At 40.6% G+C, this 57,671-nt stretch carries 49 protein-coding genes, 1 pseudogene and 1 other annotated feature (1 of these 51 running past the window's edge); of the genes and pseudogenes, 24 read left to right on the top strand and 26 right to left on the bottom strand.

Annotation, left to right across the window (positions count from 1 at the left end; genetic code table 11):
- The 3 genes in view from B0183_RS05840 to B0183_RS05830 are tightly spaced (at most 1 nt apart) and all read right to left on the bottom strand, a layout consistent with a single transcriptional unit that may run on beyond the window.
- Window positions 1-593: the 5' portion of a hypothetical protein gene (locus B0183_RS05840; protein ID WP_010786638.1), read on the bottom strand. Its footprint begins 331 nt before the window's first position; only the first 593 of its 924 coding nucleotides appear in the window; the start codon lies at window positions 591-593; its stop codon lies off the left edge, out of view.
- Between the two features lies 1 nt (window position 594).
- Window positions 595-1,479: a bacteriophage protein gene (locus B0183_RS05835; protein WP_010786639.1), complete on the bottom strand. Its 885-nt coding sequence runs from the start codon at window positions 1,477-1,479 to the stop codon at window positions 595-597.
- Window positions 1,470-1,796, bottom strand: a complete 327-nt coding sequence (locus B0183_RS05830) for a Mor transcription activator family protein (RefSeq protein ID WP_078208503.1) — start codon at window positions 1,794-1,796, stop codon at window positions 1,470-1,472. The genes B0183_RS05835 and B0183_RS05830 overlap by 10 nt, the downstream gene beginning before the upstream one ends.
- Before the next feature lie 656 nt (window positions 1,797-2,452).
- Here B0183_RS05830 and B0183_RS05825 point away from each other — a divergent pair.
- The 4 genes from B0183_RS05825 to B0183_RS05810 all read left to right on the top strand — a co-directional run bounded on the left by B0183_RS05825 (window position 2,453) and on the right by B0183_RS05810 (window position 4,812).
- The gene (locus tag B0183_RS05825) at window positions 2,453-3,094 is read left to right on the top strand and encodes a hypothetical protein (RefSeq protein WP_078208502.1); all 642 of its coding nucleotides are present in this window, start codon (window positions 2,453-2,455) and stop codon (window positions 3,092-3,094) included.
- 10 nt (window positions 3,095-3,104) lie between these two features.
- Window positions 3,105-3,326, top strand: coding sequence for a hypothetical protein (locus B0183_RS05820; RefSeq protein WP_021114010.1), 222 nt, complete (start codon window positions 3,105-3,107; stop codon window positions 3,324-3,326).
- A 64-nt stretch (window positions 3,327-3,390) separates the two neighbouring features.
- Complete coding sequence (locus B0183_RS05815) at window positions 3,391-4,374, top strand: hypothetical protein (RefSeq protein WP_078208501.1); 984 nt, start codon at window positions 3,391-3,393, stop codon at window positions 4,372-4,374.
- 99 nt (window positions 4,375-4,473) lie between these two features.
- Window positions 4,474-4,812 carry a phage protein Gp27 family protein gene (locus B0183_RS05810; RefSeq protein WP_078208500.1) on the top strand — a complete coding sequence of 113 codons (339 nt, stop codon included), beginning with the start codon at window positions 4,474-4,476 and terminating at the stop codon, window positions 4,810-4,812.
- A gap of 198 nt (window positions 4,813-5,010) precedes the next feature.
- Here the strand turns inward: B0183_RS05810 and hisC are convergent, their stop codons facing one another.
- Window positions 5,011-6,105, bottom strand: a complete 1,095-nt coding sequence (gene hisC, locus B0183_RS05805; protein ID WP_078208499.1) for a histidinol-phosphate transaminase — start codon at window positions 6,103-6,105, stop codon at window positions 5,011-5,013.
- Between the two features lie 34 nt (window positions 6,106-6,139).
- Window positions 6,140-9,304: a type I restriction endonuclease subunit R gene (locus tag B0183_RS05800; RefSeq protein WP_078208498.1), complete on the bottom strand. Its 3,165-nt coding sequence runs from the start codon at window positions 9,302-9,304 to the stop codon at window positions 6,140-6,142.
- A gap of 257 nt (window positions 9,305-9,561) precedes the next feature.
- Here B0183_RS05800 and B0183_RS05795 point away from each other — a divergent pair, with 257 nt between their 5' ends.
- Entirely contained in the window at window positions 9,562-10,056 is a 495-nt protein-coding gene (locus B0183_RS05795) for a transposase (RefSeq protein WP_078208497.1), read from the top strand.
- A 351-nt stretch (window positions 10,057-10,407) separates the two neighbouring features.
- On the opposite strand, the gene B0183_RS05790 is transcribed toward B0183_RS05795, so the two are convergent.
- The 6 genes from B0183_RS05790 to pepP form a co-directional block, all read right to left on the bottom strand.
- Complete coding sequence (locus tag B0183_RS05790; RefSeq protein WP_078208496.1) at window positions 10,408-11,730, bottom strand: restriction endonuclease subunit S domain-containing protein; 1,323 nt, start codon at window positions 11,728-11,730, stop codon at window positions 10,408-10,410.
- On the bottom strand, window positions 11,723-13,375 hold the full coding sequence (locus tag B0183_RS05785; protein ID WP_078208495.1) for a class I SAM-dependent DNA methyltransferase: 1,653 nt from the start codon (window positions 13,373-13,375) through the stop codon (window positions 11,723-11,725). The genes B0183_RS05790 and B0183_RS05785 overlap by 8 nt, the downstream gene beginning before the upstream one ends.
- A gap of 181 nt (window positions 13,376-13,556) precedes the next feature.
- Window positions 13,557-14,639, bottom strand: a complete 1,083-nt coding sequence (gene serC, locus B0183_RS05780; protein ID WP_078208494.1) for a 3-phosphoserine/phosphohydroxythreonine transaminase — start codon at window positions 14,637-14,639, stop codon at window positions 13,557-13,559.
- A gap of 65 nt (window positions 14,640-14,704) precedes the next feature.
- Window positions 14,705-15,112: a type II toxin-antitoxin system VapC family toxin gene (locus B0183_RS05775; RefSeq protein WP_078208493.1), complete on the bottom strand. Its 408-nt coding sequence runs from the start codon at window positions 15,110-15,112 to the stop codon at window positions 14,705-14,707.
- Window positions 15,109-15,372 carry a type II toxin-antitoxin system Phd/YefM family antitoxin gene (locus B0183_RS05770; protein ID WP_005713671.1) on the bottom strand — a complete coding sequence of 88 codons (264 nt, stop codon included), beginning with the start codon at window positions 15,370-15,372 and terminating at the stop codon, window positions 15,109-15,111. Before B0183_RS05770 ends, B0183_RS05775 begins: the two co-directional genes overlap by 4 nt.
- Before the next feature lie 63 nt (window positions 15,373-15,435).
- Entirely contained in the window at window positions 15,436-16,761 is a 1,326-nt protein-coding gene (pepP, locus tag B0183_RS05765) for a Xaa-Pro aminopeptidase (protein ID WP_021112200.1), read from the bottom strand.
- A 470-nt stretch (window positions 16,762-17,231) separates the two neighbouring features.
- Between pepP and mazG the strand changes: the two genes are divergently transcribed.
- The 7 genes from mazG to leuD all read left to right on the top strand — a co-directional run bounded on the left by mazG (window position 17,232) and on the right by leuD (window position 24,688).
- On the top strand, window positions 17,232-18,008 hold the full coding sequence (gene mazG, locus B0183_RS05760; RefSeq protein WP_078208492.1) for a nucleoside triphosphate pyrophosphohydrolase: 777 nt from the start codon (window positions 17,232-17,234) through the stop codon (window positions 18,006-18,008).
- Window positions 18,009-18,107: 99 nt separating this feature from the next.
- Window positions 18,108-18,833: a response regulator gene (locus B0183_RS05755; protein WP_021112187.1), complete on the top strand. Its 726-nt coding sequence runs from the start codon at window positions 18,108-18,110 to the stop codon at window positions 18,831-18,833.
- Between the two features lie 68 nt (window positions 18,834-18,901).
- Window positions 18,902-20,278 (top strand): envelope stress sensor histidine kinase CpxA, encoded by a 1,377-nt coding sequence (gene cpxA / locus B0183_RS05750; RefSeq protein WP_062923816.1) that lies wholly within the window; start codon window positions 18,902-18,904, stop codon window positions 20,276-20,278.
- Window positions 20,279-20,360: 82 nt separating this feature from the next.
- The gene (gene rsuA / locus B0183_RS05745; RefSeq protein WP_078208491.1) at window positions 20,361-21,053 is read left to right on the top strand and encodes a 16S rRNA pseudouridine(516) synthase RsuA; all 693 of its coding nucleotides are present in this window, start codon (window positions 20,361-20,363) and stop codon (window positions 21,051-21,053) included.
- On the top strand, window positions 21,054-22,250 hold the full coding sequence (locus tag B0183_RS05740; RefSeq protein WP_078208490.1) for a Bcr/CflA family multidrug efflux MFS transporter: 1,197 nt from the start codon (window positions 21,054-21,056) through the stop codon (window positions 22,248-22,250).
- Between the two features lie 414 nt (window positions 22,251-22,664).
- A complete protein-coding gene (gene leuC / locus B0183_RS05735; protein WP_021110666.1) occupies window positions 22,665-24,071 on the top strand; it encodes a 3-isopropylmalate dehydratase large subunit in 1,407 nt (468 codons plus the stop codon).
- A gap of 11 nt (window positions 24,072-24,082) precedes the next feature.
- On the top strand, window positions 24,083-24,688 hold the full coding sequence (gene leuD, locus B0183_RS05730; protein ID WP_078208489.1) for a 3-isopropylmalate dehydratase small subunit: 606 nt from the start codon (window positions 24,083-24,085) through the stop codon (window positions 24,686-24,688).
- A gap of 161 nt (window positions 24,689-24,849) precedes the next feature.
- On the opposite strand, the gene B0183_RS05725 is transcribed toward leuD, so the two are convergent.
- From B0183_RS05725 to pmbA, 3 genes are all read right to left on the bottom strand, one after another.
- Window positions 24,850-26,301 carry an ABC transporter substrate-binding protein gene (locus B0183_RS05725; protein WP_160148339.1) on the bottom strand — a complete coding sequence of 484 codons (1,452 nt, stop codon included), beginning with the start codon at window positions 26,299-26,301 and terminating at the stop codon, window positions 24,850-24,852.
- 217 nt (window positions 26,302-26,518) lie between these two features.
- On the bottom strand, window positions 26,519-26,893 hold the full coding sequence (locus B0183_RS05720) for a LacI family DNA-binding transcriptional regulator (RefSeq protein WP_078208487.1): 375 nt from the start codon (window positions 26,891-26,893) through the stop codon (window positions 26,519-26,521).
- A gap of 289 nt (window positions 26,894-27,182) precedes the next feature.
- Entirely contained in the window at window positions 27,183-28,532 is a 1,350-nt protein-coding gene (pmbA, locus tag B0183_RS05715) for a metalloprotease PmbA (RefSeq protein ID WP_026917048.1), read from the bottom strand.
- Between the two features lie 128 nt (window positions 28,533-28,660).
- Here pmbA and yjgA point away from each other — a divergent pair, with 128 nt between their 5' ends.
- Together yjgA and B0183_RS05705 are read left to right on the top strand one after the other, a co-directional pair.
- A complete protein-coding gene (gene yjgA / locus B0183_RS05710) occupies window positions 28,661-29,194 on the top strand; it encodes a ribosome biogenesis factor YjgA (protein ID WP_005713654.1) in 534 nt (177 codons plus the stop codon).
- A 15-nt stretch (window positions 29,195-29,209) separates the two neighbouring features.
- Window positions 29,210-29,554 carry a SirB2 family protein gene (locus B0183_RS05705; protein WP_010786816.1) on the top strand — a complete coding sequence of 115 codons (345 nt, stop codon included), beginning with the start codon at window positions 29,210-29,212 and terminating at the stop codon, window positions 29,552-29,554.
- 22 nt (window positions 29,555-29,576) lie between these two features.
- Here the strand turns inward: B0183_RS05705 and B0183_RS05700 are convergent, their stop codons facing one another.
- Together B0183_RS05700 and B0183_RS05695 are read right to left on the bottom strand one after the other, a co-directional pair.
- On the bottom strand, window positions 29,577-29,807 hold the full coding sequence (locus B0183_RS05700) for a sulfurtransferase TusA family protein (RefSeq protein ID WP_005713650.1): 231 nt from the start codon (window positions 29,805-29,807) through the stop codon (window positions 29,577-29,579).
- Window positions 29,807-30,319: a hemerythrin domain-containing protein gene (locus tag B0183_RS05695; RefSeq protein WP_078208486.1), complete on the bottom strand. Its 513-nt coding sequence runs from the start codon at window positions 30,317-30,319 to the stop codon at window positions 29,807-29,809. Before B0183_RS05695 ends, B0183_RS05700 begins: the two co-directional genes overlap by 1 nt.
- A 254-nt stretch (window positions 30,320-30,573) precedes the next feature.
- Between B0183_RS05695 and gyrB the strand changes: the two genes are divergently transcribed.
- The 5 genes from gyrB to B0183_RS05670 all read left to right on the top strand — a co-directional run bounded on the left by gyrB (window position 30,574) and on the right by B0183_RS05670 (window position 36,426).
- Entirely contained in the window at window positions 30,574-33,006 is a 2,433-nt protein-coding gene (gene gyrB, locus B0183_RS05690; RefSeq protein WP_021109470.1) for a DNA topoisomerase (ATP-hydrolyzing) subunit B, read from the top strand.
- 80 nt (window positions 33,007-33,086) lie between these two features.
- Window positions 33,087-34,244, top strand: a complete 1,158-nt coding sequence (gene tgt, locus B0183_RS05685; RefSeq protein WP_021110656.1) for a tRNA guanosine(34) transglycosylase Tgt — start codon at window positions 33,087-33,089, stop codon at window positions 34,242-34,244.
- A 119-nt stretch (window positions 34,245-34,363) separates the two neighbouring features.
- Window positions 34,364-35,044, top strand: coding sequence for a cytolethal distending toxin subunit A/C (locus B0183_RS05680; protein ID WP_005714937.1), 681 nt, complete (start codon window positions 34,364-34,366; stop codon window positions 35,042-35,044).
- 8 nt (window positions 35,045-35,052) lie between these two features.
- On the top strand, window positions 35,053-35,886 hold the full coding sequence (locus B0183_RS05675; RefSeq protein WP_078208485.1) for a cytolethal distending toxin subunit B family protein: 834 nt from the start codon (window positions 35,053-35,055) through the stop codon (window positions 35,884-35,886).
- 9 nt (window positions 35,887-35,895) lie between these two features.
- A complete protein-coding gene (locus B0183_RS05670; protein WP_078208484.1) occupies window positions 35,896-36,426 on the top strand; it encodes an RICIN domain-containing protein in 531 nt (176 codons plus the stop codon).
- 252 nt (window positions 36,427-36,678) lie between these two features.
- On the opposite strand, the gene B0183_RS05665 is transcribed toward B0183_RS05670, so the two are convergent.
- From B0183_RS05665 to B0183_RS05625, 9 genes are all read right to left on the bottom strand, one after another.
- Complete coding sequence (locus B0183_RS05665; RefSeq protein WP_021109469.1) at window positions 36,679-37,407, bottom strand: hypothetical protein; 729 nt, start codon at window positions 37,405-37,407, stop codon at window positions 36,679-36,681.
- 7 nt (window positions 37,408-37,414) lie between these two features.
- Entirely contained in the window at window positions 37,415-38,107 is a 693-nt protein-coding gene (gene tsaB / locus B0183_RS05660) for a tRNA (adenosine(37)-N6)-threonylcarbamoyltransferase complex dimerization subunit type 1 TsaB (RefSeq protein ID WP_021113910.1), read from the bottom strand.
- Between the two features lie 62 nt (window positions 38,108-38,169).
- A complete protein-coding gene (gene aroG, locus B0183_RS05655; RefSeq protein WP_412459326.1) occupies window positions 38,170-39,261 on the bottom strand; it encodes a 3-deoxy-7-phosphoheptulonate synthase AroG in 1,092 nt (363 codons plus the stop codon).
- 83 nt (window positions 39,262-39,344) lie between these two features.
- The gene (locus B0183_RS05650) at window positions 39,345-41,945 is read right to left on the bottom strand and encodes a DNA translocase FtsK (RefSeq protein ID WP_078208483.1); all 2,601 of its coding nucleotides are present in this window, start codon (window positions 41,943-41,945) and stop codon (window positions 39,345-39,347) included.
- Window positions 41,946-41,954: 9 nt separating this feature from the next.
- A complete protein-coding gene (lrp, locus tag B0183_RS05645) occupies window positions 41,955-42,437 on the bottom strand; it encodes a leucine-responsive transcriptional regulator Lrp (protein WP_021110650.1) in 483 nt (160 codons plus the stop codon).
- A gap of 112 nt (window positions 42,438-42,549) precedes the next feature.
- Entirely contained in the window at window positions 42,550-43,389 is an 840-nt protein-coding gene (gene queF / locus B0183_RS05640; RefSeq protein WP_078208482.1) for an NADPH-dependent 7-cyano-7-deazaguanine reductase QueF, read from the bottom strand.
- A 16-nt stretch (window positions 43,390-43,405) separates the two neighbouring features.
- Complete coding sequence (gene glnE, locus B0183_RS05635) at window positions 43,406-46,264, bottom strand: bifunctional [glutamate--ammonia ligase]-adenylyl-L-tyrosine phosphorylase/[glutamate--ammonia-ligase] adenylyltransferase (protein ID WP_078208481.1); 2,859 nt, start codon at window positions 46,262-46,264, stop codon at window positions 43,406-43,408.
- 161 nt (window positions 46,265-46,425) lie between these two features.
- Entirely contained in the window at window positions 46,426-46,863 is a 438-nt protein-coding gene (locus tag B0183_RS05630; RefSeq protein WP_035524284.1) for a PNPOx family protein, read from the bottom strand.
- Window positions 46,864-47,430: a UbiX family flavin prenyltransferase gene (locus B0183_RS05625; RefSeq protein WP_021113906.1), complete on the bottom strand. Its 567-nt coding sequence runs from the start codon at window positions 47,428-47,430 to the stop codon at window positions 46,864-46,866.
- 238 nt (window positions 47,431-47,668) lie between these two features.
- On the opposite strand from B0183_RS05625, the gene ttcA reads away from it, so the two are divergent.
- From ttcA to xthA, 3 genes are all read left to right on the top strand, one after another.
- Entirely contained in the window at window positions 47,669-48,619 is a 951-nt protein-coding gene (gene ttcA, locus B0183_RS05620) for a tRNA 2-thiocytidine(32) synthetase TtcA (protein WP_021115908.1), read from the top strand.
- A gap of 115 nt (window positions 48,620-48,734) precedes the next feature.
- Window positions 48,735-48,870 (top strand) — a sequence feature (His leader region).
- Between the two features lie 58 nt (window positions 48,871-48,928).
- Window positions 48,929-50,305, top strand: a complete 1,377-nt coding sequence (locus tag B0183_RS05615; RefSeq protein WP_021112249.1) for a Na+/H+ antiporter family protein — start codon at window positions 48,929-48,931, stop codon at window positions 50,303-50,305.
- A gap of 117 nt (window positions 50,306-50,422) precedes the next feature.
- Window positions 50,423-51,226, top strand: a complete 804-nt coding sequence (gene xthA / locus B0183_RS05610) for an exodeoxyribonuclease III (RefSeq protein ID WP_078208480.1) — start codon at window positions 50,423-50,425, stop codon at window positions 51,224-51,226.
- A gap of 602 nt (window positions 51,227-51,828) precedes the next feature.
- On the opposite strand, the gene B0183_RS05605 is transcribed toward xthA, so the two are convergent.
- Complete coding sequence (locus B0183_RS05605; RefSeq protein WP_234802036.1) at window positions 51,829-52,167, bottom strand: hypothetical protein; 339 nt, start codon at window positions 52,165-52,167, stop codon at window positions 51,829-51,831.
- Between B0183_RS05605 and B0183_RS05600 the strand changes: the two are divergent.
- A pseudogene (locus tag B0183_RS05600) lies at window positions 52,168-52,335 on the top strand (cation transporter dimerization domain-containing protein); the annotation flags it as partial.
- A 349-nt stretch (window positions 52,336-52,684) separates the two neighbouring features.
- Window positions 52,685-57,664 (top strand): ESPR-type extended signal peptide-containing protein, encoded by a 4,980-nt coding sequence (locus B0183_RS12925; protein WP_078208479.1) that lies wholly within the window; start codon window positions 52,685-52,687, stop codon window positions 57,662-57,664.
- The last annotated feature ends 7 nt before the right edge of the window (window positions 57,665-57,671 follow it).

Below are 57,671 nucleotides of genomic sequence, written 5' to 3'. Positions count from 1 at the left end.
GTGCGCGTGTATTTGATACGCTCTAAAAGATTTGCATTTTCTTTTAAAATTTTCCAAACATCTGAAGCAATTACACAGACATTAGGCAAACGCCCAATAGTAGTAGAAACAGCTTCTAAACCGTCATTGATAAATTTTAAAGGGTCAGATTTTGCATTTGTGAAACGTTGCGTTTCAGTCAGTGTAACAACATTTTCAGCTGAATAATTATCTGCATTTTGTGCAATTTCAGCAACAGCCACTTCACGCCCTAACGCAATGACATCTTGAACAACAGAAAGGGCGTATTTTTTCAAGGGATAGCTGGCATCATTATCTTCACGATAATCAATAGGGTATTCAATATCGTGTTCTTTTAATTCCACGCTTAAACTTGTTACATCTTCAGGGGTTAAGCGGTTAGAATCGCCGTGTAATTCTCGAACGGTTGAACGCGTGCGAAAGGCTAAACGCCCAAACTGTGGGATTTTGCCCGCTTCTTTTTCAATTTCAACAACTGGCATTAAAGTTTCAGCAACTAATTCATTGTTGTGATAACCTTGAGCAATTTCAGTTAAAATAGGGTCTTGAATACGTTTATTTGCTAGGCTCATTTTATTCTCCTTTTCGGTTATGGATAACATCAAATGCTTCTGCATAGCTCAAACTATTTGCTTTTGCATAAGCTCTAATTTCTTGATCTAACTCAATCATTTCAGGCGGTGTATTTTGCGGATATTTAACAACATCAACGGCTTGTTTTTCGTAGGCACGCTCTTTTGTAGCAAATTCACCGAAATGAATAATTTGCGGTTGTGCATTGAAAAAGGCTTGCATTTTTTGCAATAGGCTTTCATTTTCGCCAAACTCAATTACATCGCCTTTATCGTAACGTTCTGCAAAATTCAATAATTCAACCGCTTGAGATTTTGCAATAGGGGCTAATTTACCTTGACGAATTAACCCATCTGCAAAAGCTAAAATATCCGCTTTTTCTTTACTGGCTAATTGGCTTTTTAAGCGTTCATTTTCAGCTTTTAATTTTTCAAGCTCTGAAAAATCCTCAGATACAGTAAAATCAATTATGCCTTGCTCATTATCCGCAAAACTTGGACTTTTTAAGCCTTTTACTGCTGGAGCCATAGCCCCTAAAAATCCAACGTGCCTTAAATATAAAGTTCCTTTTTTAGGGTTGTTTTCGCTGTCAGGTAAATAGAAAGACGCCGAAATTTTTTTAAATCGCCCTTTTTGAACCATTTCAGCAAATTCAGGATCGACTTGTTGAAACTCTGCCATTAAGACATCATTTTCTAAATGCAAGGATTTCACCCACGCATAAGCCGGCGCATTATGTTCAGGATGACCAATAACAGCCGGTGCTTCAAACGTGTTTACATCATAGGCTTGAACAACGTTCTGCAAGTCTTCTGTTGTAATGTTTACTTCAGTTCCACTAGCATCTTTACGCTTGCCTGCTTTAAAAATTTCAATTAATTGCATTTTTGTTCCTTGTTTTGATTTTTTAAAATACGATAAATCCACTGTAAAGAAACGCCGTATTTTTTAGCTAAATAGGCGTGATTAAAGCCATTAAACTCTTTGACGATTAAACGATTTCTTGCATTTGCCTGAGCTTTATCCGAAACCCCTTTAGGGATATAGATCGAACTCCCCCCACAATGGAATGATATTTTCTCCATTAAAGCAGCGTATAACGCTTGAGTATTTTCTATTCCAAATTGTTCCGCCACTTCTTGCACTGCATTACCTATCCCATAAATAAAATTCTCCCACGTAAATTCTGCATTATTTTGCATAACGTCCCCCCACTCTCAAACTGTGCAGATACTTTAAATCACTTTATAAAAAACGCCTTTTAAACTAGATTAAAGAAATTCAACCCCACAACCACTAGCAACGAACCGCCCCACGCTCAAACAATCCCCCAAACAGGCGAAAAAAGGCGTTTATGCGTGTTTATAAACACTCCAAACAACAAAAGGACTATACTTGTTAGGCTTACGCCATAAAACGGCTAAAACGGGGCTTTTTTTGAAAGGTTGGTAAAATGAAAGGGAAAATTGACCGCTTGCGGTCTTTTTTCATAACGTTATGAATTTCTTAAATAATTAAATCTTCATTAAATCAATAGGTTAGTTTATTTCCTTTCTTGTTTTTTCATAGCGTTATGAAAAAAAACTTGCAATTTGCCTTAAAAGGTGTATGATTGTTTTCAAGGTGTCGAAACCTTACTACAAAGCGGATAACCGCCCCGATAGATCAAGCGGTTTTTTTGTACCTAAAATTTGCGATTTTAGGGCGAAAAGGACAATTTATTTAAACTCAATGCCGAGGGGGCGAGGAATACAACACCCGAAAGGGGAATAACTCCAGCCGTCTTTGTAGGGCTTTCGAACCCCTTGGCACCCTATTTTATAGGGCAAAATTTCGAAAATTTACAAAGGAGTTCATTATGAACGTTCAACAATTCCCCTTTTCTCTTCAAACAAAACTTATCAATAACCGCCAACAATATTTTATTTCATTAAAAGAGCTTGCGCACGTTGCTTTTAATTGGCATCCAACCACCAAAGAAAGCCAACAACATTTAAACAATTTAGGCTTTCAGGCTGAGCAGGATTATTTAATTATTCAAAATAAAGCACTGAATGAAACGCTTGATTTTTGGCTTTCCATTGAAACCGCCATTAGCTTTATAGATAAAACAACAGACTGCTGGACACCGATTATTAAACGTTGCTTAGAAGCTTTAGGCGAATTACGCAAAATGAACAAAACAGTATTAAGCGAGCTACAACCAGCCATAAATCAACAGCGTTTTATTGTTGAAACCAACGCTTTTTTAAATACCTATTTTCAATATGACCATCATTTTTTAATTAGTGAAGATGATTTTGTTGCACTTGAACGAATGAAAGGGGCTTGCACTGCTTTTGAGCTGATGTTACTTGAAATGAATAATAACCGATCTTTAAGTTATGAAACATTAGCCGATTTATTTTCTTGTTGTACTGCGCCTTTATTTGACGTCTTAAAACGCCTAAAAGACGTTAGTGATGAAGCCGATAAAATCAGAGCTTTAGCAGTAAACTAAGGGGGATAAAATGAGCAACACCAGCAAAATTTTAGACTGTCAAAATCTTGTTTGTGATTTAAGAGATCAAATTTTAGCCCTTGAAACCTTAGATCATTTACTTTCGCTGTCTTGCCATAGTGTAGAACAAATTGACTGCGACGGCGTAAGCCGTTTACTTAGAGCAATAACCAGCACGGCAGGAAAACAGCTAGAAGAGCTTGACGGCTTACTTGAAAATTGTAAACAATAAACTAACCGAAAACAGACCGCACTTTAATTTTGAAGTGCGGATTTTCTACCAATAGGAGTAAAAAATGACAATGATCACAAAAGAAGAAATAGATGCTTTTCATCGAGTTGAAAATGCTTTGAAAAAGGAACAAATCCTAGCAATTGAGCTTAGAGGGCAGGTAAAACAAGTTATTTTTCAAGAAAAATTTTTAACATTCCAACGGTTACAACAGCTTAAACAAATTAAAGAAAGTAAAGGTTATCGAAACTTACCTATTGTTGATGATAATACAGGAGAAATCAAAAGAATAAATACATTTAAAGAATATTGCGACAGCATAAATTTAAGTATTAGCACCGTTGATAATGAATTATTAAATCTTAGCGTTTTAGGAGAAGAATTATATCAAGCAAGCGTAAAATTAGGTTTAACAAGCCGAGAAATGCGACGTTTACGCACTTTACCTGATGAAACGATCATTGATATTAGAAAAATAGATTTTTCAGAAGATGAAGATAAAAGCCGATTAGTAGAAAAATTAGCGGAAGCTGAAAAAATGGTTGAAAAATTAAGTGATACTATTGAAGAACAAGCCGAAACCCTAAAAGAAACCACACAAAAACTAGAAGAAAGCCAGCAAAATTACGAAGCATTAAGCCGAGTGAATGAGAATAAGGATAAACGCATAAATCAGCTAGATTTAGACCTACAAAAAAGCAAGCAGTTAATTAAAACAGCTACGCCAGATGAATTAGGAGCAATCTTAAGAGAAAAAGCCAGCTTAATTGCTTATGGTATTCAAGCTCAAATAATCGCACAACTTAGACCAGCTTTTGATGAATTAGAAAAACATAGCAATGAAACAAACATTGATCACCGCCAATTTATGAGCGGTATTATAGGGCAACTTTATGTAGAAATTAATGAAATTCAAAGCTATTTCAATTTAAACGAATTTGCAGACGGTAATAATTTGTTAGATTGGGAACGCGGTATTTTTAAAAAAGAAGATAATGAAATAGATGAGAGAATGCAAGCTATCTTAGATGCTGAAATTTTAGGCTAAATAATTATTAAACCACGCTAAAAGCGAAAAATAGCCCTTTCTTTAAAATTGCTCCTATATCGCCCGATGCTTTTCGGGCGTTTTTATAGGAGAAATCAGATGACAAAACTAACCAAACTACCCCACGACGTTTTAAACGAATTACAAGAAGAAATTAGAGCCAATTTTTACAGCCATAACGAAGCAATCAGCGACTGGTTAAAAGAAAAGGGCTACAACATAGGGAAAAACACAATCCACCGCTACGCCCAAGCATTAAAGCGGTTAGACGGCTTTACCGCAAAATCTCAAACACACGACCTACTAGCCAAAGTAATAACAGAAAATTTTGATAGCCCTAGACTATCATCACTTTACCGAAAATTAGGCAAATTAGAACACGAAAAGCAAAAAATCTTAACCCAAATTAACCAACTGCAAGACGAAGAAAAAGCCTAAAAATTTAGGCTTTATTTTCTTTCACATATTGAAACATTATTACAATAACAATTTATTCCCACGTATTCCAACGTATTCCCACATCAATTTATCTCGTTTTTATTGTATTAGTTATGTTGGTCGGGTTTAAATAAAATAGGCTTCCATCGGAAGCCCATTTTTTTAAGTGGTACGCCACAAATTTGTCTACTATGCCTTCTAAATCAGCACCTTCCTCAACGCCATAAAAAATCTATCATTTTCCTCTGGCAACCCGATACTCACACGCAAATGGTTTGGCATACCATAGCCTGCAATCGGACGAACAATCACCCCTTCGTGCAACAACGCCTGATAAATCGGCTGTGCAGGCTGTTTCAAATCTACCGTAATAAAATTGCCTTTAGATGGAATATATTCCAACTGATTTGCCTTAAAAAACGCCTCATAGCGTTGCATTTCATTACGATTATTTTCTGCCACTTTCGCAATAAAATCATCATCTTGCATCACTGCAATTGCCGCCGCTAACGCAAGACTATTACAGTTAAATGGCTGACGCACACGATTTAATAAATCCGCAATTTCAGGGTGAGAAACCGCATAACCAATACGCAAACCAGCTAAACCATAGGCTTTAGACAGCGAACGAGAGACGATCAAATTCGGATATTTCTGCACTAACGCAAAAGAATTTAATCGCTCAGCAGGATCGGTAAATTCCGTATAAGCCTCGTCCAACACCACAATCACATTTACAGGCACTCTGTCTAAAAAGCGTTCAATTTCCTGTTGCGATAAAAAATTCCCCGTCGGATTATTTGGATTCGCGATATAAATCAACTTGGTTTTGTCATTAATCGCCTGCTCAAAGGCTCTCAAATCGTGTCCCCAATCTTTTGCAGGAATTTCACGCGCTACCGCATTAATCGCTTTAGTCACAAGCGGATAGACAATAAAGGCATATTGCGAATAAATAATCTCATCTTTATCACTGGCAAACGTATGGGCAAACAGCTCAAGCAGATCATTTGAGCCATTTCCTAAGGTAATTTGATTAGGCTGAACCCCAAACTTTTTCTCAATGGTCGCTTTCAGCTCAAAACCATTGGCATCAGGATAGCGAGTTAAATCATTCAACTGCTTTAAAATCGCTTGTTTCGCACTTTCAGGAAAACCGAAGGGGTTTTCATTCGAGGCAAGTTTCACAATATTTGAAATCCCAAGCTCACGCTCAAGTTCTTCAATCGGCTTCCCCGCTTGATAAGGGGCAAGAGTTTTCACGCCCTCATTGGCGATGTTGATAAATTGCATTGTTGTTCCTTTTTTCTTAATGTTTCGTTGCAGTTTATACTGTCGTCAATTCATCCGCAATCACTTCCGCTTGTTCCAACACAAATTGGATTGCCTCATCGCATTTATCTGGTGGATATTTGAATAATCTCAACGTTACACGCACCAAGTTTCGCATTTTGGCACGCACGGCTTCTTTATATTGCCAGTCAATAGTGGCGGATTTACGCAGTTTATCGGTAATCGCTTTTGCCAAGTTTTTCAAGGCATCATCGCCCAATTCTCGCACCGCACTTTCATTGCGGGCAAGGGCATCGTAAAAGGCAATTTCTGCTGGCGATAAACCCAATTTCTCCCCACGTTGCAAGCGTTCGGCAAATTCCTTGCTCATATTCAGCAACTCTTCCAACACTTGCATAATGGTGAGATTTTGGTTGTGGTATTTGTTTAACGCCTCTTTCAAACGCTCGGAAAAATCTCTTTGCACCGCCAAATTGCCTGTTCCTTTTTCATTGATTTGGCTACGCAAATAACGCTCCACCGCCAACAGCCAAAGCTCTTTGGTTTGACTGTTTCTGATTTTCTCTAAAAACTCTTCCGACAAAATGTTGATATTCGGCTGTTCACGATTGAGCAAATCAAACAGGTTAATCGCACCGCTTGCGTCCACCGCTTTATTCAATAAAGCCACCAACTGCAACTGACGTTCTTCGCTTGAAGCGGTGGAATTTGGCTCACGTTTTGCCAAAATCGCACGCACCGCATCATAAAAGGCAAGCTCTTTTTGGTACTGCTGAACATCGCCGTCTGCACCGCATAAGCTAAAGCCTTTTTTCGCCAAACGTACCGCTTTTAAAAACGCATTGCGTCTTGGGGTTTTCTCGGTTTTATCCGCAACCGTTTGATGATCTAAGGCGAGAATATGGTTCGCCCCCAACATTACTTGCTTGAACAACGCCAGTTCATCTTCAATTTTCAAGGCATCAAACAGCTTAAACGGCTGATCGTTCACAGGTGTAGCAAACTGCCCACGCACAACATCAATATATTCCAACATCTTTGCCTTAATTTCGGCGATATTGTGGATCATCTGCCCTTTGCCGTGCGAGCGAGTATATTGTTCTGTCGCTTCTCGAAGTTCGCTGGTTAGCCCCACATAATCCACAATCAAACCGCCATTATCACGGCTTTTATTGCGGAACACACGGTTTACCCGTGCAATCGCCTGCATTAAATTATGCCCTTTCATCGGCTTATCAATGTACATCGTATTACAACAAGGGGCATCAAAACCCGTTAGCCACATATCACGCACAATCACAATTTCCAGCGGATCATCAGGATCTTTAAAACGGCGTTCCAACAGCTTTTTATCTTGCGAAGAATAGATGTGCTTTTGAATGTCCGCAGGATCGCTCGCCGACCCCGTCATCACAATCTTAATCGCCCCTTCATTCACATCATCGCTATGCCACTCTGGACGAAGTGCGGTGATTTTTTCGTACAATTTCACACAAATCTGACGGCTCATCGCCACCACCATTGCCTTGCCGTCAATTAAAGCGGTGCGTTGTTCAAAATGTTTGACAAAATCTTCTGCCAAACGGCTCAAACGCCCCTCTGTTCCCATTAATTTTTCACGCAAACGGAAGTTGTAGCTACTTTCATCATCTTCATCTATTAACGTTTGGGCTTCTTGCACCACATTATCAAACTCGGCACTCTGTGCTATCGGAATTTGTCGAGCTTCATAAATAATCGGCACTGTCGCCCCATCTTCCACCGCATCGGTAATATCGTAAATCGACACATATTTACCGAACACTTCCTGCGTATCTTTATCTTCAAGACTAATCGGCGTGCCGGTAAAACCAATAAAAGACGCATTTGGCAAAGCATCACGCAAATGTTTTGCATAGCCGACACGGTATGTCCCTGTACGATTTAGCTCATTGAGTTTCATACTTTGGCTAAAACCATATTGCGAACGGTGAGCCTCATCGCTGATCACAATAATATTGTGTCGTTCGTTTAACACAGGGTGAGCCTGCTCGCCCTCTTGCAAACCGAATTTCTGAATAGTGGTAAAAATCACACCGCCTGTTTCACGCTTGGCAAGTTCTTCACGCAACGCCTCCCTGCCGTCTGCCTGCACAGGTTGCTGACGAATTAACGCCTGACCGCCTGAAAAGGTGGCATAAAGCTGACCGTCCAAATCATTGCGATCGGTAACGACCACAATAGTCGGATTGCGTAACTCCGCTTGCGACAACAATTTGCCCGCATAAAACAACATCGACAACGACTTGCCCGAACCTTGTGTATGCCACATCACCCCGATTTTGCCATTGCCCTGCTCGCTCGCCGCCCACAGCGTACAATCCACCGCTTCATTCACGCCGTAGAATTGATGATAAGCGGCAATTTTCTTCACCAAACGACCGCTTGAGGTTTGCTCAAACACAATAAAATTCTGGATATAATCTAACAAACTCGCAGGGTTAAGCAAGCCACGCACCAAGCCTTCCAACTCGTGTTCAAACGAAATCCGTTGCTTGCTCTTCTCGTCCACCACACGCCAAGGGGTAAACCGCTCAAAATCTGCCGTGAGCGAACCGACCTTCGCCAAAATACCATCGCTGATCACAAGGGCTTGGTTATACACAAACAGATCGCCGATTTCCTGCTTATACGTCTGCAACTGATTAAACGCCTGTGGCAAATCCGCATTCTCTTTCAAGGGATTTTTCAGCTCCAACACCACCACAGGCAAGCCATTGATATAACAAATCACATCAGGACGGCGATTACCCTTCCGCCCCAAAATCGTCAGCTGATTCACCACATCAAAACGGTTCAGGCTTGGCTGTTGAAAATCAATCAAACGGGCAAACTCCACCTTTTGCTCATCATTTTCCCGATATTCCACCCGAACGCCCTCACGCAAATAGCGATAGGCTTGTTGATTACGCTCCGTTAAATCTGTAATATCCGTTTTGCACACCAACGCCACCACTTCGTCCACCGTGGCAGACGGCAACTGCGGATTTAACCGCTCCACCGCCTCACGCAACACCGAACGAAACACCACCTCGTCCGTCCGCAACCGCCAAGGATTTTCCCCATCGGCATTGATGGTCGAACCGTGCGTATAATCCCAACCCAATTCCTGCAAAAATCGCAAACAGGCTTGTTCAATGGTGTTTTCGTTGATGAGCATTGTTTTTTCCTTTTTTATTTTATTTTTTCGACACAGATCGAAAAAATGATTTTTGATGATTGATGGAATGTGTTTGGTTCCATCAAAATTTGTTCCAATTTTCGTTGAATGAAATTCGTTGGCGGACACACGCAGTGTGTCCCTACCAAATTAAAATCCTAATAAAATCAACCCCGTAGGGACACACTGCGTGTGTCCGTTACATTACAAATTAACCCGTAGGGACACACTGCGTGTGTCCGTTTTAGGAGATACTGATGAATTATCCAAATCGCAAATCTGTCCGTGTAAAATGGGATACCTATCAAAATGGCTGTTATTTTGTAACCGTTTGTACCCAAAATAAAATTCATTATTTTGGCGAAATTCAAAATCAAACAATACAATTAACAACATTAGGTAAACAATTACAAAATATCATTCAAGACACAATAAATTTAAGACAAAATCAATTTATCGAAATACCTATTTTTACCGTAATGCCAAACCATTTTCATTTAATCATCACCATAAACAGTGATACAGACAAACATCAACATTATTTCGGTAACGGACAAAGCAACAATTTATCCGCCATTGTTCGCGGAATAAAATCATCATTAACCAGTTTTGCCATTAAAAATCAAATTCCATTTAAATGGCAACCCCGTTTCCACGAACACATTATTCGTTCCGAAAAAGCATTCAATTTTATTTATGATTATATCCAGAACAATGTTATACAATGGGAACAAGATTGTTTTTACGGATAAATATTTTTTGAACATACAAAATTTAATTAAATCCAATCAACCCGTAGGGACACACTGCGTGTGTCCGTTATCAATGTTTTTTCATATTTGTGATTTAAATTAACATTTGCAAATTCAATTAAACCCAACCAACCCGTAGGGACACACTGCGTGTGTCCGTTATCAATGTTTTTTCATATTTGTGATTTAAATTAACATTTGCAAATTCAATTAAACCCAACCAACCCGTAGGGACACACTGCGTGTGTCCGTTATCAATATTTTTCGATATATTGTTGATTTGATTAACACCCTGCGGACACACGCAGTGTGTCCCTACAACCACGGGTCGTATCGATGTCGGGTTTCATTCTAAACCTCCCCACTCAATAACTTAGGCAATAATAAATCTCTTACATTTGCTAAAGTTTTATTCTGTTTATCATTACAAGCTATCTGCTGAAAATGTTCTTTTACAACCACACCAAATAGCTCCGTTAGCTCATTATTTGGAACAATAATTTCTTTAATTAAAAAATCAGGAAAGTGTCCTTTATATTCAGTAAATTCCTGCTTTCCTAAAGTTGCCAAATAAGTCCACAAAACATTACTCTCTTTTCCAACAAATGCAAAGACATTTTGAATAGCACTAAAATCATAGCTAATCAAACGCATATAACAAGTATGGTTAGCAAATACAATAACAGGATTTTCAATACTTGCTTTTACTCCTGCTTCATCATTGTGATAGCCAATCACACCCGATTTTCCCTGATCCAAAATGGGGATATTTCCAACTTCAAAAGCTGTTTTTTGGCTATATTTTTTTCCAGTTGGGATTTTTCTGATAACATCTTCAATTCGTTTTACAGCCCACCCCCTCGGCACTCCCTTCTCATCAACCCCACTCGGAAATGCCTCTGCGATTTCCCATAGTTGTTGGTATTGTTCGGGATTTGCCGTCTGCAATCGGTGTAATTCTTGCGTGTTTTTACCACTGATCACAGCCATTGCCGCTTGGGTGGCTTGTTCAGCGGCTTGTCCGCTTGCCAGTGCGTTGGCTTTGGCGTGAACGGGGTCAAAATCAATAAACCAGCTTTTAAAAATCGTTTGGGCGATTTGTTCTAGGGTTTGATTGATATTGATATTATTAATTATTTTAAGATCGATTTTTTCTAAAAAATTAACAATTTTATTTTGAACTTCAATATCTAAAATAGAAGGTCTTATTTCATCTATGAATCTATTAAATTGAAAATTTGAAATTCCAGTTGATTGATTTTCAAAGCTAGCAATTTCATCACTCAGATGCATTGCCTTTATTTGATAATAGACATACTTTGAATTAACTTTTTTTCTATCTAGTCTTAGCAGTTTACAAAAACTTGCTGGTATTACTTTACCACCTAAATTTTTCAATAATTCGTCAGTTATATACAAACAACGCCCAGTCCTTTGTTTAGAGCTAGCACTTCCCCCAGATATTTCTATAACTAGATCACCAATTTGAAGCAATCTAGATTGAATTTTTTTCTGTGTTTCATATCTAAAAGGAACACCTTGAATATTATTAATTTCAAGGTTTGGAATATCTGTACCACGAATAACAGCAACTAGTTCTAGTCCTTCATCTTCTACATCTTTTCCCCAACCTCCGCCTATAGAATGAATTGTTAAATTCGATAAACTACTCATACCCCAACCCTCCCAAATTCGCTTTAATCTTGGCTTCTAATTCTGCACTTTGCTTAAATTGTTGTTGTAAAAGCGCGGTCAGTTCTTGCATTTTTTCTGCAAAAGGTACGCCATCATCTTCTTGTTCGGCAGCACCGACATAACGCCCTGGGGTAAGGACGAAGTCGTTTTGGGCAATTTCGTCAAGGCTTGCGGTGTAGCAGAATGCAGGGATATTTTGGTAGTCGGCGGATTGTTGCCAGTTGTGATAGGTGTCGGCGACTTTGGCGATGTCGTCTGCGGTGAAGTCGCGTAAGACACGGTCTTTCATATAGCCGAGTTGGCGTGCGTCAATAAACAGCACTTCGCCTTTGCGTGCTTTGTTTTTGTTCAAAATCCAGATACAGGCTGGAATTTGGGTGTTGGTAAAGAGTTGGCTTGGCAGGGCGATCATCGCTTCCACAAGATCGGCTTTGAGAATATTTTTGCGGATTTCGCCTTCGTTGTTGGTGTTCGATGACATTGAGCCGTTGGCAAGCAACAACGCCATTCGTCCGTTTGGCGAAAGGTGGTAAATCATATGTTGTAGCCACGCAAAGTTGGCGTTGCCTTCGGGCGGTATGCCGTATTGCCATCGTGGGTCTTGGGCAAGGCTTTCGTTCCACCAGTCTTTCATATTGAACGGTGGGTTTGCCATCACAAAATCCATTTTTTTATCACGGTGTTGAGGATTGCTGAAGGTGTCGGCGTTGCCTTTGCCGAAGTCAAATTCAATGCCACGAATTGCCATATTCATTGCGGCAAGTTTCCAAGTGGTTGGGTTGAACTCTTGTCCGAAAATGCTCACTTCGCTGACGTTGCCTTGATGTTCGCGGATAAAACGTTCTGTTTGCACAAAAAAGCCACCCGACCCCATTGCAGGGTCGTAAATGCGTCCTTTGTAGGGTTCGAGCATTTCGATAATCAGGGTAACAATGGATTTTGGCGTGAAATATTGACCGCCCTTTTTGCCTTCCGCTAGGGCGAATTGCCCGAGAAAATACTCATAAACGTGACCGAGAATATCTTTTGCCGCCAAGGAAATCGGCTTACCGTCTAGGGTTGGACGGGTGAAGTTGGTGTCGGAAAAGAGATCGATTAAGCCTAATAAAATGCTTTCATCAACTTTATAAGGGCTGATGCGTTGAATGACGTTTTTGAGTTTAGGGTTGTCTTGTTCGATAGCATCAAAAGCGTCATCAATCAAGTTGGCAATGCCTTTAAAGGTTTTCTCGTCCCAGATTTTGTCGCCAATGTTAGCACGAGCCACGACTTTGATTTCGTCCCAACGGGCTTGTTGCGGCACCCAGAATACGTTGTCTTGGGCGTAGTTGTCCCGTTCTTCCAGTTCGGCATTGAGAATATCGGCAAGTTCGCTTTCGCTGTAAGCAGTCGGATCGAGATAAAAATCGGACGTTGGATCGGTGTAGCGTTGTTTAATGATGTCTTGTTGTGCCGAGAAGCTGTCGGAAACGTATTTTAAGAAGATTAAACCGAGAACGATGTGTTTGTAGTTGGCAGCGTCAAGCTGTTGGCGAAGTTTATCGGCAGCTTTCCAAAGGTCGGCATCGAGTTTGTTGAGAAAGGCTTGTTGATCTGCTTGCTGAGTAGCTAAATTTTCAGCCAGATGTGCTGTGCTGTGCTGTGCTGTGCTGTGCTGTGCTGTGCTGTGCTGTGCATTATACTATATCTCCGTAAAAAAAATCTACTCGTAGGGACACACTGCGTGTGTCCGAAAAATATTAATGAAATCAAAAATACGTGAAAAACATTGATAACGGACACACGCAGTGTGTCCCTACAATAAATTATTTATTTTCTGCCTCAAACTTCTGCATAAACGCAATCAACGCTTGTACGCCTTCAATCGGCATTGCGTTGTAGATTGATGCACGCATACCGCCTAACACTTTGTGACCTTTTAAGGCTTGTAAACCGCAAGCGGTCGCTTCCGCCACAAATTTTGCATTGAGTTCGTCGTTGCCTGTGGTAAAGGTGACATTCATTAAAGAACGGTTCGCTTTAGCAACGGTGTTGCGGTAGAAATTGCTGTTATCAAGGTAGCGATAAAGTAATTCTGCTTTAGCTTGATTGCGTTTTTCAATTTCAGCTAAACCGCCTAGTTCAAGCAGATGTTTGAATACCAATGAACAGAGATACCAAGCAAATGTTGGTGGTGTGTTGATCATTGAATCGTTGTTAGCTTGGGTTTCGTAATTCCAAATAGATGGCGTTGCTTTGCGAGCCTTGCCAATCAAGTCTTCACGCACAATCACAAGGATAATCCCAGCCGGCCCTAAGTTCTTCTGAGCGCCTGCATAAATGATACCAAATTTGCTGATATCGATAGCACGAGAGAGAATGTTAGAGGACATATCAGCCACTAACACCGCATTGCCCACTTTTGGCTCATTAAAAATTTCCACACCGCTAATGGTTTCGTTCGGGCAATAATGAACATAGTCGTACTGTTCTGCAATCTCGCTAAAATCAAGGTTACCCACCTTGAGTTCATCGCCTTGCTCTAAAATATTGATTTCATCAATTTCACAGAAATTACGAGCTTCTTTCGCCGCTGTCGCTGACCAATGACCGCTAGTTAAATAAAGCGCCTTGCCTTTTTCGCCGATTAAGTTCATCGGAATTGCCGCAAATTGCCCTCTCGCACCACCTTGTAGGAATAAAATTTTGTAGTTTTCAGGAATGTTATAGAGCTTACGGAAATTTTGTTCACACTCTGCGATCATTTCCATAAACAATTTACCACGATGGCTAACTTCCATTACTGAAGTGTGTTGATTTTGCCAATTCAACAATTCTGCTTGTGCTTTTTCTAATACGGCAGTCGGCATCATCGCCGGGCCTGCGCTGAAATTATAAACTTGTGTCATTGTGTTTGCCTCTTATAAAAAATGGTGCTTTGCATTCTAGCGGAAATATGGGGCTGTCAAAAATTTCAATTTTTATAGCTTCTCACGTCGATAATATAAGGTTTCTGATACTTCAAAATCATAGTATCTGCGGTCATAAAAAAGACATTTTCTACTTCCGCCTGAGCCATTAATAGACGATCAAAGGGATCTCGATGAATAAAAGGATGCTGAGCTTGTTTTAGAATATGGGGTAATTCAATAGCTAGCATTCGACAACCTACCTGAATTAAGCCTTGCTCTAAGGCTTCTACATCAATGTCAAAATCAGGTTTACCTAAACTAGATTTAATCGCAATTTCCCATAAACTTGCTAAACTAAAATAGATTTCACTGGTCGGGTCATCAAGTAATTCCACCGCTTGTGGCGATAGGTTTTCTTTTTTATCCCACGCAAGCCAAAGCAAAATATGGCTGTCTACTAAGATCTTCATTCCTCTTTTCCTTCAAACATTGCCACAATTTCATTTTGATACAAGCGGTCAAAATCTTCAGGAATTTGCATATTTTGCTTTTTCATAAAACCAAAGCGACTGCCATTTTGTATAGTATCCAAAGGCACAATTTTAACCTGTGGTTTACCTGATTTTGCGATGATGATCGGCTTTCCAAAACGTTTCACATCTTCAACAATGCGAGAAAAATTGGTTTTTGCTTCGTGCATATTCACACTTTCTAAAGATTGATTTAGCATAACAGCCCCTTTTTCTTAGTCCGATAAGTGAGTCTAGTCTTATTTTCTAGCTTATTCAAGAGATTAATTCGTCGCTTGCCCCATTACCGCCTCAATCTCCGCAATCTCTTTCGGCACGCCTGACGTAAGATTTTTATTGCCGTATTCGGTGATTAAAAGATTATCTTCAATTCGAATACCAATGCCTTTATATTGCTCTGGAACATCGGCATCTTTCGGGATATATAATCCAGGCTCAACGGTAAGCACCATACCGATTTCAAGCGGTCGATCTCGTTCATTGCCATAGTCGCCGACATCGTGGACATCTAAGCCTAGCCAATGTCCTAAGCCGTGCATATAAAATTGTCGGTAGGCTTTATTCTCAATTAACTCATCAACATTGCCTTTTAATATGCCTAAACGTACCATTCCTTCTGTCATAATACGCACTGCTTTATCGTTAGCCAGTTGGATCGAGCTTTGCGGTACAAGCAGTTTAGTCGCTTCTTTTAAGGCTTCCAATACAATTTCATACACCTCTTTCTGAGCCGTAGAAAATTTGCCATTAATGGGAATAGTTCGGGTGATGTCGCCTGCATACATTGCAAACTCTGCCCCTGCATCAATTAGCAGTAAATCACCATCTTTTAACACTTGATCGTTCTCATTATAGTGCAAAATGCACGCATTATTGCCCCCTGCAATAATTTGATTATAGGACGCAAAGCGAGAGCCAAAACGAGAAAATTCGTATTGAATTTCTCCTTCGATTTCCATTTCGTAACGGTTTGGGCGAGTTTGTTTCATTGCTCGTAAATGCCCAAAGGCTGAAATTTGGCAGGCTTGTTGTAATAAGGCAATTTCGGCTTCAGATTTGAACAATCGCATTTCAGAGAGTATCGGTTGCCAATCAATCAAAGTTGTTGGGGCTTTTTTACGGCTTGCAGTGATGGCATCAAAGGTTGCAAAAACAATCTGATCGCCCCACGTTTGCACATTTCTTGCATAGTAACAAGCGGTCAAATCTGTCCATTTTTCTGCAAGAATGGTTTGAATATCTTCGATATCGTAGGCTTGATCGACGTTTAACGTCTGTGGTGCAACTTCAATACCTAAACGGCGACCGTTCCACGTTTCCATTAGCGGATCTTTTTTGCGTAAAAAAATCAAGCTCTCACACTGCCCTGCTTTTTTCAGCAACACTAACGCTGATTTAGGTTCAGCAAATCCCGTGAGATACCAAAAATAGCTATCTGGACGGAATAAATAGTCGCAGTCGTTATTACGGCGTTTTTCTGTTTCGGTAAAGACAATCAAGGTTGAGTTGTCTTGCATTTGTTCAAACAAACGCTGACGACGAGTGTGAAATTCTTCTTGGGGGAGTTTTTGTAAATAAGCGAGATCCATAATCATTCCTTAAAATCGATTTTTGAACGTTACAAGCATACCTATCTTCACTAAAATTGACAAATGCTAATACTATTTTCCAACTGTTTTAACAGATTAACTCGACTGAAATCTCACATTGCGCTTGAAAAAGCTGTTGATTACAATCCATAAAACACCCAAAATATACTCATAATAGTAGGGACACACTGCGTGTATCCGTAAATAAAAAATGAACCATTTAAATTAAAGTGTCCGTAGGGACGCCACGCTTGGCGTCTGTTTCATTTAACCTTACTTTACAGGCGGACACACTCAGTGTGTCCCTACGATATTGATATTTGTAAAAATTATATTGACATTGGACGCCAAGCGTGGCGTCCCTACTATATCTTTTGTTTAAGTGCTATACATAACAACAGGTAAAACCGTTTCTTTCAATCTTTAATTATTTTTTAAAGCTCGCAAATACGCTTTTTAAGGAAAACACTATGGCAACCATTCAGCAATTTTTAGACATCGTTGAGCGTTTACGCGACAAAGAAACAGGCTGTCCTTGGGATATTAAACAGACCTTTGACACAATGCTCCCGAATCTATTGGAAGAAACCTATGAAGTGGCGGAAGCAATTTATACTAAAAATCGTAGCGCTTTGCGTGAAGAATTAGGCGATCTGTTGCTACAAGTGGTATTTCTTAGTCAATTAGCTAAAGAAGAAGGAATCTTTAGCTTTCAAGATGTTCTAAACGATATTCACGACAAATTAATTTATCGCCATCCACACGTTTTTGGGGATACCACTGCCACCAACAGTGAAGAAGCTCTACAAAACTGGGAAGCACAGAAAGCTAAAGAGAAAGAAGCAAAACAGCAAACGTCTATATTAGATGATCTGCCTTTTGCTCTGCCTGCCCTTACTCGTGCAGACAAATTGCAAAAGCGTTGTGCTAAAGTCGGTTTTGATTGGGATAATCCGCAAGATGTACTTGCCAAAGTAGAAGAAGAACTCACCGAAGTTCAAGAAGAAATTCAACAACAGCAGCCTGAAAAATTGGCGGAAGAATTAGGCGATTTATTATTTGCAACAGTCAATCTATGCCGTCACCACAAAATTGACTCAGAAACTGCACTTCGCAATGCAAATGTAAAATTTGAAAATCGGTTTAGGAAAATTGAGAATTATCTGATTTCTCAAGGGAAAAAACCTCAAGATTGCACATTATCCGAACTAGATTTTCTGTGGAATGAAATAAAAAAAGTGGAATAAATTGACAAGATTAGGCAAAGTAATACTATAGATTTGTTTATGTAAAGATAATTTATGTAAATAATCAAGAAATGATCAATGGAATAGGGAAATAGAGCTATGCCAAAAATTTTACTTGTTGACGATGATGTAGATTTAACTGAATTACTTTCAGAATCACTCTCTCTTGAAGGCTTTGATATTCATACTGTACACAATGGTCAAGATGCCTTAACTGAATTAGAGATACAGAACTACGATCTCATTCTACTTGATGTCATGATGCCAATTCTTAATGGTATTGAAACCTTAAAACAGATTCGTCAAAAATACTCAACCCCAGTTCTCATGTTAAGCGCAAGAGATGACGAAATTGATCGTGTGCTTGGTTTGGAACTTGGTGCAGATGATTACCTACCAAAACCATTTAACGATAGAGAGTTGGTTGCACGTATAAAAGCTATCTTACGCAGATCAATCACACAGAAACCAAGTATACCTGTTGAAACAACATTCGTTATAAATGATGACGATGACAGAAAATTACTACAATTTGGTGGCGTTGAGCTTCACCCTGGTCTCCAGCAAGCGATTTATGAAGGAAAAGATTTAGATCTTACAGGAACAGAATTTGCATTGTTACAAATTTTAATGCGTAACCCTGGACAAATTCTCTCACGCGAACTGTTAAGCCTTGAGATTTTAGGTAAACGTTTAACGCCATACGATAGAGCGATTGATATGCATATATCTAATTTGCGTAAAAAACTCCCTGAGCGTAATGATAATCTCCCTTGGTTTAAAACCTTGCGTGGTCGTGGTTATTTACTAGTGACTGAAAAATAATCATAACAAAATAAAGTCCCTCAGCTTGTGTATAGTTGGGGGATTTTTCTATCTATAGGTTAGCCGTTATGTTAAAACTTAGAAATTTCCGAAGATATTTAGCCTATCAAATCTTTGCCTCTTTTATGGTTACCATTGCCATTATTTTGGCTCTTGCTATTTTACTGCCAAGTTTAGATACTCGTCGTTTCAAGCAAATTGACGATTTTCAATTAGGCTTTTTACAGCACGAAACCAAATATGTAGAACAAGAATATAATTTAGACGAAGTGTTTCGCCACAATCTCTCTGTAGCATCTATTAATGGTTTTGACATTATCCTCTTTGATCACGCCTCACAACAATTAGCAGGAATAAGAGAGGAAAATAATGAAGCTTTCCACGCTTTTATATATAAGGCAAAAAATCACCGCCAACCATTACAAAGACGCTTCGGCACAATGGAATTTTACGGTCCTTTTCTTGCAAGTTCTCACACTCGCACTTACGACCTCTATTTCACTAAAAAAGTGAACCCTCAACGAGAGCTCATTAATACATTATTTGACTCGCCTTGGATAATGCTACTTTTGTTTCTTTTTGTCAGTAGCCCAGTGATGATCTGGCTATCGTACCGCATTGCCAAACCAGTAAAAGAACTGCGTTTAACCGCAAATGCAGTAGCACGAGGAAACTTAGCCATCAATCCCAAATTAGAAACCTCAGGCATTGAAGAACTCCGTCAAGTAGGAGCAAGTTTTAATGAAATGATTGTCGCATTAGAACGACTAACCAACTATCAGCATCGTCTCTTATCCGATATTTCGCACGAATTAAAAACCCCTTTGACTCGAATGCAATTAGCTTTATCTCTCTTGCTTCGTCGAAATGGTGAAAGCAGTGAAATTACTCGTATTGAAGGTGAAATTACAAAACTGGACACAATGATTCACGATTTATTGGTTCTATCTCGTAAACAAGCTAATCACCATCTAGAGCGAGAAGTCTTTCCAATCCATAAAATATGGGACGATGTATTAAATGATGCCAAATTTGAATTGGAACAAAGTGGATTTGATTTAGTCGTAAGCCAACGTATCCTCCACCCTGAGCGTTACTTTGTAAATGGCAATGTTGTATTGTTAGCTAGTGCCGTCGAAAATGTCATTCGCAACGCCAAAAAATATGCTCAAACAACCGTAAAAGTGATGTTTTATATTGATACCAGCGATCTTTATATTCTTGTTGATGATGATGGAGAAGGTGTTCCAGAAGATCAATATGAAGAAATATTCCGTCCGTTCTATCGTGTTCAAGAAGACAGAGCAAGACAAACGGGGGGAACAGGGCTTGGTTTATCTATTGTTGCCAATGCAATACGACAACATCACGGTTCAGTTAGAGCAGAAAAAAGCCCATTAGGCGGATTACGCGTCAAAATGCAATTGCCGTTGTGGGTGGAATAATATCAATATATTGTCAATATCTTTAACCTTGTTATGAAAATGTAGATATAATGTCGCACTTTATTCAATTTTCAGGTAAAACATGCGTTTAGATAAATTTATAGCAGAAAACACTGGGTTTACTCGCTCTCAGGCAAGTAAAGCTCTACGGACAGGGCAAGTCACTGTTAATGGTGTGGTTGAAAAAAATAGTGCAACCAAAATCAGTGAGCAAGATGAGATCTGTTTTGATGGCGAACCGCTAGCTTGGGTTGATGAAGGGCAATATTTTATGCTGTATAAACCACAAAATTGTGTTTGCTCTCACGATGATGGCGACTACCCGACAGTATTTCAATTTTTTGACTATCCACTTACCACAAAATTACATTGTGCAGGGCGTTTAGATGCTGACACAACAGGCTTAGTTTTATTAACCGATGACGGACAATGGTCACACCGCATTACTTCCCCCAAACATCATTGTGAAAAAACCTACTTAGTTACCCTTGCTGATCCCGTGGAAGATTTTTATACCACGCAATTTGCCGAAGGCATTTTATTGCGTGGTGAAAAAACCTTAACAAAACCTGCTACCCTTGAAATTTTAGATGATTACAATGTCAATTTAACTATCAGCGAAGGGCGTTACCATCAAGTCAAACGTATGTTTGCTGCTCTTGGAAACAAAGTGGTTGCATTGCACCGCTGGCGAATTGGTAATGTGGTGCTTGATGAAACTCTTGCTGAAGGGGAATTTAGAGCTTTGACTGAAGACGAAGTAGCGAGTTTTTAAATGAACAAGATAACTAAACCAAATGGATTTTTTGTGGTGATTATGGGATTACTCTCAATGTTGCCACCGCTTGCAATTGATATGTATCTGCCATCTTTTCTCGATATTGCTCAAGATCTGTCGGTATCTCAAGAAAAGGTGCAAACAACTCTTGCGATTTTTACTTTCGGCTTTGCAATTGGGCAACTTTTTTGGGGACCAATTGCCGATAGTTTCGGACGTAAACCGATTATTTTACTTGGCTTATCTGGCGGGGCTGTCGCAGCTTTTTTCTTAACACAAGTATTGAGTATTGAAAATTTCTATCTATTGCGTCTATTACAAGGCTTATTTGGAGCTGCACCTGCAGTGGTACTCGGGGCTTTAGTGCGAGATATATTCGTTCGCAACCAGTTTGCCCGATTAATGTCCACCATTATGATTATTACGATGATCGCACCGCTCGTAGCGCCTATTTTAGGCGGATATGTAGCGAAGTGGCTACATTGGCACGCTATTTTTTATATTTTAATGGTGATGGGGATTGTCTGCGTTTGTTTAGTAGCAACGCTTATTCCTGAAACCTTGAGTACAGAAAATCGAATGCCGTTGAGTTTTCGTCAAGTACTACAAAATTTTACGACATTGATTTCCCATAAAGCAACGTTAGGATATGTTCTCGTTGGTGGAATGTCCTTTGCAGGAATGTTTTGCTTTCTTACTTCTGGCTCGCTGGTTTATATTGGGCTTTATGGGGTTTCATCTGAATACTTTGGCTACTTTTTTATGCTAAATATAGCTGTGATGATGGTGATGACCTTTATCAACGGACGACTTGTCACCAAAATCGGCTCAGAAAAAATGTTACGCATTGGAATGAGCTTACAACTCCTAGCGGGTATTTGGCTGATTATTTCTGCGACATTGCAATTAGGCTTATGGTCAATGGCAATTGGCGTAGCATTTTTTGTAGGAATGGTTTCGACCATTGGTAGTAATGCTTCAGCGGCAATTTTAGATCGCTATCCACAAATGGCAGGTACCGCCAATGCCGTAGCTGGTACTGCTCGCTTTGGGATTGGTTCATTAGTTGGGGCAGGATTATCCCATGTTCCGCTAACCAGCGAGCGTCCAATGCTCTATACGATGGCGGCTTGTACGGTAGTTGGATTTATTGCCTATTATTTTCTCTCTTGTAGAAATCAGCAACTTCAATGACTTTTGCCTATTAATTCATAAAACAGATAATCTTTTTTCGATTGATAAAAATTCTAATAAATCCAAAGCATTAAATCTTAAAACCATAAAAACAAGAAGATTTAGCATAATATGCTAACATATCACTTAATATGCCAACTTAAAACCTATTTCACAGAATAAAAAAATGCAATTTTCCCAAAAATAGCATTTTACTTTTGTTTTGAGTAGCGATATATTCCAAATCATTCTTTTACAAGCGGTTGGATTTGTAAGAAGTTTTAACAAGATGTAGGGACACACTGCGTGTGTCCACATGATATCGGTAAACGGACACACGCAGTGTGTCCCCACGTTTATGTTCCATATTGAAATGTTGTGGTAATTTTTTATGTGATCCCCCCGCTTGTCCCCTTGCATTTGAGAGTTGGACTTATGAAAAAAACCTTATACGAAAAATTATTTGATGCTCACGTTGTTCACGAAGCTGAAGGTGAAACACCTCTAATTTATATCAATCGCCATTTGGTTCACGAAGTGACTTCACCGCAAGCCTTTGACGGTTTGCGTGCGATGGGGCGTGAAGTGCGTCAGCCGACCAAAACGGTTGCAACAATGGATCATAACGTACCTACCGATAGCCGTGACTTAGGCGGTTCTGGCGAAATGGGGCGCATCCAAATGGTTGAGCTGGCAAAAAATACCGAGCAGTTTGGCGTGACCCTTTATGACATCAACCATATTAATCAAGGTATTGTTCACGTTATGGGACCTGAGCAGGGTTTAACCCTTCCAGGTATGACCATTGTGTGTGGCGACTCTCATACGGCGACACACGGGGCATTTGGTGCATTGGCGTTTGGTATCGGTACATCAGAAGTTGAACACGTTCTTGCAACTCAAACGGTAAAACAAGCCCGTGCAAAAAAAATGAAAATTGAAGTGCGTGGCAAAGTGCGTGAAGGCATTACGGCGAAAGATATTGTGCTTGCCATTATCGGTAAAACTACGATGGCTGGCGGTACAGGACACGTTGTTGAGTTCTGCGGTGAGGCGATCCGTGATTTATCTATGGAAGGTCGTATGACCGTGTGTAATATGGCGATTGAGCTTGGTGCAAAATCAGGTTTAATTGCACCAGATGAAACCACTTTTGCTTATTTAAAAGATCGTCCGTCTGCACCGAAAGGTAAGGATTGGGACGATGCAGTCGCTTATTGGAAAACCTTGCACACGGACGAAGGCGCAGAATTTGATACTGTGGTCACTTTAGAAGCTAGCGAGATTGAGCCACAAGTGACCTGGGGAACCAACCCAGGACACGTTATCGGTATCAATGATGTGATCCCGAACCCTGAGGATATGGCAGATCCGATTGAGCGTCAATCGGCGGAAAAAGCCTTAGCTTATATGGGCTTACCGCACAGTATTAAACTGACTGATGTGGCTATCGACAAAGTATTTATCGGCTCTTGCACCAACTCTCGTATCGAAGATTTGCGTGCAGCGGCGGCTGTGGCAAAAGGACGCAAAGTCGCTGATGGTGTTCAAGCCTTAGTGGTACCAGGTTCAGGCTTAGTGCGTGAACAAGCGGAAAAAGAAGGTTTAGATAAAATCTTTATTGAAGCAGGCTTTGAGTGGCGACAACCAGGTTGCTCAATGTGTTTGGCAATGAACAATGACCGTTTAGAGCCAGGTGAACGCTGTGCTTCAACCAGTAACCGTAACTTTGAAGGCCGTCAAGGTCGTGGCGGACGTACTCACTTGGTTAGCCCTGCAATGGCGGCTGCGGCAGCTGTTCACGGCAAATTCGTCGATATTCGCAACGTAGAATTACACTAAGGAATAAGAAAATGGCAACAGAATTTAAACAACATACTGGTTTAGCAGTTCCACTTGATGCTTCGCACGTTGATACCGATGCAATTATTCCAAAGCAATTCTTACAAAAAGTGACCCGTGTCGGCTTTGGCGCTCACTTATTCCACGAATGGCGTTTTTTAGATGATGAAGGTAAACAGCCAAATCCTGATTTCGTGCTAAATTTTCCACGTTATCAAGGGGCAAGCATTTTATTGGCTCGTGAAAACTTTGGTTGTGGGTCTTCCCGTGAACACGCACCTTGGGCGTTAGATGATTACGGCATTCGTGCTATTATCGCCCCAAGTTTTGCGGATATTTTCTATGGCAACAGTTTAAATAACCAAATGTTACCTGTACGTTTAAGCGAAGAAGAAGTTGATGAACTTTTCAAATATGTCGAAGCAAATGAAGGTGCGACCATTACCGTCGATTTAGAAGCTCAAACGGTTTCGGCAAATGGAAAAACCTACTCTTTTGAAATCGACAGTTTCCGTCGTCACTGCTTGTTAAATGGTTTAGACAATATCGGTTTAACTTTGCAACACGAAGAAAAAATTGCAGCTTACGAAAGCAAAATTCCTGCGTTTTTGCGTTAGTTGCAGATAAGTTTTTCTGTTTAAAACGTCTACAATTATTGGTGGCAGTTTTGTCTATTACACCATTTTGTGGGGCATAGTAGACAAGTTTGTCTACTATGCCTGTCTCTGCTGAGAATCAGCTTTTACGAATAATTAAATGATAAGAACACGCCGTGTTTCTACCCATTCAACACCCCAATCTCTCGCTCAATCTGTGCTAATGTATTATCAATACTCAGATCTTTTAATAAATAATCTTTCACCGCATGCCCAATGATTGCTTCAATTTGACGCAAATTCACCGCTTGATCATTTAATATATTTTCACGCACGCCCTGAAAATCGCTCTGTTTTGCCAAAGCAAGCCAAGGAAAATTTTGGGTAATACTTGGGTTACTCATTAAATCTTTTCGTGCAGACATACCGCCCAACTGAATATATTGCTCTTGAATGGTATTTTGTAAAAACCAATGGATAAAATACTCGCAAGCGGTCTGTTTTTCCGTCTGTTTTAAAATTGCCAAAGAGCCACCGCCTAATAAAGGACGAGCATTGGGTACGCTAGTAAATCCAATCGGACTATTAGAATGTTCACTTGAAAGCGGTGAAAAGTGGTTCATATAGACAATTAACAACGGAATTTTCCTTTGTTCAAATAATTTTACTTCTTCTTTCCACCAACATTTTTCTAATAAAATCGAATGATGATATAAAGTTTTTAGCTGTGATAAACTCTCAACAACTGCTTGACTATTTAAGGCAATTTTCCCCTTGGCAAAAATAGATAGGCAAATAGCGTAATATCTAACAAAAAATTCACTTGCCAATGTGCCTTCATCATCAATAATTAATGCCGATCCTTTTTCAATTTGCGGATATTCATACAGACCTGATTGGAAGAAAGGTAATAACTTATTAAATTGCTCAAAATTGGTTGGCAACACCAATTCTTGCTTATATTTTTCATAAAATAACCGCTTAATTTTAGGATCTTCAAATAAATCTTTACGATAAAAAAGCATCTGAAAACTTGGATCAAAGGGAATCGCATAAATTTTTTGTTGAAATTGACAAAAACTCTGAAGAATTTTGCTTGAAAAATAGTTCGATAATGTTTCCAAAGAAAGAAACTCTAAGGGTAATAAATAAGATTGTGCAAAATAGGGTAAACTTTCCATATCAATTCGCACCATATCATATTTATTTGTCATTTTATTTTTTTCTAATTCTGTTGGAATATCTGAAAATGCACAGGTTTCAATATTCACCTCAATTCCCGTTAATTTTCTAAAATGGGGAATAAGTTTTTTTAGTGCTTCAATAGAGGGGTTTGAAATCGCTAATAAATTTAATTGTGTAGGTAATACATTATGATTTTCAAAGGCTAAAAAACCAAAATGATGGGGATTATCGATATTATTTTCTTGCTTTATTTTTGCTAAAAGTTGTTGGCTAATATAACCATAATCTAAACTATATTGAATAAAACGATTATCATCATTAAAACTATTATGATAAAAAGTATATATTTTTGGAAGTGGTTTATCTGAAAAATAAAAGGCATTATGGATAAGTTTGGCAGTTTCAAAAGAAGAAATAAATAATGCTGAAATGTTTTCAATATGAGCCAACTCAAAGGCAAGTAAATGGCTATTTCCTGTGGGTTCAATAAATTTTAATTGAATATTGGCTTGAGTTGCTTGTGTAATTAAATAATGATAATCCCTTTCTCTCCAATCAACCCATTCATCTTTTACAAAAATAACATTATCTAACTGATTTTTTCCCTGTTTTCAATAAAGTCATCAATAACTTTGGTATAATCAAAATGAATAAAGGTTTTGCCGTCTAAAATTTCTCGATAAATAAGCATTTATCTAACAAGTTACCATATTCTTTTGCAGTTGTTAAACAACTGTCTGCAATAACAAAAAGATAATTTTCTTCTTTAATCCGTTTTATAATTTCTCGCTCTTTTTCTTCCTGATTATAAGTGAGATAAAGTTCAAAAATAAAATTATCTTGCTGAAAGTTTGCATTCAGATTTTCATACAGGCTACTATATTTTACATCAATAATATTTGGCAGAATAATCGCAATTTTATTGCTTACACCTCGTTTTAACTGAGCCGCTTGCATATTGCGTTGGTAGACTAATTTTTCAATCGCACGCTGTACTTTTTCAATTTTGTCTAAACTTACGCCACTCTTGCCATTTAGCACATTTAGAAACCGTACATAAAGAACCCCCTGCTTCTTTAGCAAGATCTTTTATCGTTACAATCATTGTCGTACCTTAAAACTTTACTGCTCTATTTTTGCCTTATATACAAAAATAACTATTACCATGAGTCAAGCACATGAAACATGTATTTACATTATGTTAATCAGTTTTCTAGTATTATGTAGCTTTGAACCAAAGAAAGAACAGTAGGAACGCCACACTTGGTCTTCCTACTGTATAAAAAGTTTATGCATATATTACTACAGCCTGAAGATAATTTTCATCGTTTTATTCTCCCGACACTTTCAATTTTTCCAATAAAATTGAACCTGTCTGAATATTCGAACGATGTTCAATATCATCACCAACAGCAACGATATTTTTAAACATCTCTTGTAGCTGTCCTGCAATGGTAATTTCTGCAACAGGATATTGTATTTCGCCATTTTCAACCCAAAAACCTGCAGCTCCCCGTGAATATTCTCCAGTCACGCCATTAATCGCACTGCCTAACATTTCGGTGACAAGTAAACCTGTTCCCATCTCTTTAAGTAATGCAGTTAATCCCCCTGTGCGATTAGGTTTGACTAGCCAGTTGTGAATACCGCCTGCGTGTCCTGTCGTTTGCATACCTAATTTTTTAGCACTGTATGTCGTTAAAAGATAGGTCTGTAATGCGCCATCTTTAATGATTTGGTGATCGCGAGTGTAAACGCCTTCGCTATCAAAAGGTGATGAAGCAAGTTGGCGAAGTAGATGCGGTTTTTCGTTAATTTCAAACCAAGTCGGCAAAATTTGCTCACCTAACTTGTCTTGTAAGAAGCTGGCTTTGCGGTATAAAGCTCCGCCACTAATTGCACCTGCGAAGTGTCCGATAAGCCCTGTGGCAATGTCGTTATAAAAAATCACAGGAACTTCACAGGTTGCCAGTTTTTGAGGGTTTAGGCGATCAACGGCTTTGACTGCAGCTTGTTGCCCAACCCATTTTGGCGAGGCAAGTTGGTCAAATTGACGAGAGATAGTGTATTCGTAATCTCGCTCTAACTGATCTTCATAGGCTGAAATGACGCTACAAGAGAGGGAATATCGGCTAGATAGGTAGCTTTGTAGCATACCGTGTGTGTTGCCATAAACTCTAATGCCTGCGTGTGAATTGAAGGTTGCCCCTTCGCTATTGACAATGCGATCATCGCTGTGTAGTGCATAATGTTCCGCTTCAATAGCCAGTTCAACCGCTTGATCAACGGTAATGTCTGCTTGATGATATAACGCCAAATCGGGGGCTTGGTATGCCATCATTTCTTTGTCAGCTAAACCTGCACAGTCGTCCTCTGAGGTATATTTTGCAATTGCAAGTGCCGATTCAACCGCTTGTTGAATAGATTTTGGTTGCAAATCGGAAGTTGAAGCATTGCCTTTTCGTTTACCGAGATAGACAGAAATACCGAGTGAGCCGTCGTTGTTAAATTCAATATTTTCTGTTTGTTCTAAGCGTGTAGAAACTGATAAGCCTGCGACTTTGGTTACACCCACTTCCGCCGTTGCACCTGCTTTTTGGGCTAAATCCAGTGCAATTTCAACGGCTTGACGTAAGGTTTGTTCTTGAGCTTGAAGTTCTTGTTTGGTAATAAATGACATAATTTTCCTTCTATAAGCGGTAGGATTAGCGAAAATTTTTGTAAAACTGTTCTCTTTTCACTTAATCTCGCCATTCTACCCTAAATTTCTGCTAAACTACGCAAATTTTGTAAAAGAAAGGAATAGCAATGGCTAGAAAACAACGTAATGAGATTGATTGGACAGATGAGGAAGAAGAGATCATCTGGGTAAGTAAAAGTGAAATTAAACGTGATGCGGAACATCTTAAAAAATTAGGGGCAAGTTTGATAGAACTGAATAGTGCTAATCTTGCTAAAATGCCTATTGATGATACCTTGCGTGAAGCAATTGAGTTAGCGCAACGCTTACGTTTAGAAGCTCGTCGCCGTCAAATTCAATATATCGGAAAATTGCTACGCAATGTCGATCACGAACCTATTCAGGAAGCATTGGATAAAGTTGAAAATCGTCATAATCAGCAACAAGCCCTATTGCACAAATTAGAGTTAATTCGAGATGAACTCATTGAGCAAGGCGACAGTGCGATCAATCCGCTTGTAGATGAATATCCGACATTGGATCGTCAGCATTTACGCAATTTAATCCGTGCCGCACAGAAAGAGAAGCAAGCAAATAAACCACCGAAAAATTATCGTGAAATTTTTCAATATTTAAAATCTACAATTATTGAACAAAATTAAATAAGGACAAAATTAATGCAAACGATCTTTTATACTCATATTGGTTTAGCTTACCTAAGCTTAATGCTATTACTGGTTCGCGGATTACTTTCCGCAAGAATGGTTGATTGGCGACAATATAAACTCTTAAAAATTGCACCACACGCTGTTGATAGCTTGTTATTACTGTCTGGTGTGGGCATTTTTGTCTATTTCGCCATGGATTTTCAAACGTGGATTTTAGCGAAGTTATTCTTTTTGGTGATGTATATTTATTATGCGACAAAAGCCTTCAAGAAAGAGCAACCTTTTTCTCTCAAACATTTCATTCTTGCTGTCGTCAGTTTTATGATGGTGATGATGGTAGCAACAGTTAAATAAACAATAAGGTATAGTATTACTACTATGCCTTATCTTTATAGATGAATAAAATAACTTCTGTTTCTGACTCTATTTTGCTTTTGAGCTCGCACTGAATTTCTTGGCATAATAAAATAATATCGTTTAATAAAACGTCTTTATTAAAATGAAGTTTCAAACTTTCTCCGCTATTCAACTGTAACATTCCCCTTTTTGCCGACAAAAGAGGAAGAGGGCAACGGTAAGCGGTGAGATCAAGTGAATAATTCACCATTAAACCCGACGGCGCTCTGCCATAATCTGCCCGATTGAGTTGAGTTCTTCTTGGCTTAGATGCTCTCGCCCTAATTCAAAAAGCGGTTCTTCAATCGCAATATGTTGATCGTAACCTACCACAAAGCGTTGGATTAACTCGCGGTCAATGTGTTGAATTTCGCCATTGAGTAAGGCGACTAATTGGGCGGAGAGTTCGTCCCAATTTTGATGTAATTCAATGTGTTGTGCTTCGAGCAAATCTACGTCCGTTTGCGCTTCTGGGCGTTGCTTAATCAATGCTGGGAAGAAATCTTTTTCTTCGTCATCGTGGTGTAAGGGTGCAGATCGATTGAAGTAATTTAAGATCTGCTGTACATCATTTTTGACCGCTTGATTTACCCCGTTTTTCGCTAAGTAATCTGGCAACAGTTGTAACTGACGGCAGAAACTTTTGACCTTTCCGTGGCAAGCATAAAGCATTTCAATCGGTTCGTCCCAAGTGACAAATTCTTGAGGAGTTAAAATGTACATATAGTTATCCTTTTGTGTAAGTATTACATCATCACATGTACTGGATATTATATATAGTAAATAATCCTAAATTAAGCCTCAATCATAAAAATGTGTTACTATCTGAAAAATAATGCGACCTACTGTGGTAATGATTTGGCTAAATCCTATTGAGTACGTTTGATTCCTTCCCCCTTTTTCCCTTTTCTGATATAATCCTGCCTAATTTTCGGCAGATTTTGCCGTTGTCAATTTAAGTTAATATAGGAACAACAATGTCAGAACAAAATCAACCAAATAGCTATGATTCTTCTAGCATTAAAGTATTACGTGGTCTTGATGCTGTACGTAAGCGTCCAGGTATGTATATCGGAGATACTGATGACGGCACAGGTTTACACCATATGGTTTTTGAAGTTGTGGACAATGCAATCGATGAGGCTTTAGCTGGTTACTGTAATGATATTGTCGTGACTATTCATTCGGACAATTCAGTGTCTGTGCAAGATGATGGGCGAGGTATTCCTGTGGGGATTCACCCTGAAGAAGGAGTGTCTGCGGCGGAAGTTATTATGACCGTATTACACGCAGGCGGTAAGTTTGATGATAATTCTTACAAAGTGTCAGGCGGCTTGCACGGGGTTGGGGTGTCAGTGGTAAATGCCCTCTCGTCCAAACTTCAACTGACTATTCGTCGTGAAGGTCACGTTCACGAACAATTTTATAGTTTAGGAGATCCTGATGCACCTTTAGCAGTAATTGGCGAAACAGAAAAGACAGGAACAACCGTCCGTTTCTGGCCGAGTTATGATATTTTCAAAAATAAAACGGAATTTGAATATGCGATTTTATCTAAACGCTTACGTGAACTTTCATTCTTAAATTCAGGTGTATCGATTCGCTTAATTGATGAACGTAATGATAAGGAAGAACATTTCAAATATGAGGGTGGTATCCGTGCTTATGTTGAATATTTGAATGAAGGTAAAAACGTAATTCACCCAACGCCATTTTATCTTTCAACAGAAAAAGATGGTATAGGCATTGAAATTTCAATGCAATGGAATGATAGTTTTAACGAAAATGTATATTGTTTCACCAATAATATTCCACAGCGTGATGGCGGTACGCACTTAGCAGGTTTCCGTGGTGCATTAACCCGTGCCTTGAAAAACTATATGGAAACAGGGGCAAAACTAAAAAAAGAAGATGCCAAAATTGATGCGTCGGGTGATGATGCACGTGAAGGTTTAGTCGCTGTTATTTCAGTGAAAGTACCAGATCCAAAATTCTCTTCTCAAACAAAAGATAAATTAGTTTCTTCTGAAGTTAGAAATCCATTGGAAAGCTCAATGAATGAAGCACTACAGGAATATCTATTAGAAAATCCAAATGATGCTCAAAATATTGTGACTAAAATCATTGATGCAGCCCGTGCCCGTGAAGCAGCACGTAAAGCTCGTGAAATGACTCGTCGTAAAGGCGCATTGGATTTAGGGGGGTTACCGGGTAAATTAGCAGACTGCCAAGAGAAAGATCCTGCATTATCTGAACTTTACTTAGTTGAGGGGGATTCTGCAGGTGGCTCCGCAAAACAAGGGCGTGATCGTAAAAACCAAGCGATTTTACCGTTAAAAGGAAAAATCTTAAACGTAGAAAAGGCACGTTTTGACAAAATGCTTTCTTCACAAGAAGTTGCGACGTTAATTACTGCATTAGGTGCAGGTATTGGTCGTGATGAATATAACATTGAGAAATTGCGTTATCATAAAATTATTATTATGACCGATGCGGACGTCGATGGTGCACACATCCGTACCTTGCTTTTGACATTCTTCTATCGTCAAATGCCAGAATTAATTGAACGTGGTTATGTCTATATTGCACAGCCACCACTTTATAAAGTGAAAAAAGGTAAGCAAGAGAAATATATTCAAGATAATACGGAAATGGAGCAATATGAATTAGCATTAGCCTTAGATGGTGCTTCACTTTACGTAAGTGATAAAGCGCCAGCATTAAATGGCTTAGCACTTGAGAAATTAATTGCTGAATATAATGATGTTCAAAAATTGTTTGAGCGTTTAACCCGTCGTTATCCAACTGCTTTACTGAATGAATTAATTTATCAGCCAGCCCTCACGACAGAATTTGTAAAAAATGAAACTGAAGTGACCGCTTGGAATAACAAAATTGTTGAGATCTTAACAGCTAAAGAAACTAGTGGAAGTACTTATGTTGCAGAGGTATTTTATAATGCAGAACGCCATATTTATGAACCTCAAGTAATTGTTACTACACACGGAATTAGCACAACTTACTGTTTGGATTTCAATTTTATTACAAGTAATGAATATACTCGTATTACTAAATTAGGCGAACAAGTAAGCGATCTCCTTGAACCTACAGCGTATGTACAACGTGGTGAACGCCAGCAATCAATAGAAAGTGTTGCCGAAGCCATTGATTGGTTGGTTAAAGAATCTCGTAAAGGTTTAACCATTCAACGTTATAAAGGCTTAGGTGAAATGAACCCTGAGCAGCTTTGGGAAACAACGATGGATCCTGTAGCACGTAAGATGTTACAAGTTACTATTACTGATGCAATTGCAGCAGATAAACTCTTTACAACATTAATGGGTGATGAAGTAGAACCACGTCGTGATTTTATCGAAAATAATGCCTTATATGCAAATTTAGACATTTAATCCCTACTAAATTATTTTGTAGGGCAAATATCTATTCGTCTTATTCTTTTCTACTCAGACTGTTTATTTGAGGAACAAAAATGAAATACGAACTAAAAAAAACAAACGGCAACGCTCGTCGTGGTCGATTAACTTTTTCTCGTCCAAAGGGCGAATATCACGTTGAAACCCCTGCATTTATGCCTGTGGGGACTTACGGCACGGTTAAAGGAATGACCCCTGAAGAAGTGGCGCAAACAGGCGCGCAAATTCTGCTTGGCAACACTTTCCATCTATGGTTACGCCCAGGGCAAGAGATTATGCGTCAGCACGGCGATTTACACGATTTTATGCAATGGCACGGTCCAATTCTTACGGACTCTGGCGGTTTCCAAGTCTTTAGTTTAGGCAAATTACGCAAAATCAAAGAAGAAGGCGTTTATTTCCAAAACCCAATTAGTGGTGAAAAAGTCTTTTTATCCCCAGAAAAATCTATGGAAATTCAGCACGATCTCGGCTCGGATATTGTGATGATTTTCGATGAATGTACCCCATACCCAGCGACCTTTGACTATGCAAAACAGTCAATGGAAATGTCGCTACGTTGGGCAAAACGCAGTCGTGATCGCTTTGACGAATTACAAAACCCAAATGCGTTATTCGGCATTATTCAAGGGGGCGTTTATGAAGAATTGCGTAAAGTTTCCGTAGAAAAACTGGTTGAAATCGGCTTTGATGGCTATGCGGTGGGCGGTTTAGCCGTTGGCGAACCGAAAGAAGATATGCACCGCATTTTAGAATATGTTTGCCCACAAATCCCTGCGGATAAACCACGCTACTTAATGGGCGTAGGCAAACCTGAAGATCTGGTGGAAGGTGTTCGCCGTGGGATCGATATGTTCGACTGTGTAATGCCAACTCGCAACGCTCGCAACGGACACTTATTCGTCACCAACGGTATTGTCAAAATCCGCAATGCGAAATATCGCAATGACATCTCACCGCTTGATCCTGAATGTGATTGCTACACCTGTAAAAACTACACCAAAGCCTACCTATATCACCTTGATAAATGCGGTGAAATTTTAGGGGCAAGATTAAACACCATTCACAATTTACGTTATTACCAACGTTTAATGGCAGAAATCCGCCAAGCGATTGATGAAGATCGCTTTGATGATTTTGTTGTCGAATTTTATCAACGTATCGGCAAGGAAGTTCCACCGTTACAATTAGCCAAAGAGGGTGAAAATGCTTAATTAATTTGACAAACACAATAGTAAATTGCTGTTTAAACTTGCAGAGTTACGTTGTAAATTTTCTTGATCAAAGTAAACATTGACTATAGATTTTCTCAAATTATCACAAGGAGATATAAATGAGAAAGCTCACATATCTAACTTCACTTGCTATTTTTACAAGTGCTTTACTTGGTTGCAGTTGTAGTTGTGAAAAAACGCAAAAACCACAGGAAGAGAAAAAGGATGATCAAGCGTTGTTTGAGGAAACGCTAAACCCTACGCCCCCTTTACCAACAAGTCTGTTAAAACTGCCTGGCCCACCAACGGTCAATTTGTTAGCAACCAGTCCATCAAATACTGCCGAATTTAACGACTTTATCAGCATTATGGGACAAAATGGGGCGGTGATTACGATGTGGTCTGTTGATCGTCGTAGCTGGCTTTGGATGTATCCGCCGCTTAATTCTCAAGATTTTGGCAAATTGCGTAATTGGCGAATTGAGCGGAGCTTCCGTCAAGAACATTTTCGTTTTACTAATCAGCAGATGGGATCTTGTATGCAGGCTTATGGAAATGGTGTGATTCAAGATAGCTGTGATCCAAATAATTTAGATCAAGATTTTGAGTTACTGCCAACCTCGACAGGATCGGTGTTCATTAAAAGTGTTTCCCAGCAGCGTTGCTTAACTTACAATGCGGTGAGTACCACTGGCTATTTTACGCTGACTTTGGATCGTTGTGATGATAAACGTATTACACCGTTACACGATCAAACGTTCTATCTCACACCACCATTACTTAGTGCTAATCCATTATAGGAGGAAAAATGACGTTATTTAATCGAGCTATAGCATTAGTATGTTGTTTACTTCCTCAAATTGTCTTGGCAAATTTGGAAAACTATACGGTTGCAACGTGGAACTTGCAAGGTTCTTCTGCGATTAATGAAAGTAAATGGAACATCAATGTTCGTCAGCTTTTGACGGGGCCTCAAGCGGCAGGTATTTTAATGGTTCAAGAAGCTGGCTCATTGCCATCTACCGCCGTTCATACACGCCGAATGGTTCAGCCCGAGGGGGTTGGCTTTCCAATTGATGAATATGTGTGGAACTTAGGGACAAGAAGTCGTCCAAATAATGTTTATATCTATTACTCTCGCTTAGATGTCGGGGCAAATCGAGTTAATCTTGCGATTATTGCTCGTCGTATGGCAAGCGAAGTATATGTGATTAACTCTGGTTCTAGTGTATTAACCTCTCGTCCAGCCATAGGCATTCGTATTGATAATGATGCTTTCTTTAGTATTCATGCTCTTTCATCTGGAGGAGCAGATTCACTAAGTTTGATTCAAAATATTCATACGTTCTTTAATACTGAGGAAAGACGACATATCAATTGGATGGCAGTAGGAGATTTCAACCGAGCACCTGGTCGTATGCAAGAGGCTTTAGATTCTGAACCACAGCTTCGCAATACAACATTAATTGTTGCACCAACGGAACCTACCCATCGTTCTGGCAATGTATTGGATTATGCAGTATTACACAATGCGAATCAAACCACACAAAATACAACGGTCAGTGCCAGCATTATGTTTAATCAGATGAGATCGCAGATTACCTCTGATCATTTCCCAGTCAGCTTTGTGAAAAAACGTTAAGGGGGAACTATGTTAAAGCGTTTTACTTTATTGATGACATTAGGACTATGCCAGTTTTCCCTTGCAGAAACACCACCGATGCCACCTGCACCTACGCCAACACCATCAACTTATCCTGATGTTGTTGAAATAAAGCCCCCTATTATCTCTTTACGCAGTTTAAATACGGGTGAGCCTGTATCTAATCGTAGCTACGATCGGAATGATCCAAAAGAGGTGCAGTGGCGACTTGTTGATGTTATTGTTAAAAATCGTCGGTTCGTACAATTTAAAGTATTTGATAAAGAAGATCGTTGCTTGGTTGGAGATGGTGGTACTTTACCCTGTGGACAAACAGACACTTTATTTAGGTTAGTCCCAACCGATACGGGGGCATTTATTCTGACAGACCCCAATACGGGAAAATGTTTAACCAGCGAGAATTATGGCAGTTATGGTTTTCAAAACTGCTTGCGAACTTCTTCAGCAGAACCTAGCAATATTCCGTTAAAACATCTTTGGATCATTGCTCCGCCTTTTGGGCCTAGTAGGTTATTATAACATTACAATTTTTAGGGGCTAAATTGATTTCCATTCCAAATGATGTAAGATGTTGTTTATACAAGATTTTTTTAAATAAAAGGCATAGTTTTCACGAAATTAGCAACCATTTTGTCTACTATGCCAAATAAAAAGGGTTGCTAATGTTTAAAGAAAACAAACATTAGCAACAAACTTGTCTACTATGCCTTTGTAAAATTAGTCCATCAACATTTTAAATTTACTGCCCCTATTCTTTGATGTACAAGTACATTATTTAGATGTAGATACCTTCACTACTTTTATATGAAATAACGAATTAGGTGATAATTTATAAATATAAAAATTATCATTATTTGCATGTATCTCATTAGCTAAAATAAAAGTATCGCTATATTTTGCCAATATATAATAGGTTTTATGATCAATATCTATTATATCAAAAGTATTTTTAAAATTAGGACGAATATAACCCGTTATAAAAGCAAACATTACAAAACAGCAATATGTACAGATAATTATATACACCTGATTTTTATATAAAAATTGCATAGTTGCTTTAACAGAAATACTTGGAATATTATGATTTATATAGTTCTTAAATATTAAAGTAAATAATAATATCAATAATAAATAACCTAATCCGACATAAGTGTTACATCTTCCTATTGAAGCAATATAGCCAAATAGAAGAGGACTTAGCCCTATGCAAATCAAAATATATGCTCGTAAAAATTGAATATACGGTTCTGGCATATATTTCTTAGCTTTTATTAGAATATATAATCCAATTAAATAAGTAAGAAATAAAATAGCCGTATTCCAAAGCACATATCCTAAACTTCTAGCAACATTACTAATTCCCACATCAACATACCACCAAGGGAAACCATAAAAGTATGACTGCCCCCAACCATAGGCATAAGCAACCGACCACCCAGTTACCCCCAAAAAAGCCATTGAAATAGAAGAAGAAATAAATTTATTCGCAATTTTCAACATAATATACCTACAACTTATGCGGCAACTTTTGCCAAGTCACTTCATTTCTCAAATAAACAGGTTCAATATCAAACGCCGACTGTACTTTTCCTTGTACAACCTTCTCAATTGCCAAAGATAACATATATTTTGCTGATGGTAAGGTAATCTCCGTTACTTTGACAGCGAGGTTAGCCTGCTCAAATTGTGGATAGGCTGCCCAGCCTGTTCCTACAATAACCGTATTTTGGGTAGGTTGCATTTGAGCAATTGCTTTTTCTGGCGAACAGACTTGCTCTACAACCTGAGTTTGCCAGCCCTGTTCTGTTCGTTCAAATTGTGCAAAATAGACCTCATTCATTCGAGCATCTATTAATGCAATCACACTGTTAGCATTCAAGGTTTGATAAGCCTCTTCCGCCATTGTCAGTAAATTAGATACTGGTACAACAGGTAATTCGGCACCAAGAGCTAACCCCTGAGCGATCCCAACGCCAACACGCACACCCGTAAAACTCCCAGGGCCTCTTCCGAAAGCGAGAACATCAATCTGTTGCACAGAAATCCCCGCTTGTGTCAGCAATTCATCTACCATCGGCAGAATGCGTTGAGTATGGGTTCTTAGACTTAATTCATCAATAAATGTGGTTTTACCTTGATGTAACAAAGCCACTGAGCAGGCTTCAGTGGCAGTATCTAGTGCTAAAATAGTTTTGTTCATAATGTCATATAAAGAAAATAATGTTGAACTCGCTTGAAAAAAGCGAGACGACATAATACCAATTATTTGCCTAATTGACGGCGTTTTGCTACCGCATCAGCAAGTTGGAATAGCACTTTTTCACTGTCCTCCCAGCCAATACAGCCATCGGTAATGCTCTGTCCGTAAACCAATTCTTTACCTTCAACTAAATCTTGGCGACCTTCAACAAGGTGACTTTCGATCATTACCCCTGAAATAAGGTGTGAGCCGTTCGCAATTTGTTGTGCCACATCATTGCATACATCTAATTGACGTTTGAACTGTTTTTGGCTATTTGCGTGGCTGAAATCAATCATAACATGCGGACGGCGACCAGATTTTTCGATATCCACACACACATTTGCAATAGAGTCCGCATCATAATTTGTGCCATTATCACCGCCACGCAAAATAATGTGACAATCTGGATTACCCGCCGTTGAAACAATCGCGGAATGCCCGAACTTAGTTACGGATAAAAAGTGGTGAGGGGCTTCTGCTGCGCCAATCGCATCTAAGGCAATCTTCACGCCACCATTTGTTCCATTTTTAAAGCCTACAGCACAAGATAAGCCAGATGCAAGTTCACGGTGAACTTGTGATTCGGTTGTTCTTGCACCAATCGCTCCCCAGCTCATAAAGTCTGCAACATATTGCGGGGTGATCATATCTAAAAATTCCCCTGCAGCTGGTACGGTTAAATCATTAATATCCGATAACACTTTACGAGCGATACGTAAGCCGTCATTTAACGCAAAAGTTTCGTTTAGGTAAGGATCGTTAATAAGCCCTTTCCAACCCACAGTGGTGCGTGGTTTTTCAAAATAGACGCGCATAATTACTTCAAGATGTTGATTAATATGCGGATTTGCACGCATTTCTTGAATTTTTTTCGCATATGCTAATGCGGCTTTCGGGTCGTGAATAGAACAAGGCCCGATCACCACTAACAAGCGGTCATCTGCTCCGTGTAAAATACGATGAACTGCTTCACGAGCGGTTGCGACTGTTTCCGCTGCAACATCACTTGCGGGAAAACGCTCTAATAGTGCCACTGGTGGTAACAGTTCTTCAATATGGTTAATACGAACATCATCATTTTTATACATTGTGTTGCCCACTTTATTGCTCATTGCTATAAATCCTTATGTTATATAATTGTTATTCTTTCTAAAGTAAAAGAATACCATAGGTTTGTCAAATACTCCAAACACCTTTATCTCGCCAGCACTTCTCGCTTGCCTCGACTATCTGGAGCAGAAATAATCCCCTGCTCTTCTAGTTGATCAATAATTCTCGCTGCACGGTTAAAGCCCAGTGAGAAGCGACGTTGTACGCCACTAATTGAGGTTGCCCCACCGTCAATCATAAATTGAGCGATTTCGTCAAACAGTGGATCTAACTCGCCGCTTGTACGCTCTGAACTTTCGCCATTTTCATCGCCTTCTGGTGCTACCACAATGCTTTCAATATATTCTGGTTTGCCTCTTGCACGCCAGTTATCCGCCACACGCTGAACATCTTCATCGGTCATAAATGCCCCGTGAACACGGATCATTTCAGGGCTACCTGCCCCAGAATATAGCATATCCCCTCGCCCTAATAGAGATTCTGCTCCGCCTTTATCCAAAATGGTTCGAGAGTCAATTTGGCTTGCCACCGTAAATGCAATACGGCTTGGGATATTTGCTTTGATCACCCCAGTAATCACATCAGTTGATGGACGTTGTGTCGCTAAAATTAAGTGAATACCGACCGCTCGTGCTTTTTGGGCAATTCGCATAATGTGATCTTCCACTTGTTTACCTGCCGACATCATTAGATCCGCAAACTCATCGACAATTAACACAATGTAGCTTAATTTTTCTAATGGTGGTGGCAAACTATCCATTGTATCGCCAGGTCGCCACAACGGATTTGGAATAGGTAAATCCATTGCTGCCGCTTGATCGATTTTCGCATTAAAGCCCTCAATGTTTCGGACATTTAAACTGCTCACCAGTAGGTAACGGCGTTCCATCTCCTCCACCGCCCAACGCAACGCATTTTCGGCTTTTTTCATATCCGTTACCACTGGGGTAAGTAAATGCGGAATATCGTTGTAAATCGACAGCTCAACGACTTTCGGGTCGATCATAATAAAACGAACTTGTTCAGGCGACAGCTTGAATAACAGGCTTAAAATCATCGTATTTACCCCGACCGATTTTCCGCCCCCCGTCTGCCCTGCGACCAGTAAATGTGGCATTTTTGCCATATCGACCACAATCGGTTTACCGCTAATGTCTTTCCCTAATGCCATCGGCAATGTCGCTTTCGTATGGCGAAACTCATTGCTATCCAACACATCTCGCAACCAAACCGTTTCACGTTGGCGGTTAGGGGTTTCAATACCCATATAAGGTTTGCCAGGGACAACGTCTGTAATACGAATGGCTTCAAAAATCAGCGAACGTGCAAGATCTGAAGCTAAATTCGTAATCTTCGCTGCTTTCACACCTGCTGCTGGTTTGATTTCATAGCGTGTTACCACAGGACCGACCAATACATCTTCCACCGTTGCCCTCACCCCAAAGTTCGCTAATTCACGCTCAATTCGAGCTGAGGTATCTCGAATTTCTTGCTCCGTAATTTGCTGTTCTTCTGATTTTACTATCGTCAATAAATCAATCGTCGGCAACGGCGTGGTTGGCTTTTCGACCTTTCTCTTAGTTTGTAACAACGGGTGAATAAGGCTATCGCCATAGCCTTTCGGATAAGTTACGCCCTTCTTTTCAGGCTGTGCCTCTGCTGTTGCTACTTTAGGTTCAAATAGCGGTAGGTTTTCTTGTAAAAATTGCGGAGTTGATTGTGCTTCTTCAAACGGCTCTACTGTAGGCTCTGCCGCCACTTCCACCACAGGGTTTAAACGCACCTTTGGCATTACCGGCTCAGTAACGTTTGGCATAATCACTGTTTCTTCCGGCGACTCAAAGGAAGTTGATACAGAAGGGACAGAAACATCAAACTCTGGAACAGTAATGCTTGGCAATGAACTTGGGTTCTCCACTTTAAATTTTGTTACATCAGTCAATTCAACTTCAGTTGCTACGTCTTCCTCTTGAACGGTTTTTAAGCCAGTAATATGCGGACGGGTAAACTGGGAAACATCTGTATATTGTGGTGTTTCGTCACTTTCACTCTCATTTTCAGCGACTGGCTCCTCCTCATTTTTCTCTGTTTGAACAGCCTCGCCAGCATTTAATGTACTCGGCTTATCTTCCGTTTTTCCATCCACGATCCAATGATACAAGCGGTTAAATAGTTGCAACAAAATCTGTCCTGAACAAAAATAGAAACCAACCGCCGTTAATAGCATTGCAACGAGCAACAATACCATTTGAGAATTGAGCCAAGACGCTAACATTCCACCAATAAAGCCACCCGAAAGATAGTAAGGGGAATTTTCAAACAATACGCTCGACAAACCCGCCAGCCCGACTAAAAATAAGAAAAAGCTCCCTAGCCAAAGCCCAATTTTCGCCCAGTTTAGATCGTCAGCTAACCGTAAAATCAATACATAAATCGACGTAAATGCCAGCCCAAAAGGAACAAATACCGCAACTTTACCAAACATCGCAAAGAGCAAATCAATTAAATACGCCCCCAATGCCCCTGTTTTATTTAATGTTTCGTGGGTAATAGAACTTGCCGTACTCCAAGCATTATCCAATGGACTATAACTTGCCCACGCCGTGATCATATAAATCCCAAAACACGCCGAAAGCAACAACATTAATCTAATCAGGTTCTCTTTCCCTTTTAAACGATCAATCACAGCTAATCCTTATTTCAAAAGTAGATAGTTAGTTTGCTTCACTTCTTCCATCACCACATAGGTACGAGTGTCGTTCACCCCTGGTAAACGCAACAAGGTTGTTCCCAATAATTTACGATACGCCTCCATATCAGCCACACGAGTTTTAAGCAAATAGTCAAAATCCCCTGATACCAAATGGCACTCTTGAATTTCATCAAGTTGTTGTACCGCCCGATTAAATTCCTCAAAGACATCAGGTTTACCACGAACAAGAGTAATTTCTACAATCACGAGCAAAGGGGCTTCTAATAATTCTGGATTAAGTAAAGCACGATACCCCATTATGACATTCTGTTTTTCTAAACGTTTCACACGCTCTAAACAAGGCGTTGGCGAAAGCCCAACACGTTTAGAGAGTTCAATGTTTGAAATTTTGCCATTACGTTGTAATTCATTGAGGATTTTTAAATCAATAGCATCTAAGGCTTTTGTTAGTTTTTTATTTTCCATTTGAAGACCTTTCTAGCGGATTGTTCTAAAAACTCCATTCTATCACTTCTTTTTAGAGGGACTAAGGCTATTTGCAAAAAACAATAATTACAGCAATCATCATCTACATACATTATTGTCTCACCATTCTTAAATTTTCTGGTATTCCTTCAAAATTTGAGCGAAAAGGATTAATATCTAGCCCTCCACGACGCGTATAACGAGCATATACAGTCAACTTTTGAGGCTGAGCAAATTCCATTAAATCACAAAAAATTCGTTCAACACATTGTTCATGAAATTCGTTATGTTCTCTGAACGAAACTAAATAACGCAGCAGTTTCTCTTTATCTAATTGCTTCCCTACATAACAAATTTGAATACTTCCCCAATCTGGTTGAGAAGTAATCAAACAATTAGATTTCAATAAATGACTTACTAATCTCTCTTCTACAATTTCCCCATTTGCAATACCTTGTAAGGACTCTCTTGTAAAATCATAACGATTAATACAGATGTTTTGATTATCTATACATTCTCCATTAAACTCAGAAATTGATCGCATAGCAAAATCAGATAATTTATAAATTTGCACTGTGACATCTCCTTGGGCACATTTACTTAAATCAGACTGAATACGTCTTTGTACATCTTCTCTTGAAGGAAAACGCATTTGATTAAAACTATTCAAATAAAGTTTAAAACTTTTTGACTCAATTATATTTGAACTACTACTATCAATAATAACATCTGCAATTGCTACTTGGGGCACTCCATTTTGATTAAGCCATGAAAGTTCATAGAGAGTCCAAATATCTGCTCCTACCGTAAAAGGTTGCTGTTTAACAATACCTAAACTCTCTCTATTTAAATAACGAGGTACCGCTTGTAACAAACTAGGATCATAAGTACTTTTATACTCTGTTTTTTTTCCAAGTTTTAACATGGAAAGACATTCATTATTGTAATTCATTTTAAATCCCTCACTCTTACATCAAAAATCGTTGCCAACAAGTTGCTACATACTGACGTTCATCAATAAATTCGCTGGCATCAACAATACTCTCTTTATTCAATAAATTTAAACGATGAACTTGATCGCGTAAACCCGTATAACACCCTTTCAAGCGTTCACCTTCATCTGCAGTTAAAATACCACAAGCCACTGCGCTGTCAAAAATACGAACATTGTCCGACCAATCCGCCATTTGTGGATATTGATGGGCATAGTTTAACACAAGATACTGAGCAATAAATTCAATATCTGTAATCCCACCTTGATCGGTTTTTAAATAGAACTGCCCTGCGGTAGTTTTGCTCAGATGGTGATACATTTTTTCTCGCATATTGCGAATATCTTCTCGTAACGAACCGCTTGAACGCTCTTGGCTTAAAGTTTCTCGCCGAATTTGCTCAAATTTTTGTCGAAGTTCCGCAGTGCCATATACTGCACGAGTTCGCACAAGGGCTTGACTTTCCCACGTCCACGCCTCGTGTTTCTGATAGTGGTTGTAAGCATTAAAGGTACTCACCAACAATCCAGCTTCTCCAGAGGGTCGCAGTCGCATATCCACTTCATAAAGCACGCCAGCACTGGTATTCAAGTTAAAAATACCGTTAATTTTTTGGGCTAACTTAAGATAAAACTGATGGCTTGAAATAGATTTTTTTCCGCCAACTGTTTCGCTCTGTTCAGGGGCATTATGTAAAAACACCAGATCCAAATCTGAATTATAACCAAGCTCAATTCCCCCTAACTTGCCATAAGCAATCACCACAAAATCTTTCTCGCCGTTTTGTAAATGTTCAGGCTCACCAAACCGCTGTGCCACTTGTCGCCACGCTAAATTCACCACTTCCCCGATAATAGCTTCTGCCAGATAGGTTAGGTGATCGCTGATTTTCATCACGGGCAATACCCCCAAAATATCTGCCCCTGCAATACGCAATAAATGGCTCTGTTTAAACTGGCGTAACCCGTCAATCAATGCTTCTTCGTCGTCCTCTGGGATACGCAACAAATACTCTCGCAAGGCTTGAGGATAAGTCTCAAGCGGTAAGATCGTCATTAAACTTTGCTGAAAAATAAACTCATCAAGCAACATCGGATAACGTGCAATTTGCTCTGCTAACATTATTGATTGCCCGCACAGTTGCAACAGTTGAGGCAAAATCTGCTCTTTTTCTAACAACAATTCAAGGTAAGTGGTACGCAAGGTGATTTTATCTACGATCTTCAAAATGCGTGGCAATAACAGTAAGTAATCCGCCTCGTGAAAAATCTGATCCAACACTTTCGGCATCAGCTTCTGTAGCACCTCTCGCCCTCTTACTCCAATCGGGCGTTTCACCCACTCTTGTAGAGTGGTTATAAGCTGTTGGTAGATCTCCCTATGAGCTTGAGTTGCTACAGGATAGGTCGCAAGAACAGTAGCTAAATCCTCTTGGGTAAGTTGTACATTTAAAATATCTCGCCATTCGGCAAATTTTGGGTTTTCCTCACCGCTTTCCTCACTGCCGTCCTCACCAATCAATTCATTAAAAATCGCTCGAACATTCTGCTGGTGTTGATATAGTTGCAATAAAAAGCTTTCCCAATCCATTGCCCCATTTGCAACCGCCAACCTTGCCCGATCCACTTCATTTGTCGGCAAGGTTTGTGTCTGTTGATCATTAATTGCCTGCAACACATTTTCTGTGTGTCGCAAAAATAGATACGCCTCACGCAAATTATTTACCTGTGTTTCGCTCAACAAATTCAACTGAGCCAACGGTGGCAACACTGCCAACAAACTTCGTTGCTGTAAAATTTTATCTCGCCCCCCTCGCATCATCTGAAAGGTTTGCACAATAAATTCCACCTCACGAATACCGCCAGCCCCCAGCTTAATGTTATCTACCAGCTCTCGCCGTAACACCTCACGACTAATTTTCTGCTTCATCTCTCGCAACGACTGGATCGCACTAAAATCCAAATAACGACGATAGACAAAAGGGCGCAACATCTGCTTCAAATACTTATGGTTAATGTTCGTCAGATCTTCGCCTAAAATTTTCGCCTTAATCATCGCATAGCGTTCCCAATCACGCCCCTGCTCTTGATAATAATCCTCCATCGCCGTAAAACTCAGCACCAAAGCACCGCTATCCCCAAAAGGACGCAGTCGCATATCTGTCCGATAGACAAAGCCATCAAGGGTAATTTCGTCTAACGCACGGATCAACCGCTGTCCTAAACGAGTGAAAAACTTACTGTTTTCCATCGGCTTCCTACCGCCTACCGTTTCCCCAACATCAGGATAGGTAAAAATCAGATCGATATCCGACGAAAAATTCAGCTCTCGCCCCCCCAGTTTACCCATACCCAAAATCAGCAATTCTTGCTTTTCCCCAAGCTCATTCATCGGCCTGCCATATTCGCCACACATCTGCTCAAACAGCCAATCCCTCGCCCCCAAAATCAAGGCTTCAGCTAAATCCGACAACCGCTCAAACACCTGCTGGGTCGAAGCTCGCTGATTAGATTGAATAAAACTCAAAGTTGCCATTTCACGATGACGAAAACGGCGTAGCTCACGCTGTAATTCTTCTTCATTTTTCACCGTAGAAATCACCGCTTGCAACCGCTCTGCATAACGTTCACCATCCTGAATTTTAGGCGATTTTTCCAACCAAGAGGTCAATAATTCAGGTTGTTTTTGCAACTGTTGAGCCACGAAATCCGACATTGCAATAGCTTTGATAAGCGGTGGGATTTGGGGAGAATGTTGCAGATGTTCGGGAATTTGATGTAACGTTATTAACGTATTCAATTTCGTTTCAGCTTGAGCAAAAAGAAAATTAAACATAAGAGGATCTCAAAGTTAGGTGGTTTGGGGTTATTGTACGGGGAAAACAGGCTAGTAACAAAGATATCATAAAAGTGAAATACATAAACCTTATCCCAAATATATTAAAGTTAAGACATACATTTATTCTTCATTATTTTTTAATTCACATGCTTTCATTGTTAAAAGAGCTTTTTCCAATCACTCTTTTTCGCAAACGCCACTCTATTTTCCGTATGTTTAATGCGGGTAAAAACAATTTCCCACACATCACTGCTCATCAATTTTGCAAGCTGGTGCTTTTTCCAATAAATTTGCAATGCGGTTTGTTTTTCTTGCTCATTTTCAAGACAACGAGCAACGGCTTGAAATTGAATGCCTTCAATTTCTCGAATATTATCAGGTTGTCCTGCAATGGTGCCTGCAATATTGGGGTTAGCCAACATCAATTTGCCGTGTTCGGTCGTTTGCTTTGACAGCACGATCAAGCGGTGAGATTTTTCATCAAATGCGTAAAAGCAACTGGCTGACCAAAGCTGATTTTGATGATGGCACGCAAGGCTCACAACGTGATTTTTCAAGATAAATTGCACAATGTGCGTAGGAATTGGATTATTCATCTACTTTCCTGTCCAGCGTGGAATATCAATTTCAAGATCAAACATATCTAACGCACGAGCGACGCTATGGGTCACAATTTCATCGACGGTTTTAGGCTGATGATAAAGTGCTGGCACAGGCGGAAAAATAATGCCCCCCATTTCTGTGACTTTACGCATATTATCCAAATGGGTTAAGTGCAACGGCGTTTCTCTCACCATTAACACCAATTTACGTCGTTCTTTTAACACCACATCGGCGGCACGAGCCAATAAATTATCGCTAAAACCGTGAGCAACTGATGCTAGGGTTCGCATTGAGCAAGGGGCGATAAGCATTCCAATAGTCTTAAATGAACCGCTTGAAATAGAAGCGCCTAAATTGTGGATAGGGTGAACCACATCGGCAAGGGATAGTAGCTGTTCTTCGCTGATGTTGGTTTCATATTGGCGAGTGAGTTCCGCCCCTTTTGAAATCACCAAATGGGTTTCGATATTGTCTAGCGGTTTAAGCAATTCAAGGGCTTTGTAGCCATATTGAAAGCCACTTGCACCGCTAATGCCGATAATAATGCGTTTGTTGGACATAGGTTATCCTTTATATTCTTCCCCCGTTTACGGGGGAAGTCCCCGAGCTTGCGAGGGGGATGGGGGCAGATCAGGAATATTGCCCCCATCGGTTTCACATTGCTCAACCACTTCCCCCATAAATGGGGGAAGAGTTTTATTAATGAATATCACTGAATAATATCAGAAAAACTTGAAAAAAATAGCAAACTGGTTACTATGTGCCGCTTTATTTTGTTTAATCCGAATTTGTTAAATTATGCACCAAGACCCTGTTCAAGACACGCAAAAAGAGAAAAAAATTGCCTATAACTTCAATAAATTGCAAAAACGCTTACGCCGAAATGTAGGCAATGCGATTGCAGATTTTAATATGATTGAAGATGGTGACAAAGTAATGGTTTGTCTATCGGGCGGAAAAGATAGCTATACTTTGCTTGATATTCTGCTCAATCTAAGGCTCAACGCCCCTATTCATTTCGACATTGTGGCAGTGAATTTAGATCAAAAACAGCCAGGCTTCCCAGAACACGTTTTGCCTGAGTATCTTGAGAGTATCGGCGTAGAGTATAAAATTGTCGAAGAAAACACCTACGGCATTGTGAAAGAGAAAATTCCTGAAGGGAAAACAACTTGCTCGCTCTGTTCTCGCTTGCGTCGAGGGATTTTATATCGTACCGCCACAGAACTAGGTGCAACCAAAATTGCTTTGGGACATCATCGTGATGATATGCTTGAAACGCTGTTTTTAAATATGTTCTATGGTGGCAAACTCAAATCTATGCCACCAAAGCTAATTAGCGATGATGGTAAACAGATAGTGATCCGACCGCTTGCGTACTGCAAAGAGAAAGACATCGAAAAATATGCCGTGGCAAAACAGTTCCCGATCATTCCGTGTAACTTATGTGGTTCCCAGCCGAATTTACAGCGACAAGTTGTGAAAGAGATGTTGCAGACTTGGGATCGTCAATATCCAGGGCGTATTGAAACGATGTTTAGTGCCTTGCAGAATGTTGCTCCATCACATCTATGCGATCCAAATCTCTTTGATTTTAAAGGAATTAAACGTGGTCAGCTAATTGACGGCATTGAAGGCGATATTGCCTTTGATAAAGCAGAAATTCCGTCTGTGCCTGTTGTACAAGATGAAGATGATACAGCAGATTATGCCGAAAGCGGTTTAATTCAGATTAAAGCGGTGAGTTAGTCGAAAAAATTTTCAAAAAAGTAAAATAAACGTTTGCTTTTCATTTTTTTCTAGGATATATTTCGACACATTCAATTTTGGAGCTACTTATGAACATTATCTCGAACATTCGTCACCATCATCACCATTTACCTGAATAATCTTTCGGGCATTTGGCTTGTTCGGAAGAAACTTCCGAGCGGTGCAAAATGAGAGTAGATCTAAAAACCAATTTCCACCCCTTCGGAAGATGATTTCGAAGGGGTTCTTTTTTATCTCGTAGAATTGAATAATAGATTTATTTTTTTATTACATTAAGAGGAAAACACAATGTTATTATCAAACGATGTGGTCATCTCGATTATCGTGTTACTCGCATTAAGTTTATTGCGAATTAACGTTGTAATTGCGTTGATTATTGCCGCCTTAACTTGCGGTATTTTAGGTAATTCTGGCAACGGAATGGCATTAGGTGAGGCTTTAACGACAACCGTAAAAAGTTTCACTGGTGGTTTAGGCGGTGGTGCTGAAACTGCAATGAACTATGCAGTATTAGGTGCTTTTGCTGTCGCTTTATCAAAATCAGGTGTTACCGATTTACTGGCATATAAAATCATTAAAGCCTTTGGCAAACGTCCATCTGGTCGTTCACTGTTTTGGTTTAAATATGCGGTACTCTTTACGTTAGTTGCCTTCGCAATGGCATCACAAAACGTTATTCCAGTTCACATTGCGTTTATCCCAATCGTTGTTCCACCATTACTTAGCGTAATGAACCAACTTAAAATTGACCGTCGTGCAGTCGCTTGTGCATTAACCTTTGGTTTAACGGCAACTTATATGTTAATTCCAGCAGGTTTCGGTCAAATCTTTATCGAAAATATCTTGGTAAAAAATATCAACCAAGCAGGGCAACCATTTAACCTAGTGACCAACACTGCAGAAGTTACTCAAGCAATGGCAATTCCTGTGGCGGGTATGATCGTGGGCTTATTATTAGCGTTCTTTGTAACCTACCGCAAACCACGCGTATATGTGGAAGATCGCCCAGAGCCAACGGCAGATGATATTGAAGCTCGTGTAGCAAATGTGAAATCATTCCACATCGGCGTGAGTATCGCAGCAATTGTTACTACCTGTTTTGTTCAGTTATCAACAAACTCAACGGTATTAGGTGGCTTAGTCGGTTTGATTATCTTTGCCGTTGGCGGTGTGTTCAAACTTAAACAAAGCAACGATATTTTCCAAGATGGCTTACGTTTAATGGCGATGATCGGCTTTGTAATGATTGCTGCTTCAGGTTATGCAAGCGTTGTAAACTCAACAGGCGGTGTTCCTGAATTAGTAGAAGGCTTAAAAGGAAGCATTGATAGCAAAGGAATGGCAGCGTTCTTAATGTTGTTAGTAGGTTTACTTATCACTATGGGGATCGGCTCTTCATTCTCAACAGTGCCAATTATTACATCAATCTATGTGCCATTGTGTCTTTCATTCGGTTTCTCACCGCTTGCAACAGTATCAATCGTAGGTGTTGCAGCAGCATTAGGTGATGCAGGTTCACCAGCTTCTGACTCAACCTTAGGACCAACATCAGGCTTAAATGCAGACGGTAAACACGATCACATTTGGGATTCTGTTGTTCCAACCTTTATCCACTACAATATCCCATTATTAGTGTTTGGTTGGGTTGCAGCAATGATTTTATAAGAAATCTCCCTAGCCCCCCTTTTTCAAAGGGGGGAATTTTGTTTTAATTTGAATTATTTTCTCTCATTAAGTCTCCCTTTTGAAAAAGGAGGGATTTAGGGGGATTTAAAGGACAATATGAAATTTATCTCTTTTAATATCAATGGCTTGCGAGCAAGACCCCACCAGCTTGAAGCACTGATTGAAAAACATCAGCCCGATGTGATCGGCTTACAAGAAATCAAAGTGGCAGATGAAGATTTCCCTTACGAGCTAGTCAATCATCTTGGTTATCACATTTTTCATCACGGACAAAAAGGGCATTATGGCGTTGCACTTTTAACCAAAAAACAACCGCTTGCAGTGCGTAAAGGTTTCCCAACGGACAACTCAGATGCACAAAAGCGTATGATCATGGCGGATCTTGCAACCCCGTTCGGAACGCTGACCGTCTTAAACGGTTATTTCCCACAAGGCGAAAACCGTAGCCACGAAACCAAATTCCCTGCTAAAGAAAAATTTTATGCGGATTTACAACGTTATTTAGAAACAGAACTCAAGCCTGAAAACCCGATTATCATTATGGGCGATATGAACATCAGCCCAACAGATTTAGACATCGGGATTGGCGAAGTGAACCGCAAACGCTGGTTGCGTGATGGCAAATGTTCATTTCTACCTGAAGAAAGAGAATGGCTAGGACGTTTACATGGATACGGTTTAGTCGATACTTTCCGAGCAATGAACCCAACGGCAGAAGGCAAATTCTCGTGGTTTGACTATCGCTCTAAAGGTTTTGATGATAACCGTGGTTTACGCATTGACTTAGTACTTGCTTCAAACTCTTTGGCTGAACGCTGTGTCGAAACAGGCATTGACTTAGAAATTCGAGCAATGGACAAACCTTCTGACCACGCACCTGTGTGGGCAGTATTTAAGTAGTTGCTCAATAAGTTGCTTGCCTTCTTTAGATTATTGACAATGTAGCTTGTAGATACCCTGTCAATAATCTAAAACCACTTTTAATGGTGTTTTTTAACGTAGTTATGATTGTGTTAAAACGTAAAAAATAATATTAGAGTATCCTCCACTCGATCATATAAAAATCACTTAATCCATTGATTTAAATGAGATTTTTTCACAAAAAATTTAATTTACCGACATTTTTACCGTCAATAAAACAATCTACATCAAATTAATACATTTAATAATATCATTGCAAAAATGTGACCTACCTCACAAAATAAGGCACAGCGCCAAAGCTGGACGTTTTGAAACAAACATTCATGCGAAAAAATGGCGATTAACCTGTGAAGATGGTGCATTTTAGGAGTTTACCAATCTGTACAACTTTGTCCGCAACTATCCAGAGTTGTTTAATCCATCTAATGTTAAATGGAAACGTCAAGGCGGGAAACGTGGCACTGGTGGCGAATATTGCAATGTCACCGCAGGATTGCTGAATGTAGCCAGCGGTAAAACCAAAAGCTGGAAAGGTTGGCACATATCAACAATAGAGCCCGCCTAAGCGGGCTTTTTAACAACTACGCCTGATCGTTTTTGATTTTTCCGCCATCAAGCAAATATGGATTTACATAACCATAATAAATTTCTGGCACAAAATCTTCGGGCTGTCGTTTGACTAACTCATATAATGCCCATTCATACGGGACCTGGTCCCAGTTTGGCACCGCCTGAATAGTAAAGGTATTAATCGACAACGCATCTTTGCCCGTCTCTTTTTTGTCTTTTGAGACATAAGACGAGATAGTGACAATTGTGGAGCTGTTGATATAATCCACATTTAGCCCTCTTTCCGCCACGCCAAGCACACGATAGCGTTGTGTGCTGACTAACGGGGTATGTAACGCCCAAGTATCCATATTCAGCTACATTTAGAATTGGACGATCATCTGCCTTTGGTTATCGCACACGATATTACCGACAGCCTAGAACAGAAAATACTGGCAGTCTTTCCTCATTCGGAAGTGATTATCCACCAAGAGCCAACGACGATTGTAAAACAGGAAAATGGATTGAAAAGTGGCTAAATCATCAAGACGATTCTTTAACATCCTATCCACCGTCCGTTGCATTTGGGATTAGACGACAATGTTAAGTAGGCTATGTGATAATGATTAAATAGCAGCCTGTTCAAGAGACAATGCGGTGTAAAATATCCCATCTAAATCACCGCTTTCATCAGATTTCCCGCCTATTATTTCTAACTTTTTTAATAATTGACAATAAAAGTTGAAAAATGCTTGTTATTTTATTCTTTATTTTATGTAAATATTGTTTTTTTTTACAATGGAGTGGGGGCATCTGTGCACCCTGAAAATGTAAATAAAAGTTTATGATGCTTTATTAGAAAAAGCGTTAGAGAAGAAGATTATTATTATGAATAAAATATTTAGAGTTATTTGGAATCATGCTCAACAGGCTTGGGTTGTTGTATCTGAATTAGTAAAATCTCATACCAAAACATCCACTTACACGGATAAAAGAGCTCAACTATGCACCTCACATTATTTTTTAGATAAACAGCAAGATAAATTTAAATTAAGTTTTTTAAGTCTAGTATTACTAGGTATATTTTTTAGTCCAGTAGGTTCAGCAGCATGGCTTCAAAATGATTCTAGTCAAGGGTATCTAGGAAGTGACGGTGGTTCTATTGGTATTGGTGAAGGTAGTAAGGTTGGGCCTGGTTCTATTGTCATCGGTCAGTACGCAAAAGCTGAAGGTAGGACTGCTATTGCGATAGGTTATATGGCACATGCAGGAGATGTACTGTATGGTATTGCGATAGGGTCTAATAGTAGGTCTAGTGGTTATTCTATTACTCTTGGTAGTAACACGAAAGCTGCTGGGCCAGATTCCGTTGCGATAGGTAATTCTGCGCAAATAGAAGGGATAGACTCTGTTGTTATTGGTGCCCATATCAATGTGACAGGTGAGAAATTAGTGGCAATTGGACGCGAAGCAAGTGCTGGAAATTATTCTACTGCCTTCGGTTATAAAGCCTCTGCCAATGGTATAGGCTCTGTTGCTGTGGGTGAACAGGCAAATACCAACCAAGCAAGGAGAGCAACCGCACTTGGTAACAATTCAATTGTTCTTGTTGGTGGTGGCGTGGCGTTAGGTTATGGTTCGAGAGCAGAAACGTTTGGGGGTATAGATGGAGCGAGACAACCCCATTCTGTAATAACAGATGCAAGTAGTGTTAGCAATGGTTTTAAATCAACAGAACGTGTTGGTGACAGTCCTGAGGGTCATCCTAAAGGTTCTAATGACTTTCTTATCGGTGCAGTTTCTGTGGGTAATAATAAAATCAAACGCCAAATCGTCAACGTTGCGGCAGGTAAAGAATTAACTGATGCAGTAAACGTGGCGCAGCTTAAATCGCTCACAATGAAAATTGGTGGAGATTCCAACACTGAACAACCTAAAGTTGGTTTATGGGAAGGTACGCTCAACGTAAAAGGCGAAAATGGTCTTACTTCCGTCGCTAGCGGCGATACGATTACGGTTAAATTAACCGACGATATTAAACGAAAAATTGATAATGCCGCTGAACCAGGTACGTTTCACTTTAAAAATGATGGCAAATTGTCAATGGGGAATCCAGGAGTTGCAACTGTTGAGACTGTAGTCAATGCTGTAAATGATGCAGGCTGGAAACTGAATGTCACTCAGAGAGACGGTGGTCAAGGTACTTCTATTTATTTTGATCCATATCTTATCAAAATGGGTGAGACTGTAACCTTTATCGCCGGAAATAATATTAAATTAGAACAAAGGAACGGAAATATTACGATTTCTACGCTTGGTAAGTTAATTAAAAACACGGAAACCTTAGCGGGTGGCGGTTTGAAAATTACTTATACTGATGATTCATCCAATATTATTACCAACGGTAGAGATGGTGCACCAGGTCCTGCGGGTCCTAGAGGTGAACGAGGAGAACGAGGACCACAAGGTGATCCAGGTCCGACAGGTCCTGCGGGTCCAGTTGGTCCTACGGGTGCAAGAGGTCCAGCAGGTGAAGCAGGTCCAGCAGGTCCAAGGGGAGAGCAGGGTGAACCAGGTCCTAGAGGTGAACGAGGAGAACAAGGACTAACGGGTCCAGCAGGACCACAAGGTGTACCAGGTCCAGTAGGTCCTGCGGGTGCAGTGGGTCCAGCAGGTCCACAAGGTGCTAAGGGTGAACCAGGTCCTGCGGGAGAGCGCGGTCCTGCGGGAGAGCGCGGTCCTGCGGGTGCAACAGGTCCTGCGGGTGCAACAGGTCCAAGGGGAGAGCGTGGTGAACCAGGTCCTAAAGGTGAACGAGGAGAACAAGGACTAACGGGTCCAACAGGACCACAAGGTGCACCAGGTCCAGCAGGTCCAGCAGGTCCTGCGGGAGAGCGCGGTCCTGCGGGTGCAACAGGTCCGATGGGTCCTAGAGGTGAAAAGGGTCTTAAAGGTGACAAAGGTGAACAGGGTGATCGAGGACCAACAGGTGAAGCGGGTCCGAAAGGTGAAGCAGGTCCAGCAGGTGCTAAGGGTGATCAAGGTCCACCGGGAGAGCGAGGTCCTGCGGGTGCAACAGGTCCTGCGGGTGCAACAGGTCCGATGGGTCCAGCAGGTCCTCGGGGCCCTGCTGGTGCACCAGGTCCTGCGGGAGAGCGCGGTCCTGCAGGTGAGCAAGGTCCAGCAGGACCTAGGGGTCCTAAAGGTGATCCAGGTCAGAAAGGGGATGCTGGTCTGCAAGGTCCGAAAGGGGATGCTGGTCTGCAAGGTCCGAAAGGGGATGCTGGTCCTCCGGGTCCAGTAGGTCCAGCAGGTCCTACGGGCCCAGCAGGTCCTGCGGGTGCAGCAGGTCCTAGAGGTGAAAAGGGTGAACCAGGTTCTAGAGGTGAAAAGGGTGAACCAGGTCCTGCAGGTGCTAAGGGTGAGCGAGGAGAAACAGGTGAGCGCGGTCCTGTGGGTGCAACAGGTCCGATGGGTCCAGCAGGTCCTCGGGGCCCTGCTGGTGAACCAGGTCCTAGAGGTGAACGAGGAGAACAAGGACTACAAGGTGCAACAGGTCCAGCAGGTCCTGCGGGTCCAGCAGGGGCTCCAGGAGTAGCTGGTCCTAAGGGCGATAGAGGTGAAGCTGGTCCGAAAGGTGAAGCAGGTCCAGCAGGTCCTCGGGGTGAGCGAGGAGAAACAGGAGCACCAGGTCCAATGGGTCCACAAGGACCGGAAGGGAAAGCGGGTCCAGAGGGTCCAAGAGGACCACAAGGTGAAATAGGACAAACAGGTCCAGAAGGACCTAAGGGTCCTAAAGGTGATCCAGGTCAGAAAGGGGATGCTGGTCCTGCGGGTCCAGCAGGTCCTGCGGGTGCAGCAGGTCCTAGAGGTGAAAAGGGTGAACCAGGTCCTGCAGGTGAGCAAGGTCCAGCAGGCCCTAGAGGTGAAAAGGGTCTTAAAGGTGACAAAGGTGAACAGGGTGATCGAGGACCAACAGGTGAAGCTGGTCCGAAAGGTGAAGCAGGTCCAGCAGGTCCTCGGGGTGAGCGAGGAGAAACAGGAGCACCAGGTCCAATGGGTCCACAAGGACCGGAAGGGAAAGCGGGTCCAGAGGGTCCAAGAGGACCACAAGGTGAAATAGGACAAACAGGTCCAGAAGGACCTAAGGGTCCTAAAGGTGATCCAGGTCAGAAAGGGGATGCTGGTCCTAGAGGTGAAACTGGTCCAGCAGGTCCTAGAGGTGACAAAGGTGAACAGGGTGATCGAGGAGAAACAGGACCACAAGGTGCACCAGGTCCAATGGGTCCACAAGGACCGCAAGGGACAGCGGGTCTAACAGGACCTAAGGGTGATAAAGGTGATCCGGGACCAAAAGGTGAAACTGGTCCTGCGGGCCCAGCAGGTCCTAAAGGAGATCAAGGTCTAGTTGGTCCGCAAGGTCCGACAGGTCCTAGAGGTGAACGAGGAGAACAAGGACCAGAGGGTCCTAAAGGTGAACCAGGTCCGAAAGGGGATATTGGTCTGCCAGGTCCGATGGGTCCTGCGGGTGCAACAGGTGAGCGCGGTCCGAAAGGGGATACTGGTCTAAGAGGAGAGACAGGTCCTGCGGGTCCAACAGGTCCTCGGGGTGAACAAGGTCCTGCAGGTGCTAGGGGTGAGCGAGGAGAAACAGGACCACAAGGTGTACCAGGTCCAATGGGTCCTGCGGGTCCGACAGGTCCTACTGGTGCTAGGGGAGAAAAAGGCGACACTGGCCCTGCGGGTCCAGCAGGGGCTCAGGGTGAACAAGGTCCTAGAGGTGAACAAGGGACTCCAGGAGTAGCTGGTCCTAAGGGCGATAGAGGTGAAGTTGGTCCAATGGGTCCACAAGGTCCTGCTGGTGCTAAGGGTGAACCAGGTCCTATAGGTCCAGCAGGACCTAAGGGTGATAAAGGTGAACAGGGTGAACAAGGACCAAGAGGTGAAGCTGGTCCAGCAGGTCCTCAGGGCCCTGCTGGTGCAACAGGACCTAAGGGTGATAAAGGTGATGCGGGACCACAAGGTGAAACTGGTCCAGCAGGTCCGATGGGTCCTGCTGGTGCTAAGGGTGAACCAGGTCCTATAGGTCCAGCAGGACCTAAGGGTGATAAAGGTGAACAGGGTGAACAAGGACCAAGAGGTGAAGCTGGTCCAGCAGGTCCTCAGGGCCCTGCTGGTGCAACAGGTCCTGAGGGTCCAGTTGGTCCGACAGGTCCTGCGGGTCCAACAGGTCCGAAAGGCGATACAGGCCCAGAAGGTCCTAAAGGAGAGCAAGGTTTAACGGGTCAGACTGGTCCGCAAGGTCCAGTGGGTCCACAAGGAGCGCAAGGGGTTGAAGCGGGTAAAAATGTGAAAGTGACTTCACAAACGGGTGCAAATGATCAGAATATTTACAAGGTGAGCGTGTCTGGAGATTTAAGCGACATTACTTCAATTAGTAATGGCGATACGAAAGTATCTTTAGGTAAAGATGAGCAAGGAAATCCAGTTGTAAATATGAATGGTGCCAGAATTACCAACATTGGAGATGGTAGTACTGAGGGCGATGTTGTGAATGTTCGTCAGCTCAACACAGTGGTTTCTTCGATGAATGCTGGATTTAATCAATTGTCGAAAGATATTGGTCGTGTTGATGTCAATGCAAGAGCAGGTATTGCATCTGCTGGGGCAATGGCGAATTTACCTCAAGTAAATTTACCAGGTAAAAGTGCGATTTCCGTTTCTGGTGCACAATATCGTGGACAAGCAGCTTATGCAATTGGCTACTCAAAAATTTCTGATAATGGCAAATGGGTTATTCGAGCGTCTGTTAGCAGTAATACTCAGCGGGATACTATGATTGGAGGAGGGGTAAGTTTTGTGTGGTAATCTAGCA

The organism is Glaesserella parasuis, from assembly GCF_002015085.1.
Taxonomy (GTDB): domain Bacteria; phylum Pseudomonadota; class Gammaproteobacteria; order Enterobacterales; family Pasteurellaceae; genus Glaesserella; species Glaesserella parasuis.
This window is presented reverse-complemented; position numbering and strand designations above follow the sequence as displayed.

Excerpts from the sequence above, each read along its gene's own strand:
- B0183_RS05835 (WP_010786639.1), bottom strand. The coding sequence starts at position 1,479 with ATGCAATTAATTGAAATTTTTAAAGCAGGCAAGCGTAAAGATGCTAGT.
- B0183_RS05830 (WP_078208503.1), bottom strand. The coding sequence starts at position 1,796 with ATGCAAAATAATGCAGAATTTACGTGGGAGAATTTTATTTATGGGATA.
- B0183_RS05825 (WP_078208502.1), top strand. The coding sequence starts at position 2,453 with ATGAACGTTCAACAATTCCCCTTTTCTCTTCAAACAAAACTTATCAAT.
- B0183_RS05820 (WP_021114010.1), top strand. The coding sequence starts at position 3,105 with ATGAGCAACACCAGCAAAATTTTAGACTGTCAAAATCTTGTTTGTGAT.
- B0183_RS05815 (WP_078208501.1), top strand. The coding sequence starts at position 3,391 with ATGACAATGATCACAAAAGAAGAAATAGATGCTTTTCATCGAGTTGAA.
- B0183_RS05810 (WP_078208500.1), top strand. The coding sequence starts at position 4,474 with ATGACAAAACTAACCAAACTACCCCACGACGTTTTAAACGAATTACAA.
- hisC (WP_078208499.1), bottom strand. The coding sequence starts at position 6,105 with ATGCAATTTATCAACATCGCCAATGAGGGCGTGAAAACTCTTGCCCCT.
- B0183_RS05800 (WP_078208498.1), bottom strand. The coding sequence starts at position 9,304 with ATGCTCATCAACGAAAACACCATTGAACAAGCCTGTTTGCGATTTTTG.
- B0183_RS05795 (WP_078208497.1), top strand. The coding sequence starts at position 9,562 with ATGAATTATCCAAATCGCAAATCTGTCCGTGTAAAATGGGATACCTAT.
- B0183_RS05790 (WP_078208496.1), bottom strand. The coding sequence starts at position 11,730 with ATGAGTAGTTTATCGAATTTAACAATTCATTCTATAGGCGGAGGTTGG.
- serC (WP_078208494.1), bottom strand. The coding sequence starts at position 14,639 with ATGACACAAGTTTATAATTTCAGCGCAGGCCCGGCGATGATGCCGACT.
- B0183_RS05775 (WP_078208493.1), bottom strand. The coding sequence starts at position 15,112 with ATGAAGATCTTAGTAGACAGCCATATTTTGCTTTGGCTTGCGTGGGAT.
- B0183_RS05770 (WP_005713671.1), bottom strand. The coding sequence starts at position 15,372 with ATGCTAAATCAATCTTTAGAAAGTGTGAATATGCACGAAGCAAAAACC.
- pepP (WP_021112200.1), bottom strand. The coding sequence starts at position 16,761 with ATGGATCTCGCTTATTTACAAAAACTCCCCCAAGAAGAATTTCACACT.
- mazG (WP_078208492.1), top strand. The coding sequence starts at position 17,232 with ATGGCAACCATTCAGCAATTTTTAGACATCGTTGAGCGTTTACGCGAC.
- B0183_RS05755 (WP_021112187.1), top strand. The coding sequence starts at position 18,108 with ATGCCAAAAATTTTACTTGTTGACGATGATGTAGATTTAACTGAATTA.
- cpxA (WP_062923816.1), top strand. The coding sequence starts at position 18,902 with ATGTTAAAACTTAGAAATTTCCGAAGATATTTAGCCTATCAAATCTTT.
- rsuA (WP_078208491.1), top strand. The coding sequence starts at position 20,361 with ATGCGTTTAGATAAATTTATAGCAGAAAACACTGGGTTTACTCGCTCT.
- B0183_RS05740 (WP_078208490.1), top strand. The coding sequence starts at position 21,054 with ATGAACAAGATAACTAAACCAAATGGATTTTTTGTGGTGATTATGGGA.
- leuC (WP_021110666.1), top strand. The coding sequence starts at position 22,665 with ATGAAAAAAACCTTATACGAAAAATTATTTGATGCTCACGTTGTTCAC.
- leuD (WP_078208489.1), top strand. The coding sequence starts at position 24,083 with ATGGCAACAGAATTTAAACAACATACTGGTTTAGCAGTTCCACTTGAT.
- pmbA (WP_026917048.1), bottom strand. The coding sequence starts at position 28,532 with ATGTCATTTATTACCAAACAAGAACTTCAAGCTCAAGAACAAACCTTA.
- yjgA (WP_005713654.1), top strand. The coding sequence starts at position 28,661 with ATGGCTAGAAAACAACGTAATGAGATTGATTGGACAGATGAGGAAGAA.
- B0183_RS05705 (WP_010786816.1), top strand. The coding sequence starts at position 29,210 with ATGCAAACGATCTTTTATACTCATATTGGTTTAGCTTACCTAAGCTTA.
- B0183_RS05700 (WP_005713650.1), bottom strand. The coding sequence starts at position 29,807 with ATGGTGAATTATTCACTTGATCTCACCGCTTACCGTTGCCCTCTTCCT.
- B0183_RS05695 (WP_078208486.1), bottom strand. The coding sequence starts at position 30,319 with ATGTACATTTTAACTCCTCAAGAATTTGTCACTTGGGACGAACCGATT.
- gyrB (WP_021109470.1), top strand. The coding sequence starts at position 30,574 with ATGTCAGAACAAAATCAACCAAATAGCTATGATTCTTCTAGCATTAAA.
- tgt (WP_021110656.1), top strand. The coding sequence starts at position 33,087 with ATGAAATACGAACTAAAAAAAACAAACGGCAACGCTCGTCGTGGTCGA.
- B0183_RS05680 (WP_005714937.1), top strand. The coding sequence starts at position 34,364 with ATGAGAAAGCTCACATATCTAACTTCACTTGCTATTTTTACAAGTGCT.
- B0183_RS05675 (WP_078208485.1), top strand. The coding sequence starts at position 35,053 with ATGACGTTATTTAATCGAGCTATAGCATTAGTATGTTGTTTACTTCCT.
- B0183_RS05670 (WP_078208484.1), top strand. The coding sequence starts at position 35,896 with ATGTTAAAGCGTTTTACTTTATTGATGACATTAGGACTATGCCAGTTT.
- B0183_RS05665 (WP_021109469.1), bottom strand. The coding sequence starts at position 37,407 with ATGTTGAAAATTGCGAATAAATTTATTTCTTCTTCTATTTCAATGGCT.
- tsaB (WP_021113910.1), bottom strand. The coding sequence starts at position 38,107 with ATGAACAAAACTATTTTAGCACTAGATACTGCCACTGAAGCCTGCTCA.
- aroG (WP_412459326.1), bottom strand. The coding sequence starts at position 39,261 with ATGAGCAATAAAGTGGGCAACACAATGTATAAAAATGATGATGTTCGT.
- lrp (WP_021110650.1), bottom strand. The coding sequence starts at position 42,437 with ATGGAAAATAAAAAACTAACAAAAGCCTTAGATGCTATTGATTTAAAA.
- queF (WP_078208482.1), bottom strand. The coding sequence starts at position 43,389 with ATGAATTACAATAATGAATGTCTTTCCATGTTAAAACTTGGAAAAAAA.
- glnE (WP_078208481.1), bottom strand. The coding sequence starts at position 46,264 with ATGTTTAATTTTCTTTTTGCTCAAGCTGAAACGAAATTGAATACGTTA.
- B0183_RS05630 (WP_035524284.1), bottom strand. The coding sequence starts at position 46,863 with ATGAATAATCCAATTCCTACGCACATTGTGCAATTTATCTTGAAAAAT.
- B0183_RS05625 (WP_021113906.1), bottom strand. The coding sequence starts at position 47,430 with ATGTCCAACAAACGCATTATTATCGGCATTAGCGGTGCAAGTGGCTTT.
- ttcA (WP_021115908.1), top strand. The coding sequence starts at position 47,669 with ATGCACCAAGACCCTGTTCAAGACACGCAAAAAGAGAAAAAAATTGCC.
- B0183_RS05615 (WP_021112249.1), top strand. The coding sequence starts at position 48,929 with ATGTTATTATCAAACGATGTGGTCATCTCGATTATCGTGTTACTCGCA.
- xthA (WP_078208480.1), top strand. The coding sequence starts at position 50,423 with ATGAAATTTATCTCTTTTAATATCAATGGCTTGCGAGCAAGACCCCAC.
- B0183_RS05605 (WP_234802036.1), bottom strand. The coding sequence starts at position 52,167 with ATGGATACTTGGGCGTTACATACCCCGTTAGTCAGCACACAACGCTAT.
- B0183_RS12925 (WP_078208479.1), top strand. The coding sequence starts at position 52,685 with ATGAATAAAATATTTAGAGTTATTTGGAATCATGCTCAACAGGCTTGG.